Origin of the sequence: Streptococcus sp. SP1, assembly GCF_030440005.1 — a bacterium.
Classification (GTDB): Bacteria; Bacillota; Bacilli; order Lactobacillales; family Streptococcaceae; genus Streptococcus; species Streptococcus parasanguinis.
The window spans coordinates 1-54,782 of record NZ_JAQFJJ010000015.1 but is presented as its reverse complement, the minus strand read 5'-3'; the positions used below and the strand labels follow the sequence as shown (position 1 = coordinate 54,782).

The window sequence follows — 54,782 nt, the reverse complement described above, 5'->3', positions numbered from 1 at the left end:
AAGACGCAGTGGTTGAGTGGGCTCTACTACGCTGATTTCATCAGCTTTTACAGCCCTACTCAACTGTGCGGAGGTGGGACGACGAAATCGAATTCTAACGAATTACCGATTTCTGTCCCACTCTCTTAATGGCTTTTATTTAGCTTCAAATCCTTCTGCGACTGCGTCCGCAAAGTTCTCTTCGACGATGCTTGCACAGTGATCACAGATGGTTGCGTGGTAGTGACGTTCAGTAGTTGTTGGATCGATGCGACGGCAACGGTCACAAACTTCACCAGCTGCACGTTCAACCGTGAAGGCTACATCTTCAAAAGTCACTGCACCTTCTGGAGCTGGTCCTTCTTCGATGGTCAACTCGGAAACAATCAAGAGTTGAGCAACATTGCTATCAACAGCTCCAAGAAGTGTTTTCACAACTTCATTTGGATAAACAGTCAAATGAGCTTCAAGTGATTTACCAATCACTTTCTCATTCCGCGCTTCTTCCAAGGCTTTTTGAGCTTGACCACGGAAGTCCATGAAAGCTGACCAAGTATCCAGGATTTCTTCTTGGTTGGCAAACGTTTCTGCTTCTGGCAATTCTGACAATTGAACGAAGTCTTCCGCTTCAAACTCAAGATAAGACCAGATTTCTTCAGCAGTGTGAGGAAGAATTGGCGTCAAGAGTTTAGTGATTTTCACAAGGATATCATAGAAAACTGTTTGCATTTGACGGCGTTCGAGGGATTTAGCTCCTTCGATGTAAACAACATCCTTGGCAAAATCCAGGTAGAAGGCAGACAGATCAACGTTGATAAAGTTCACTAGCGCCTTGTAGATCGTCAAGAACTCAAAGTTTTCATAAGCGTCACGGATGGTCTTGACAAGCTGGTTAAAGCGAATCGTCATGTACTTGTCCACTGAACGAAGCTCATCATAAGCAACTGCATCCTCAGCTGGGTTAAAGTCTGAAGTATTGGCAATCAAGAAACGAAGAGTATTCCGGATCTTACGGTAAGTCTCAGACACTTGGCTCAAGATATCCATTGAGATACGCACGTCATTGCTTGAATCTACACTGGTTACCCAGAGACGCAAGATTTCGGCACCAAATTGCTTTTCAACATCACTTGGAGCAATGGTATTTCCAAGAGATTTAGACATCTTCTCACCTTTCCCATCCAATGCGAAACCTTGAGACAAGATTTGTTTGTATGGTGCGACACCATGGTTCGCCACAGAAGTGATAAGAGATGAGTTGAACCAACCACGGTATTGGTCTGAACCTTCTAGGTAGAGATCCGCTGGATAAGTCAACTCAGGACGGTTAACCACAACCCCATTCCATGATGAACCTGAGTCAAACCAGACGTCCATGATATCTGTTTCTTTTGTAAATTCGCCATTTGGTGAACCCGGATGCGTAAATCCTTCTGGCAAGAGGTCTTTCGCTTCACGCTGCCACCAGATGATCGAACCATGTTCTTCAAAGAGTTGCGCTACATGTTCGATGGTTTCAGCCGTCATGATTGGTGTTCCATCTTCTGCATAGAAGATTGGAAGAGGCACACCCCAGGCACGTTGACGAGAGATCACCCAGTCACCACGGTCACGAATCATATTGTAAAGACGCACTTTCCCCCATTCTGAGTGGAATTTCACTTTTTCAATTTCGTCCAAGATATCTTGACGGAATTTTGATACAGAAGCGAACCATTGTGGAACTGCACGCCAGATAATTGGTTTTTTCGTCCGCCAGTCAAATGGGTAGGAGTGAGAGATTTCTTCTTGAGCAAGGAGCAAATCACCAAGTTTTTCGATGACAGTTGGAACAACCTTGTCATAGAACTGACCTGCAAAGTCAGGGCCAGCATTCTCCATCATGATTCCACGTTCGTTAACAGTAACAGCAACTTCGAGGCCATTGGCAATCCCTACATTGTAGTCATCCTCACCAAAACCAGGAGCGGTATGGACGATACCAGTACCTGAATCAAGGGTTACATGCCCACCAAGGATCACCAATTCATCAACTTCAGGATCCCATGGGTGTTCTGTAACGATATGGTTCAATTCTTTCCCTTGGTAAGTCGCAAGAACTTCAGCATTTTCCCAACCAAATTTTTCAGAAAGGCTTGGCAAGAGTTCAGAGGCTACGACGTACTTGCGGTCTGATCCAGCAGGCTTCACTACAACATAATCAAACTCTGCACCTACCGTCAATCCACGAGAAGCTGTAACAGTAAATGGAGTTGTTGTCCAGACAACGATGTAAGTATCTGTATCTAGGACACCCTTACCATCTTTAACTTTGTTAGCATAGTAAAGAGACGTTGATACCAAATCATGGTATTCAATCTCTGCTTCAGCAAGAGCTGATTCAGAAGACCAAGACCAGTAAACTGGCTTAGCCCCACGGTAGATATAACCTTTATTGGCCATTTCGCCAAAGACGCGGATTTGCGCCGCTTCATAGTCAGGCGTTAAGGTCACATAAGGATGATCCCAATCACCTGAAACACCCAAGCGTTTGAAGTCTTCGCGTTGTTTATCTACTTGAGAAAGAGCGTATTCACGGCAGAGTTTCAAATACTCAACCAAGTCCATTTCTTTGCGTTTCACACCTTGTTTAGCCAATACTTGCTCAATTGGCAAACCATGGGTATCCCAACCTGGGATATACGGTGCATAAAATCCTGACATAGACTTGGAACGAACGATGATATCTTTTGAGATCTTGTTCATAGCATGTCCTACGTGAATATTTCCGTTGGCATAAGGAGGGCCATCATGAAGTGTAAAATGCGGTTTCCCTTCATTCAACTCTTGACGGCGTTGATACAATTTTGCATCTTCCCATTCTTTTTGCCAAACAGGTTCTTTCGTTGGAAGCCCAGCCCGCATTGGAAAAGCTGTTTTTCCAAGATTCAATGTTTCTTTGAGTTTCATTGTGTCTCCTTATTGATTTAAAAGCTATAAAAAAACACGAGCATCCTAAAAAGGACGATTGCTCGTGGTACCACCTTTGTTCGAGAAGTCGCAAGCGACCTTCTCCTCTCATCCCGTAACGAGGGAAACGTCCGTTCTTACTCAAGGGTTCAGAACGAATACTGTAAAAGGATCATCCATTAAGAGGGAGTGCAGACCTTCCACCATCATCTGCTCGCTAGACCTATCATTAATGGACCTGTTTTTACAAAATTATAAAATATTGACAGATTCACGATTCGTTTCGTCTTCTGGTTGAACCGGTTCCTCAACAACCGCCTCATTTTCATGACGAGCGTGCTCTGCTTCTTCTAAAGCGGATTGAACTTTTTCATTCAAACCTTCAAACGCTTGTGTTGCACCCAATTCTAAATTAGCTGCTTCGATGCGTTTTTGCAATTCTTCGATTTCAGCTGGAGAGAATTGACGAGTCAAATCGATATTCTCATTTTCTGGATGATGGTGCACTGATTCACCCAAAGCTCTTTCAACAATTTCACGGAAAGCTTCATCACTTGTCTGAATATACATAGCAGTTGGACGAAGAATTTCATCCCATTCAGGCGTATCGATAATGCTCAATTGGCTTTCGATTGTTGATTTCAAACGTTGATGGAAGACACGTGTCTTGTTTTTCAATTCTTCCGTTTCAACTGCAACTTTCTTGGCATTATCCGTTGCGTGACGAAGAATTTCATTTGCTTTTTGTTTAGCCTCATCAACTAAATGTTGTGCATCTTGCTCTGCTTGACGAACAATATTTTCTGAACGCTCATTAGCAGCTTGCTTCACACGTTCAGCAGTATCTTGCGCAATCAAAACTGACTGACTCAATGAATCTTTCATTTCATCAAAATAGTTCAACCGTTCTTCAAGGGCATGAATTTTTGTTTCTTGATCATGATTCAAACGAACAAGATCCTCATAATCACGCACAACGATATCAAGGAATTCTTCTACTTCATTCGCATCATACCCTCTAAATTTAACGCCAAAAGTTTTATCTTTAATTTCTAAAGCAGTAAGAGCCATAACTCCTCCTCATTTTTTACTTAAGAGTACTTCAACAGTTAATTTGTATTTTCCACTCTTTGAAATACCATTTTCAGAAACAATTTTAAGACGCCCAAAGCGTCGGACACTGACTAAATCATTCAGACCTACAGCATAGCTAACATTGGAAGTTGTCGCATAGTTAACTTTCACCAAACCAGAACTAATCAACTGACTAGCCTGTGAACGCGAAAGCTTGAAGGTCCCAGCAATCACCTTGTCTAGCCGAAAACTCGACACGAGAATATCTCGTTGCTGGCTTTCTTCCTCTACGATCATTTGTTCTGATAGAGGAACTTCCCTAAGCCTAACAGGTACCCGAGAAATTTTCTGGATGTGATCCATAAAATAGTGAACAAAACGCTGTTCAACAAACACTTGGATCTTTCCATCACTCGTCAGAATATCTCCAAAGGACTTGCGCTCCACTCCTAATTGGTGAACAATGGTCCCCAGTACCTGAGAATGACTCAAGTGATGAAATTTTGAAGCATAGACCATTTCCAATAAGGCCAGATCGAAGTCATTTGGATCCAATTGATAATAATCCGGAGCCACAATGACCTTGGCATACTCCATTTTCTGCTCATCACTAGAAGCAAAGACCTGTAACTGATAGCTAGCGGCAACATTTCGTAAAATAGTGACCTGATGAGGGTTTAAAAAACCCGTCACCTCAACAGAATAGCGTTCCATCACTCTTTCAGACAATTCAATACAACGATCAATGAATTCGTGATCTTCACGATTGAAATGTTGGTAAATCTCTTTCTGTCCCATCGTATACTAACCAATCAATTGTAGAAATAGTTGCCCCAACAACTGGTTTAATACATTCAAAACCAGCAGCGCTACAAGAACCGTAAAATCCAAGCCTCCAAACTGCAAGGGTAGCTTTCTAAAAAGGCTCAAAAATGGTTCAACTAGGCGGTGAACCATTTGTCCAAGAGTACTTTGAGGTGCCCCAGGGAACCAAGAAAGTAAGGCATAGATGACAAGAATAATGGAATAGATTTGAATGATATTGGATAGATATTGAAGGATAATCATCTTAACGATTACGTTTCATATCATAGTCAAATTCTGTCACTTCCACATCATTTGGAAGGCGGATATCTTCAATGTTAACGACTACATTAATTGGAGTCAACAAGTACATCGTACTTGCAACACGACGAAGATTTCCTGCTAAAACATAACGAGCCCCATCCAAATAATCTAGACAACGACGTGCTTGTACTTCTGTCATATATTGGAAGTCAATCAAGATACTCTCATTAGATAGTAATAGATCAACAATTTCAGTCGCTTCCTCGTATTTGCGGGGATAGCGCACATCAATGGTAATCTTTTCATCTGTATTCGCACGATTAGCAGCCAATTCACGTTGACGTTCATGCAAGCGAGTAATATTTTCAGATGTATTTTTCGTAGTTGAAACAGGTTCCTTCACTGCCGCTGTAGACACTGGAGTCGTAACAGGTGCGACAGGAGTCGGTTTTGGTTTTACTGGTTCTCTTTGACTAATCTGTGGACGTGGAGAAGTCACTTGAGGAGTCGGCTGTGGCTGTGGAACTGGTTGTGTTTCCGCCCCAGCTGCTTTTGCCTCGCGAACTTCTACTTCTTCACCGTCTTCTGTGAAGTAGTCAATAAAGTTGTTAAATTTATCTTTTAATGACATAGTTCTTTCCTATTTAAAAAATGATGTCCCAATTCTTACATAAGTCGCTCCGTTCGCAATGGCTACTTCAAAGTCACGACTCATACCCATACTTAGTTCTGAAAAAGGCATATTTTTTAATTGTTTCTTTTCTAGTTGTTTCTGAAGTTGGTGAGTTTTTGAAAAAATATCCTGCAACTCTTCTTGACTAGCCTCAAAAGGAGCCATCGTCATTAAACCAACAATTTCAATTTTGTCCAGCTGTGCAATTTCTGCTAAAACATCATCCAGTTCATCGGGTGCAAATCCATGCTTACTTTCTTCACCAGAAATGTTCACTTGGAGGAAACACTTGATCGGGTGTTCTGCTCGTTTTTGAATTTCTTGAGCAAGCTTCACCGAATCCAAGGCATGAAAGTAATCGACGAAATTGATTACATCTTTTACTTTCCTCCGTTGGAGGCTCCCAATCAAGTGCCAAGTAAGATCATACTCTTTTAGTGCTTGATACTTTTCTAGGAATTTATCGACACGATTTTCACCGATATGCTGAATCCCTGTTTTCACCAGTGCTTCTGTTGTGGCAACATCCACATACTTGGTGACAGCTATCACATTGACTTGATCTTGACGGTTAGCTTTGTTTCTTGCAGTTTCTACTTGTTGCCGAACAAGATCAGCATTCTCTATCAGATTCATGATTAACGATTCCGGAAGAATGGTGGTGTTTCCAATTCATCATCATCTGAAGATGAATCTACGTAACGATCAACTTGATGAGTTGATGTTGGTTCAGTTTGGCGAACGATATTCTCACGACGGATATCCCAATCACCAAAAGCTGAGCCACGGTTTGGTTCTACCGCTGGACGACTTGGAGTTGTTGGCAATTCAACATCTTGTTTCAAATCAAATTCACGGTCAAATGGTGCAGTTTGTGGGCGTTGTTCACGTGGTCCTGTTTTATAAGGACGTTGTGAGGAAGCAATTCCGCTGACGCGTTCTACCTTGTCTTGACGGACACCAGTTGCAACAACCGTCACGCGGATTTCATCTTTAAGGGTTTCATCGATAGATGTACCCAACCAGATGTTCACTCCGTGACCTGCAGCTTGGTTCACAATTTCTGAAGCTTCTTCAGCTTCGATCAAAGTCATATCCAAACCACCTGTTACGTTGACGATCACGTCTTCTGCACCATCGATTGTGGTTTCAAGAAGTGGAGAGTAAATTGCTTTACGAGCCGCTTCGATAACGCGTTCTTCGCCGCTACCAACACCAATACCCATGAGGGCATTTCCTTTGTTTTCCATAACGGTCTTCACGTCTGCAAAGTCAAGGTTGATCAATCCAGGACTTGTGATCAAGTCAGTGATCCCTTGAACACCTTGGCGAAGAACGTTGTCTGCTTCACTCAAAGCTTCAAGAAGCGGTGTCTTCTTGTCCACAATTTCAAGTAAGTTGTTATTAGAAATAATCAACAATGTGTCAACATGTTCGCGAAGTTCATTGATCCCTTCAATAGCGAAGTTGCCACGTTTTGAACCTTCAAACCCGAATGGACGAGTGACAACCGCTACTGTCAAAGCACCTACAGCTTTGGCAATACGAGCGATGACTGGTGCAGCACCTGTACCAGATCCTCCACCCATCCCTGCAGTAATGAAGACCATGTCTGCACCTTGCAAAGCCTCTGTTAACACTTCTTCGCTTTCTTCAGCCGCCTTACGACCAACTTCAGGTTGACCTCCAGCACCCAATCCACGAGTCAATTTTGGACCCAATTGGATAACTGTTTCAGCTTTTGCACTTGAAAGTGCTTGAACATCTGTATTAGCTGCGATGAATTCTACACCGGCAACGCCTTCGTCAATCATACGATTGATGGCGTTACCGCCACCGCCACCGACACCGATTACTTTAATTACTGCACCTTGTGCCGCTGCTGTGTCAAATGAAAATGTCATAAATACTTACACTCCTTAATCAAACATATTACCGATTAAATTTTTCATTCGGTCTGTGAATGTAGCTTTTTGTTCTTGATTGCTATCACTATTCGCTGCAGGAATTTCTGGTGCAGCTACTGGAGATTCGATCTTTTCAGCGTTGTAAGCTGGTACTACCGGTTGTGCTGGAATAGCAGGTTGCGGTTGTGCTTGAGGTTGAGCTGGTCGATCAAATTGAATTGGTTGCTGGCGAAGACGTTGGTCTCCATGCACAGCAGCCTGAGCAAGAATGTCCACATCTGTCAAATTGCCTGCATACTCAGACAAACTAATTACGTGGGCAAAGGCTGGATTGCGAATTCCAATTTGATTTGGAACAAATAATTTTACATTTACACCAAAGACTTCTTGAGCCAATTCTTCAACACCAGGAAGGATCGCACCTCCACCGATAATCACAATACCTCCAGGAAGATCCAATAAATGTCTTCTCTCGAGGTCTTGTTTGATTTGCTCAAAAATGTGTTTGATTCGTGCCGAAATGATTTCAGCTAAGTACTTCTCTGTAACTTCAACTGGCTCTACTTCACCAATGACTTCTACATGGAATACTTCGTTTCCAGCAGATGGAACATAGGCTTCACCGTAGTTGAACTTCAAGCCTTCTGCCAATTTTTGAGAAGTCTTCAATACCTTAGAAATATCTTTGGTAACGTAATCGCCACCTTCTTGGTAAATATTTGTAAATTGAAGTTCTTGGCTACGAACAGATGCTACTGTTGTTTGGCCACCACCCAGATCAATCACTGTTGCTCCGAATTCACGTTCACCTTCGTTCAAGACTGTTTTGATCATAGCAAGTGGTGAAATAATGATGTTTTCAACTTGTAAGCCTGCACGTTCAACTGTTTTACGCAAATTGTGCAAAATGGTACGTGGCCCTGTATAAAGAAGTCCACGCATTTCAAGTCGGATTCCCATCATTCCACGTGGATCGCGAATTCCTTGGAAACCATCTACTGTGAATTCTTCAGGAATGAAGGTGATTACCTCACGATCCGGTGTCATACTTTTTGTGAGTGCAGATTTGACAACATTTTCAACATCTGCATCTGTGATTTCTTTCGAATCGCTTGTGACTGGAATCATTCCTTGAGTTGCTTCGATTTGTAGTAAGTTTGCAGGCAACCCAACATTGACTAGATTGATTGAAATCCCTGCTTTTTCTTCAGCTTGGCTGATTGCATTTTTTATTGCAGTTGAAGCAGCTTCGATATCTACTATAATTCCATCTTTGACGCCAGCACTTTTTGCATTGCTGACTCCAATTACATTCATTTCTCCGTTGACATGTTCTGCCACCAATACTTTTATTGAACTAGTACCGATATCTAAACCTGTAAAAAAGCCGTCTCTAGCCATTACACCAGTCCTCTCTCTTTATTTGTTTTCACTTTACATCTATTTATAGCCCTTTTGGTTAGAACTATCCAAACTTCATTATATCACAAAGAAGCATATAATGGACATTTTTTCTTTAATTATTTGAGATAATTTATGGGCTTTAGTCATTTCCTGAAGGATTCCGTTCCTCTGTATTTGACTCTTGCGTTGATTCCTCAGAATGTTCTCCTTGGTTTTCGGAAGCTTCAGCTTTCTCCTTTTCGGCCTTCTCTTTCGCATCCGCGATCGATTGTTCGCTATAGCTGAAAATTCCTGCTTCCATATCAATAGTTGAAGCATCATCCAATTGTTTACTGATAGCCTTGTAGTAAGAAAGTTTTCGGTTAATTTGCGAAATAGGAATCAAGATTTTATTTTCATTTTTCATGGTAATAGTCACCAGATCCTTCGTTACCTTACTAGGTGTCAAATCAACAGAAACAATACCATTGGTGATTGAAGAGGAAATGGACGACATTTCTTTTACAAATTGTCTAATCAATTCCCGATCTGAAAACTTCAAACTAGTATAAGAAGACGGTAATTCAGACGTTGGAGTGACTATTTCGACCACCTCACCATTTTCTAATACTGGGTAGTGATCTTCTCCCGTAACATAATAAGCAACCACTTTATGTTCTGTCACATTGACCTTAAAGGTCACTGGAAAGTGATAATTCATATGTATTTCTTTGATCCACGGGCTAGCTGCTTTCATATTCTGTTCATAAATCGACTTATGAATAAAGGTCGTCAGAGTATAATCTTCTTCTTTGATCTGGCTTTTTTTATACAATTGTTGCTGATCAACCACTTTGTTTCCAGAAAATTCAATCACTTTTTGTGTAGATAAAGGACTTAAGAAATAAAGAGAAAGAAGTGCAACCAACGAGCTAATCCCTAAAACAGGAAGGGCACGATAGATATGACGTTTTGCCACTGCCGGTTCCTTCTTCGATTTTTTCGTCTTCAAGCGTTCAAAAAATGAAGGCTTTTTCACTTGCTTCTCTAAATGATCTAGCTCCTCTATAGCTGGATCGTATTTTTCTCCATCTGAACTTTCCCCATCCGTTTCTGGATCCTCTTCGACTTCAGATTTATTTTCCTCTTCAGACTCTTTTATTTCGTCAGTTTCTTCCTCTGAGACAGAAGCTATTTCTTTTTCTGAAAGATCTTCGTTTTCTTTTGCTTCTTCTCTTTCAGTTTCCACAGCTTTAGACTCTTCCGTTTTTTCTAAGGCTTTTTTTTCTAAATATTCTTTATTTCTTTTTTGCCAGGCTGACAATTCTGTAATTTTGTCATCCGTTGGTGTTTTTTTATTGTCGTCCGTCATCTTTTCCCTTACTGATATCTTTTTGAAGCAGGCCATAAAAATCGTCTAGTGAAAGGAGTTCCGTCGATTTTTCCATTGCTTGGTGGTAGACTTGGCTTTGCTTCAACATTTCTTGAATGGTTTCATTAAAGGTTTCGAGCGTCAATTGATCTTCCTGCAATTGCTCTGCATAACCTTTATCCACAAAATACTGGGCATTTTCAATCTGATCGCCACGGCTGGCTTCTTTTCCTAGCGGTACAATCAGGTGGAGTTTATTCATGGCCAAGAGTTCAAACAAGGTATTGGCCCCACCTCTAGTCACCACTAAATCGGCCTTCTGGAGCATGGGCAAATACTGATCGGTTACATAATCTACTCGATACAAGCCACCCTCAGCCTGATTCAATGTTGAATCGCCTGTCAAATTGATGATATTGTATTGTTGCAAGAGCTCTGCTTGATGCTCTGTCACAAATTCATTAAAGACACGCGCACCTGCTGATCCTCCGACAAATAAAAGGGTCGGCAACTCTTTTCGAAATCCTTTTGTTTTTTCTTCTAAAACTTCTGAAGTTGGAGAAACAGGATCTGTGACCTTGGTCACCGCACCGATATGCGCACTCTTTGTCAAACCATGAGCTTGCTCGAAGGTCGTGTACATCTTGGTAGCAAATTTATAAGCAATTTTATTGGCCAATCCCATAGAAAGATCAGACTCATGGATATAGACAGGTACACGAGTGAGACGGGCTGCGATCACCGGTGGCACCGATACAAATCCACCTTTTGAAAAGAGAACTTGCGGACGCACACGAAGTAGGATTGCTATGGATTGAAGCGTTCCCCAAGCTACCTTGAAAACATCCATCATATTTTGGAAAGAGAAATAGCGACGCAATTTCCCCGTTGCAATTGAATGGAATCGTACCTCTAATCCAGACTTTTTGATCTCTTGGTATTCGATTCCTTTTTTGTCCCCAATATAATGGACTTCCCATCCATCTTCGATAAATTTTGGAATCAAGAGGAGATTAAGGGTCACATGTCCCACGGTTCCCCCACCAGTAAACATTATTTTTTTCATCTTATTTCAACCCTTTTACAGTAGCAAGGAATTCATCCCCACGCACTTCAAAATTCGGATACATATCCCAGCTAGCATTGGCAGGACTTAGTAGCACAACATCGCCAGGTCTAGCCAAGTCGAAGGCTTTCTTTGTAGCATCTGCTACATCTGCCGCATCGACATAAGGGACGCCTGCTTTATCGGCTGCGCGTTTCACTCGAGGAGCCGATTCCCCTAGAATCACCATTTCCTTTAGACCTGTAATATGAGGTACCAATTCATCGAATTCATTGCCTCGATCGAGCCCTCCTGCAATCAAGATCACCTTGCTGTTATCAAAACCAGAAAGAGCTTTTTGTGTTGCTAAAATATTGGTCGATTTGCTATCATTGTAGAATTTGACACCTTGAATTTCATCCACATATTGAAGACGGTGTTTCACACCTCCAAAGGCCGACAAGGTTTCTTTAATGACCTCATTCTCTACACCCCGGACTTTTGCAACAGCTATCGTTGCCAAGGCATTTTCTACATTGTGGCTACCTGGAACCCCCAGTTCATCTGCTCGCATAACAACTTCTCCCTTAAACTTGAGAAGTCCATCTTCCAAATAAGCACCGTCCACCTTTTCGATTGTAGAAAATGGAAGGACCCTTGCCTTGGTTTTTGTAGCGAGTTTCTTAGCCAAGTCTTGATTGAAGTTCAATACAATGACATCTTTTTCTGTCATATTCTTTTGAAGATTCCATTTAGCGGCTACATAATTTTCAAAAGAACCATGATAATCGATATGGGTTGGCATGAGGTTGGTAATCACTGCAATATCTGGATGGAAGGCTTCAATTCCCATCAATTGGAAAGAAGACAATTCCATGACCAGAACTTCCTTTTCTGTCGCTGTTTGTGCGACTTGACTGGCTGGAAAACCAATATTCCCAGACAATAGACCACCTTGACCAGCAGCCGTCAAGACTTCCCCGATCATGGTTGTCGTCGTCGTTTTTCCGTTTGATCCTGTAATCCCAATAATTGGCGCATCCGAAATCAGATAAGCCAATTCTACTTCAGTAAGGACTGGAATACCCTTTTCAAGCGCTTTTTCGACCATCGGATTCGTATAAGGGATTCCTGGATTTTTGACCATGACCGCAAAGTCTTCATCCAACAACTCCAGAGGGTGGCCTCCTGTCACAACTTTAATCCCTTCTTCCAGTAAACTTTGTGCTGCTGGATTTTCTTCAAAAGGTTTGCCATCATTGACGGTCACAATCGCTCCTAAGCGCTCCAACAAACGGGCAGCTGACTCGCCTGACTTAGCCAAACCTAATACAAGAACCTTTTTATTTTCAAATTGTTTCACAAATTTCATGATTTCTTCGCTCCATTTTTATCACTCTCTATTTTACCTTTTTTTAGCAAAATTAAAAAGCCCAAAGGGCTTTAAAAATCACGTCATCGTTTATTTTTCTGTTTGGTTGTCATTTTTGAAATATCCACTAAAGCTAGATAACCAATAGAGGCTAGAAAAGCGCCAACAAAAAATTCAGATGGTAATTGAAAAATTTGAAAAATAGCAAGGCAAGTGAGAACGATAATCGAGACGATCAAAATAACCAATACTACACTATCTAACGTGCCACGGATGCTTTTTGGTGTCATAAAAAGATAAAAAAGGAGAATCAAAATCCCTAAGATAAAATAGACCATTTTGTTTCTCCTTTCTTTCAGTATTATTCAGCAGCTGCTGATTTTTTCTTTTTATTTGCTTTTTCGCGTTCTGCTTTGTTCAAGATTTGTTTACGCAAACGGATGGATTCAGGTGTTACTTCCATATACTCATCGTCGTTCAAGAACTCAAGAGATTCTTCCAAGGTCAAGATACGAGGAGTCTTGATGACCGCTGTTTGGTCCTTGGTAGCTGAACGAACGTTGGTCATTTGTTTTGCTTTCGTAATGTTTACGGTCAAGTCGTTCTCACGAGAGTTTTCCCCGATGATCATTCCTTCGTAAACTTCTGTACCTGGATTGACAAAGATCGTACCACGTTCTTCGATAGACATAATAGAGTAAGTGGTTGCTTTTCCGTTATCGATTGAAACAAGAGCACCACGGTGACGTCCACCGATTTCTCCTGGAATTACTGGCAAGTATTGGTCAAAGGTGTGGTTCATGATTCCGTAACCACGTGTCATTGACAAGAACTCTGTTGAGTATCCAATCAAACCACGCGCCGGAACAAGGAAGACCAAACGAGTTTGACCGTTACCAGTTGAGATCATATCCAACATTTCACCTTTACGTTCAGAAAGGCTTTGAATAACAGATCCTTGGTATTCTTCTGGTGTGTCGATTTGTACACGCTCAAATGGTTCACATTTGACACCATCGATTTCCTTGATAATAACTTCTGGACGAGATACTTGCAATTCGTATCCTTCACGACGCATGGTTTCGATCAAGATAGACAAGTGCAATTCCCCACGTCCTGAAACTGTCCATTTGTCAGGCGAATCAGTTGGGTCAACACGAAGAGAGACGTCTGTTTGCAATTCCGCTTGCAAGCGTTCTTCAACTTTACGAGAGGTTACCCATTTTCCTTCGCGACCAGCAAATGGTGAGTTGTTGACCAAGAAGGTCATTTGAAGCGTTGGTTCATCGATGTGAAGGATTGGAAGAGCTTCAACTGCGTCTGTCGGTGTGATGGTTTCTCCAACGAAGATATCTTCCATACCAGAGATCGCGATCAAGTCACCCGCTTTAGCTTCTTGAATTTCACGACGTTCCAAACCAAAGAAACCAAAGAGTTTGGTAACACGGAAGTTCTTAGTCGTTCCATCCAATTTAGAAAGGGTTACTTGATCCCCAACTTTTACAGTACCACGGAAGACACGTCCGATACCGATACGTCCAACGAAGTCGTTGTAATCAAGCAGGGATACTTGGAATTGAAGAGGCTCATCTGAGTTATCAACTGGTGCTGGGATGTGATCAATGATGGTATCAAAGATCGGTGCCATTGTGTGCTCTTGATCAGCCGGATCATCTGAAAGCGAAGATGTTCCGTTGATCGCTGATGCATAAACAACTGGGAATTCCAATTGGTCATCATCCGCACCTAATTCGATGAACAGTTCAAGAACTTCATCTACAACTTCTTCTGGACGAGCAGATGGTTTATCGATTTTGTTGACTACAACGATCGGAACAAGATCTTGTTCCAAGGCTTTTTTCAATACGAAACGAGTCTGAGGCATTGTTCCTTCGTAGGCATCTACGACCAATACAACCCCATCAACCATTTTCATGATCCGTTCCACTTCTCCACCGAAGTCCGCGTGTCCTGGTGTGTCCATGATATTGATTCGAGTTCCGTTATAAGCAACGGCTGTATTTTTAGCAAGGATCGTGATCCCACGTTCTTTTTCAAGATCGTTTGAGTCCATTGCACGTTCTTGCAATTCTTTACGTTCATCCAAGGTGTGCGATTGTTTCAACAATTCGTCTACCAAGGTTGTTTTACCATGGTCAACGTGGGCAATGATCGCAACGTTACGAATATCTTCTCTTAATTTTGTCATGATTTCCTCTATAAAATTTTAAATAATATTTCTAACTGAACAATTATACCACAGTCCTATCTAAAAAACACAGTTCAGCTAGTTGTAAATGTTTTCATCTTCATTTCTTTTCTCCGACTCGATTTCCTTTTCTTTTCATGATACACTGATGATAAGAATTTCAGAAAAAGAGGCTCCCATGAGATTAGATCAATTGATGGCAGACCATCAGTACGCTCGCAAAGACATCAAACAACTTCTAGCCCGAAGGCAAATCTTGGTCGATCACCTACCAGCTCAAAAGCTATCCCAAAACATCGACCCTGGACTCCAACAGATTCAAATAGGGGAACGAATTATTCAAGAACCGCGTCACCACTACTACATGCTCCATAAACCAATCGGGGCCGTGACCGCCAAAAGAGACGCCCACCATCCAACGGTGATCGATCTAGTAGACCCTCAACAAGAGTACCCAGACCTCTATCCGCTTGGTCGACTCGATCGCGATACCAGTGGTTTGCTCCTCATCACAGATAATGGTCCCTTAGGATTTCAACTGCTCCATCCTCAATACCATGTGGAGAAGGTCTATGAGGTAGAAGTCAATGGTCCGCTCTATGCAGCCCACATCGAGCAATTTCTGAATGGGATTTCATTCACAGACGGCCCTGTCTGCAAGCCTGCCTCCTTGACCATTCTAGAAAGCCACCCCAGCTACAGCAAGGCCCAGGTCCGAATCTCAGAAGGAAAATACCACCAAGTGAAAAAGATGTTTTTGGCCATTGGAGTCAAAGTAATGACCTTAAAACGCTTGTCTTTTGGTCCCTTCACCTTGGATCCTCAGTTAGCCCCTAGCGAAAGCCGGCCTTTGAATGAGGTAGAGCTCACTTGGGTCAAAGATTTCCTTGAAAAAACGAGATAAAAAAGCTCTAACCACACACTTTGTGCAGTTAGAGCTTTATTTATTAGGTTAGGCGTCTTTTTTCACTTTCCCATTCCAAGAATCAAGACCATAAGACAAGACATAAATGTCTGTATAACCCTGTTTCTTAAGATAGAGAGCTGCATTGGTTACACGCGAACTACGGCTATTCTCATAGAGCAAAATTGGTTTGTCTTTGCGCAAGGCTGCAAGACTCAATTTCAACTGAGTAGAAGGAATGTTACGAGCTCCTAAAATATGCTTGGCATGAAACTCAGCTGGCTCTCGCAAGTCAATCAACTGACCTTTACGAATCAGCTCTTCAAAAGTCGCATTGTCCACAAATTTAGCAGCTTTACGGATGCGGAAATAATTAAATGCCATCCATCCAAATGCTCCTAAAATAACCAACCAAACAATGATATTTCCCATCACTCTACCTCACTCTTTTTCAAAAATTCTAATTCTTGCTTGTGTTCTCTTCTTAAAACGGTATCGGCTTCTAAATAATCGAGCCGCTCCATCAGGCCTGCATCATAAAGACGTTGAAGCTCAATTTTCATCAATTCGATGTCATAGAGGCGCTTCCCTACGTAAATGATGATTCCAAAACGTTTTAAAAATTGTTGAACATCATACAGGTTTTTCATGTTCATTATTGTATCAAATTTAGAAAGGCTTTACAAGATATTCAAGTAAATGATGATATTTTTCGATTGCTTTACGAATAAATAAGTATGATCAACTTTTATTTTTTTACCATCGGTACTTGTATCGCCTCTTTTTTGGGGCTAGTTGTCGACCGTTTTCCAAACCAATCCATTCTCGCTCCTCGCAGTCATTGCGATCACTGCCAGCACATCCTTGGAGTTTGGGATTTGATCCCTATCCTCTCGCAACTACTCCATCGCTTTCGCTGTCGGTATTGTCATCAGACCTATCCATTTTGGTACTGCCTTTTTGAGGTCTGGAGTGGCCTGCTCTTTTTGGCCTGTGCCAATGGTTTTCTTTCTCTGCCTCAACTTCTAACACTACTGGGAGCTGCCGTTTTAGCCATCTATGACCTTCGCTTTATGGAATACCCTTTATTCATCTGGTGCTGTCTCCATGCCCTGGTCCTCTTTTTATCCAGTAGTAATCTCCTCATGCTGGTCTTTTTACTCCTTGCGATCGGAGCTCACTTTTTCTTTATCGGAATAGGAGCAGGAGATTTTCTCTTACTAGCTACCTTTTCGCTAAGCTTTTCTTCTACCCAGATCCTCATTCTCATTCAGATCGCATCCATCTTAGGCATTCTCGTCTTTGCTCTCAAAAAAGAAAGAGACCGGATTCCCTTTGTTCCCTGTCTCTTTCTCAGTTATCACGCTTTACTGCTTTATACAATGTTTTGCAGATAAGTTCTTCTTATTTTGCAGCCTTCGCTTCTAGATAATCAGCGATGGCAGCTACATCCTTGTCCCCACGTCCGGAAACATTGATGATGATGATCTTGTCTTTATCTAATTGTGGAGCACGTTTAACCGCTTCTGCAATCGCGTGTGAGCTTTCAATGGCTGGGAGGATCCCTTCTGTCTTACTGAGAAGAAGAAGAGCTTCTACTGCTTCATCATCTGTCGCTGCTACATATTCTACACGACCAGAATCTTTAAAGAAAGCATGCTCTGGGCCAACCCCTGGGTAGTCCAAACCAGCAGAGATCGAGTAAACTGGCGCTACTTTTCCATCTTCGCCAAAGACTGCATAGGTCTTCATACCATCAACCACACCGATAGTCCCTTTGGTCATAGTCGCTGCGTGTTGATCGGTGTCCAAGCCATGACCAGCTGCTTCTACCCCAATCAAGCCGACTTCCTCTTCTGCGACATATTCAGAAAAGGCACCAATGGCATTAGAGCCACCACCGACACAGGCAATGACATAATCTGGCAAACGACCTTCTTTTTCCAAGATTTGACGTTTAGATTCTTCACTGATCACCTTTTGGAATTCATGCACAATGGTTGGGTAAGGGTGAGGGCCAACAGCAGAACCCAAAACGTAAAAGGCATCCAGATCTGCCATCCATGCTCCAAACGCAGCATCAACGGCGTCTTTCAAAGTCTTAGTCCCGGTTTCAACCGCATGGACGGTTGCCCCCATCATTTCCATACGGAAGACATTCAAGCGTTGGCGTTCCACGTCTTCTGCCCCCATGTAGACATCACAGGCCATGCCAAACTTAGCTGCCGCTGCTGCTGTAGCCACACCGTGTTGACCTGCTCCTGTTTCAGCAATCACGCGCGTTTTGCCCATGCGTTTAGCCAAGAGAATTTGCCCCAAGACGTTATTTAATTTATGCGAACCTAGGTGATTCAAGTCTTCGCGCTTTAAATAAATTTTTGCCCCACCTAAATGCTCTGTCAAACTTTCCGCAAAGTAGAGTGGTGTTTCGCGTCCAGAATAGTCTTTCAAATAATGTTTGTATTCTGCGATAAATTCTGGGTCATTTTTATACTGTTCAAAGGTTTCCTCTAATTGATTGAGCAAGTTTTGAATGGGTTCTGGTACGAAAGATCCACCAAATTGTCCAAAATAGCCTTTTGTTTCTGTCATGATTGTGTCCTCTTTTCTATATCTTCAATCCTGTTTATGATCTTTTTCTCTCGCCGGCCCTTTGAGCTGCAGTCTCACTGGGTTCCTTTGAGATACAAAAAACCTCACACAGATTTTTCTGTGTGAGGACGATTCGATACCGCGGTGCCACCTCAATTGTAGGAAGCTATTCTTTCTCCTACATCTCTGACCTGTCTAACAACAGGGTGCACGATAAGGTGTGCTCACCGAATTTTTATTGTTTCAAATTCATTATCATAAACGCATCAGCCCATTTCAAGATTCACCACTGCTTGTTCGCAATCACCACAAGCTCCCTGGAAGTGAGAAAAATCCCTACTTATCTGATGTCTTGAAGCTATTATAGCTCCCGCTTCTGACTTTGTCAACAAAAATTTTAAAAAGTGGTTAAAATGTTCGGATTTTACATTTCCCCATTTTTTGCTAGCAATCGTGCTCTGAAATACTGAAAGCCTAGATAAGCCAGATAAGCCCCTAAGGTATTGGTCCACAAATCATCTAGCTCAAAGACACGATTGGCATCAAACAAGAGATCTAACAGAACTTGGCTACATTCAATCCACAAGCTCATCGCAAAGCCGAAGCACAAGACCCGTTTGCGACTCCTCAACCAGGGCCATAGCCAGAGAAGTTGAAAGACCAGCGGGCTTAACAAAAAGATATTGGCTATGTTTTGGAGAATGACCTTAATGAGTTGGATGGTACTGGTGATCTGGCCAAGATTCATCACCGAATTAAGAGGAACCAGCAGGACGACGATGCGACCGAAATGTTGAATACCCGGGGTTTCCATACCTGGCTCTGGCTGTTGGGGCAAAAAACACATCAGACACAAGAGGATAAAATAGAAGAAGCTGCCACTCCGTAACAGACTTCTTCCTCTTTTTGTTAGTTCTGTATGATCGATCAGCCCTTGTTTAAGGTTGCGCATGTTGAACAATCGCTTTCTCCCGATCCCGTTTCATGGTATTTGAACGCAATTGGCCACAGGCAGCATCAATATCTGTACCGTGCTCTTGACGCACTACACAGTTAACACCTTGTTTTTTCAAGGTATCATAGAAGGCCATGACCCGTTCTTTTGGACTCCGACTATATTGGTCATGCTCACTGACAGGATTGTAAGGAATCAAGTTAACATAAGACAATTTCTTGATATTCTTGAGCAATTCTGCCAACTCTAAGGCTTGCTCGACCCCATCATTGACTTCATTGAGCATGATGTACTCAAAGGTCACCCGACGGTTCGTAGTCTCAATATAGTATTCAATCGCCGCAAACAATTTTTCAATTGGAAAGGCCCGGTTGATCTTCATAATGCTAGAGCGCAAGTCATTGTTTGGAGCATGAAGAGACACTGCCAAATTGACCTGCACACCTTCATTTGCAAAGTCACGAATTTTATGAGCCAAACCAGAAGTTGACACGGTAATATGACGAGCACCAATCGCTAATCCCTTGTCATCGTTGACCGTTCGAATAAATTTCAAGACATTGTTATAGTTGTCAAATGGTTCTCCAATCCCCATGACAACGATATGGCTGACCCGTTCATCTTGGCCACGTTCGTCAAAGTATTTTTGGACCAACATGATTTGAGATACGATTTCCCCATTGTTCAAATCGCGTTGTTTTTTGATCAAACCAGAAGCACAGAAGGTACAACCGATATTGCATCCTACCTGAGTCGTTACACAGACAGATAATCCATAGTGCTGACGCATCAAGACGGTTTCAATCAACATGCCGTCTGGCAATTCAAAAAGATACTTGACCGTTCCATCTGCTGACTCTTGCACGATTCGTTGCTTGAGTGGGTTGACGACAAACTGATCATTCAACTTAACAATCAAGTCCTTAGATAGATTGGTCATTTCTTCGAAGGACTGGACGCGTTTGCGATAGAGCCATTCCCAGATTTGTGCTGCACGGAATTTCTTTTCGCCGTTTTCTTCCGCCCAATCAATCATATCTTGGCGTGTTAAACTATAAATGGATGGTTTCATTCTTTCTTACTCCTCTTTTTGTCGAATCACAAAATGACGTTTGTTGTTCGTCTTCGTTGTTTTTTTCGTTTCAGCAGACGGTCTTGTTTTTTTCGAGTTTTTTGCTGGTTGTCCCTTGTCGCGTTCTCGTTTTTGGAAACGATCTTTTTGTTTGCGATTGCGCGAACGCTTCTTGGGCTCTCTTTCTTCTGATTGAGCTTTTTTGACCGGTGATTTCTTATCAAAAGAAGCACGATGAGGCTCCTTATTTTCAAGGACAAAATAAGCACAACCATAGCTACAATATTCCAATAGATAATCGTCTAAGCGACTTAATTTATCCATCGTTGCAACATCGCGTTCTTCTTTATAAAAGCCACGCAAGCGCAACTGCTCATTGCTCCAATCACCAACAATGTAATCAAACTTGGTTAAAATCTCAGAAAATCGCTGACCAAAAACAGTCGCATCAAATGCTTCCTTCTCATTTTTCAAGAGCTCAAAGGAGAGGTTTTCTGAACGGATTTGGTCTCCTACCTGATGAAAGACAGGTCCAGGAAATTTATTGTAATTATATAATTCAGGGTCAATCTCTTTTCGCATAGTGTTCCTTCATCAAAATCTATTTACTGTAACACTTTATTTTATCATAAATTTGATGACTTGCGTCAGATTTGACTAGAAAAGAGTTGAAATTCCTTTGAGAGCAAAAAGAGAGTGGGACAGAAATCGGTAATTCGTTAGAATTCGATTTCGTCGTCCCACCTCCTCACAGTTGAGTAGGGCTGTAAAAGCTGATGAAATCAGCGTAGTAGAGCCCATTCAACCACTGCGTCTTGCTCGACAATCCAAAAATAATTGAGAGGCTAGGACTTTTGTCCCAGCCTCTATGAATATTCATTGCCGGATGAAAGGGGCAAATAAAGAGTGATTTTCGTATAGCTATTGGCCTTAGAATCAATCTCCATATGATAGGCTTCGCCAAATTGAAGATGTAATCGTTGGTCCACATTTTTCAAGCCAACACCTCCTAAACGAAGAAGGGTTTGGTCTGTTGCTTCTGATCGGTCAAACCCTCGTCCATTGTCAAAAATCGATACGCATGCGTAGTCTCCACTGACTTCAGTTGTCACTCGAATGAGACCTGGCCGATCGATCTCTTTAATGCCATGGTAAATCGCATTTTCCACCAAGGGTTGAAGCACTAATTTTGGAAGCTGATAGTCGCCCAACCGTTCATCTTCTAGAATTTCATAGTGGAGCTTTTCTCCATAACGTTGCTTCTGAATGAAAAGATACTGGCGGACATGGTCGATTTCATCACTCAGTAGGATTTGTTCCTGGCCTTGGTTAAGAGCCAGTCGAAAATATTGAGCCAGAGACTTAGTGATATCGACCACGCGCCGACTATCGTTAAACTCCGCCATCCAGACAATCGTATCCAAGGTATTGTAGAGAAAATGCGGATTTATCTGAGCAGAAAGTGCCCGCAGCTCGTACCGCCGTGCGTTCTGTTCCTCTTCCTTGACCTGTTGCATGAGGTGATCGATTTGGTCCAACATGGCATTAAAAGCTTGAGCGAGGTCGACCAATTCTGGAGATCCTTTGGCTGCAGCCCTCAAGTTGGCATCTCCTGCTCCAATCCTCAAAATGATAGTCTGAAGGTCTCGTAAGGGTTTGATCCACAAACGCAGAACAAAGGTAATCCCTATTAAACACATGATCAAGGCCAGTAATCCTAGACCAATGAAAGAGTACAGGAGCTGCGACTGAAGCATCTGAAGTCCTTCAAGTGAAGCCACTCCAATCAAGGTCCAATCACTATTTGGAATCGGAACCTGATAGATAAAATTCTGTCCTTCTTTAGCATAGCCATCTTTCACAGCAATATAGGGCTGCATGGCCTGCATTTCTTGGCTGGAGGAATAGACCGCCTTTTTAGGATGGTAGACAAACTCATGCTTTTGATTAATGATAAAACTAAAGCCTTGTTTCCCTAGTTGAAGGTGATCCAAGTAAGCCTGAAGGCTATCGTAGCCAATATCCAAGCGTACTACTCCGAGATTTTGACCAGCCTGATCGACCACTTCTTGGGTAATAGAAACCACCCATTTTTCTTTTTCCGAGGTCAAGGATTCCTTTCGAGCTGGCGTCAAGACCGGCATGGCTCTTTCCTTTATCGCCTCTTGATACCAGCTTTCATTCATCATATCTGAAGAAGTCTGCATGCTGATTTTGGAATCTGTCGCTACCAGACGTCCATCCTTGGTCACCAAGACCGCTGAGACTAGGTCCGGATCCGTTTCAATCATCGTTCGCATCAAGTGCTGAACCGTTTCTTGATTCGCACTCTTGTCTTGAGCAAATTGGCGAACAGCCTGCTCTTTGCTAAGAACCGTCGTGGTCTGCTTTAATTTTTTTAGATAGGAGGTGATAAACTGACTGCTTTGATCGATACTATTTCTTGTCGTCCGCTCTGTTTGCTGGCGGATCGTCCCTGAACTCGTTTGATAGTAAAGGCTACCGATGAGACCAAACAGCAAGAGAATGAAGAGAAAAAAGTAGAGAACCAGTTGAATCAGCAAGGGATATCGTTTCATTCATGCTCTCCTTTTTTGTACTGCCTTGGTGTCACCCCAACAACCTGCTTAAAGCGTTGAGAAAAATAGTTCATATCTTCAAAACCCACCTGATCGGCGATCTCATAAATCTTTAAATCCGTCGTGAGAAGCAAGAGTTGAGCCTTCTTCATTCGCTCTTGGATGAGGTAGTCTTGGAAGGGGAGTCCCAATTTTTTCTTGATCAATACACTTAGATAAGAGGCACTGAAACCAAGTTGATAGGCCAGATCCTTTAGGGTTAACTGGGAATCTGCCAAACGAGCATGAATGGCTTCTTCTAAGTCTGTCGAATAACCATGACTGACCAAATCTTCGACTTGCGCTTTCTTTCGCTCTTGATCGAGTTTTCTTTTCACCTTTGCTAACATCTCTTCAATATCATCTTTTGAAAAAGGCTTCAGCAAATAATCATCTGCACCTAACTTAATGGCTTTTCTCGCAAACTCAAAGTCATCATAACCTGTCAAAAAAATGATATGACAAGACGGAGATTGCTCTTTGACGAGATGGGCTAGATCCAAGCCATTCATTTGTGGCATATTGATATCAGTTAGAAGGATATCAGCTGGTTGCTCTTGAAACTTCTCCCAGGCCTCACGTCCATTTTCTGCCTGGTTGATGACAGTCATTCCAAACTGTTCATAGTCCACTAAGGAAGTCAGACCCTGCCGGATAAGCTCTTCATCTTCCACAATCATGATCGCATACATGTCTTTCACCTACTTGTTTTTGCTATACTTATTATAGCAAATTATGGACTGAATTGTCTCAGACATAGTCCAATAAATAACCGTAGCCCTTTTCTTTCATTTCTGCTTTGGGAATGAAGGTAATAGACAAACTATTGATGCAATAGCGAAGGCCGCCTTTTTCCTTGGGACCATCGGTAAAAACATGGCCCAGATGAGAATTTCCCACACGGCTCCGAACTTCTGTCCGAGTCATATTGAAACTCTTATCCTCCTTATAAATCGCCACATCAGGACTAATTGGCCGACTGAAACTTGGCCAACCACAACCAGAATCAAATTTATCCTTAGAGGAAAAGAGCGGCTCACCGGTCACGACATCTACATAAATACCGGCATCAAACTGATCCCAGTAACGATTGGAGAAGGCTCGTTCGGTATCATTTTTTTGTGTCACCGCATACTCTTCGGGGGATAACTTCTTTTTGATCTCCTCATCGCTCGGCTTGGAGTAGCGACTAGCATCAATAACAGGATAAGAAGCCTGATTGACATCGATATGGCAGTACCCATTCGGATGTTTCTTTAGATAATCCTGGTGGTAGTCCTCAGCCTTGATGAAATTGGTCAGTGGCTCTTTTTCTACTGCTAACGGTTTGTCGTATTTTTTTGCTACCTCTTCAAAGACTTGGTTAATGGTTGGAAGGTCCTCTTGAGAGACATAATAGACACCTGTTCGGTATTGTGTTCCTTGATCATTTCCTTGTCGATTCTTCGACGTTGGGTCGATAATCCGGAAATAATGCAGGAGCAATTCTTTCAGGGATACCTTTTTGACATTGTAAGTGATGTGAACTGTTTCGGCATGACCTGTTTGAGGGACCAATTCATACTTGGTCGTTTCTCCCTTTCCATTAGCGTAGCCTGATACAGCATCGATCACACCTGGAACACGGGAGAAATATTCCTCTACGCCCCAGAAGCAACCACCAGCCAAATAAATTTCACGCTGATCCTTTGGATCAACCTTTTCCTTTGTTTCCTTTTTGACTACTGGAGTCTGACTCATAGATGCTTTTTTGATACTCTCCGTACTTGTTTCTGATCGATCCATTCCGTTTGCTCCCTTGCTAAAGAAAAAGAAACCAATCGATAGGAAGCCAATGAGAAGAATCAAACCTACTTTCCATTTTGTTTCCATTGTCTATCTCCTTACTGCATGTTCTCTAGGGTCTTGAGGATATCCTCTTTATTCATATAGCCGATATGACTTTTCGATAAAGTCCCATCACTATTGATAAAGAGTGCCGATGGATAAGAACGAATCCCATACTCTTTTAGCAGTTCCCCTTTACTATCTAGCAAGACTGGGAAATCCTTGTAATCCAAAGACTGGTACCAATTTTTGAAATCTGCTGCTGATTTTTCGCCATTAAAGGTTGGAGCTACAACGGATAAAACCACGTAATCCTTACCTGCCTCTTCTTTTGCCAACTCATTGGTATCCTCTAATGTAGACAGGCAAATAGAGCACCAGGAAGCCCAAAATTTGAGGTAAACTTTCTTCCCTTTGTAATCGGATAAGCGGTAGGTCTTGCCATCCACTCCTTGCAGGCTAAACTCCTTCACTTTCTTGCCAGATGGTTGCCTAGCCCCAGCTTTGGCTGTTTGTTGGCCCATATCCTTATTGGAAGTAGCCATTCCTTGACTCGAACAAGCCCCCAAAAGTCCAGCGCATACGAATCCTGTAGCTACTAAAGCTAATTTTTTCATCATTATCACCTCTTCAAAACCGAAAGAAAATCATCCTCAGATGACCTCTCCCTTCTTTCATTCCTTGTCTGATTTCATATCAGATGATTCACTCTTTTCATCTTTCATTTCTGAATCGCTAGATTTCATCTCATCTTTTTTCATGTCGTCCTTCATTTCAGAACTGCTGTCAGACATCATAGATGAATCTTTCTTGTCCTCTTTTTCCATTTTATCATCGGACATGGACGAATCCTTCATGTTATCCTTCTTCATGTCGTCCTTCTTCATATCGTCCTTTTTCATATCGTCCTTCTTCATCATGCTACTATTGTCCATTTTTTTCATGTCTGAATCCGATTTTTGACCAGAACAAGCTGCTAAAGTAACGAGGCTAAGTGTAGCAATAGAAAGTGCAAGAATTTTTTTCATGATTTTTCTCCTTTAATCATTCAAGATTAGTGAAACAGGGATGCGAGGCTATTAAGATTTCCTAGCATCAGCAAGATGCCCATCAAGATGATGAGGGCACCACCAATTTTTTTCAAGGTTCCCATATGGGGCTTGAGTTTAGCAAAATGTTGTAGAACCCAGCTAGAAGCCAAGGCCAAAAGCAAGAAAGGCAGAGCCAAGCCTAATGTATATACCAGCATCAGGAGAGCGCCTTGCAATGCACCATTTCCTCCAGAAGCGGCAATGGCTAGAACAGAACTCAAAACTGGTCCGACACAAGGGGTCCAACCAAAACTGAAGGTGACCCCTATCAGAAAAGCATTGAAGAATTCATTGCGCTCCCGATTCTTTTTGAGTTGGATGGTCTTTTGCTTTTGGAGTTGTCTCAGATTGATCACTTCCATTTGGTGAATCCCTAATAGGATCACAATCCCTCCTAGCAGATAGCGAAACCATGGAGCATAAAGCACCTGTCCAAGGGCCCCTGCACCGTATCCTAGAATCAGGAAAACAGTTGATAGGCCTGCGATAAAACAAAGAGTCTTCACTAAGCCATACCAAGAAATATCTCTTCCAAAAATCCGAACAGTTTTCACACGTTCAGAATCCAATAGAATCCCTACATAGACTGGCATCAGTGGCAAAATACATGGGGAGAAAAAGGATAGAACTCCCGCTAAGAATACTGAAATGGAAAACAAACTGGTTTGAATCATTTCACTACCTCCCTTTCTTTCTGATACCAGTATAAAGAAAAAATCCCTCTAAAAATAGAGAGATTGATAAGCAAAAACTTGAATTTGATTAGAAGATGAATCTTCTATCTGTCAACTCCTCGTACTTTCAAGTACGAGACTGATCTAGCAAGATACTTCTACTTCTTTTTCAAATAATCAATGGCGTCTTGAAGGGTTTTGACGGGGACAATTTTCATCTTCGAATGAATTTGTTTTGCTGCTTCTTTAGCTGTTTCATAGTTTGATTTGGCCTTGGGATTGGCCTTCTTTTCTTCTTTGGAAACAGGGTTATTAGGGGCAAAGAAAATTTCTGCTCCTTCTTTATCGGCTGCGACGACTTTCTTGTCAATCCCACCGATATCGCCAACTGTTCCATCTTGGTTAATGGTTCCTGTCCCTGCAATATGGCGTCCCTGACGAAGATCTGGATCAGCCACTTGGGTGTAGATGGCTAGGCTAAACATCATACCGGCACTTGGTCCACCAATTCCTTGGGTCGCAAACTGGACAGGAACATCGCCTTTGGCTTCAGTCCGGTCGATCAGGCTAATCCCGATTCCGTTTTTCCCGTTGGACAATTTGATGATCTTTCCGTCTGCGGTCTTGGTTTGTCCATCCTCAATATAGGTCACTGAAACGGGATCGCCAATTTTTTGAGAACCGACATAGTCAATCAATTCTTTGGAACTCTTAAAGGTCTTGCCATTCACACCAGTTACGGTATCCGCAATGTTTAAGATTCCCTTAAAGGTCGAGTCATCTGCTACCTGCATGACATAAACACCAAGAAAGTCCATCTGGGTTTCTTTTCCAGCTGTCTTTAACCCTTGGTAGATGGCCATATTTTGCGAGGTTTCCATATAGAATTGGTTAATCCGCGTAAATTCTTGGCTTGAACTACCACCTGTCATATCCTTGGCAGAGTAGATATCTGTAAAAGGTGTCGCCCAAGCATAGATCAAATCAGCCGGAGTTGCCTCTTTCACTGCTACGGTTACAAAATCATAAGATCCTGACTTGGTATCTATTTTTCCATCCACTGTCATGACGGATCGAATATCTTCTGCCGTTCCTGGCATTTCAATATAATAGGGAAGGCGAATCACAAAAGCAGCTAGCAAGAGAAGCAAGAAAAGAACTCCTGCAATCGGCCATCGGTATTCTTTCAACCGTCCTTTTTTCTTTTTAGTGGTCAAGCTTGGTTTATTCGCTTGGGTCATCTTTAATTTCCTCCATTACACTCTCTGGTACATACGGTGAGATATCCTGCTGAAAAGCCAGCAACTCTCGAATACGCGTTGAACTAATGGCCTGGTAAGGAGGCTGAGCATAGAGATAAATGGTCTCCAATTCAGGCGCTAATTGGTGGTTAAAATAATCCATATTGGCTTCGTATACCAGATCCTGTGCATTGCGCAAGCCCCGGATCAAGGTGATAACCCCAAGATTTCGCGCCACTGTCACAGCCAACTCTTGAGTCGACGTCACAATTTCAACATTTTCCAAATGAGCCAAGGCCCCTTTCACCATGCGCACACGTTGTTCAATGGAAAAGAGTCCGACTTTTTCCGGATTATAAAAAATTCCGACATAGACACGGTCAAACAAGCGACTAGCTCGCTCGATCAATTGCACATGCCCAATGGTAATCGGATCAAACGATCCTGTAAACAATCCACTTCTATCTGACATATACTGTTACCTTACTAATTCCATAGATTTTTTCTTTCCAGATTCCCACTTGTCCGATTTCCTCAGGAAGTTCTACGTGTTTATCAGTTTCGCACACAATCATGACGTCCTCTGACAAGAGTTGACGCTCGCACAAGGTTTCGATATCACGAACAATCTCTTCCTTGGCATACGGAGGATCCAAGAAAACTAAGTCAAAGGTGCCCGTTAGGAGACCCAAGGCCTGCTTGGCCTCCATTTTTAGCAGTTGAAACCGTTCCTTTTCCTTGGTCATGGCAATATTGGCTGCTACAATCTCCTGCGCTCTACGATCTCGTTCTACTAGAACGGCCTCTGACATGCCTCGAGAAACGGCTTCGATAGAGAGCCCACCGCTTCCAGCATAGAGATCCAGCACTCTTCCACCGTCAAAGTAAGGACCAATCATATTGAACATGGCCCCTCTGACCTTATCAGAAGTCGGCCTGGTTGTTTTTCCTTCAAGTGTTTTGAGGGGACGTCCCCCATAGGTTCCAGATACTATTTTCATAGGGACCATTATACCAAAAAAAATCAGAAAATTGCGATTTGATATGGTCAAGCGACAATTAAAAGAGGCTGGGACAAAAGTCCTAGCCTCTCAATTATTTTTGGATTGTCGAGCAAGACGCAGTGGTTGAGTGGGCTCTACTACGCTGATTTCATCAGCTTTTACAGCCCTACTCAACTGTGCGGAGGTGGGACGACGAAATCGAATTCTAACGAATTACCGATTTCTGTCCCACTCTCTTTCTTCCTTATAGGATATTTTCATATTCATCACGGACAGATTGAGGCCAGACACTGGTTTGGACTTCACCGATATGTTTCTTACGAAGCAAGAACATAGCCAAACGAGATTGCCCAATCCCTCCACCAATCGTGAGTGGGAAGAGACCATTTAACAAGGCCTTGTGCCACTCTAATTGGAGACGATCTTGATCTCCTGTAATCGCAATTTGACGGCGAAGCGTTTCCTCATCGACACGGATCCCCATTGAAGACAACTCAAAGGCTGAACCTAGGACATCATTCCATACAAGGATATCACCATTCAATCCCTTGTAGCCATTTTCAGACTCTGTTGTCCAGTCATCGTAGTCAGGCGCACGTCCATCGTGTGGTTTGCCATCTGCAAGTTCTCCACCAATCCCGATCAAGAAAACGGCTCCGAATTCTTTGGCAATGGCATTTTCACGCTCTTTTGGAGTTAAATCTGGATAGCGTTCCACCAACTCTTCTGTGTGAACGAAGGTAATTTGTTTTGGAAGAACTGACTCAATATCATAGCGCGCTTCTACTGCTAGTTCTGTTAAACGAATCGCCTTGTAGATTTTTTCAACCGTTTCTTTGAGGTAGGCAATGTTGCGTTGACCATTTGGGATGACTTTTTCCCAGTCCCATTGGTCTACATAAACAGAGTGGATAGCGTCTAGCGAATCTTCATCCGGACGAAGGGCCTTCATATGGACAAAGAGACCTTCTCCTTCGCCAAAACCAAAACGTGCCAAGGTATGGCGTTTCCATTTTGCAAGTGAATGCACGACTTCATAAGTCTCATCAGGAATTTGAAGGACCTTTACAGATACCGGATGTTCAATCCCAGAAAGGTTATCCTGCATCCCGTCTCCGACCTTGCTCAAAATTGGTCCTTGGACTTCAATGATGTCCAATTTATCTTTTAAATATTGTGTAAACGTCGTTTTAACAAACGAAATTTCTTTTTGTTGATGTATAAAACTTTTTTTCATATAATTCCTCGTTGTTAGAAGTTGTAAAACTGATTATACTCCTTTTTCATTCAAAATCCAAGCCTTTTCATTCGTTTTCAACTGAATTTTTCTCTTGCAAAAAGGATTCATTTTTGATAAACTATATGTAACTTTTAAAACGTTACATAGGAGAAGCGACATGTTTGATGCAAAAAAACTAAAAGAAAGACGCCTGGAAAAAGGCTTGACCCAAGCAGATGTCTACGAGGATCTCAAGATTTCTCGTAAGACTTACTCCAGTTGGGAGAATGGTTTGGCGGAGCCACACGAAAAAAATCTCAGGAGGTTGGCCAAGCGCCTCTCCGTTAAAGAGGACTACTTTATTAACAAAGACTCCGCACTCTACACCTACCCTTTATTAACCCCACCTCATCAAAAGAAAGTCGACCAGTTGGCCAGCCAGTTATTGGAACAGCAGCAAAAAGTTGTTTCCTTAACAGCTTATAAGGTTCTTTCGATTGAGCTAGCAGCCGGTTTGGGACATACCTTTTATGACAACGAAACCGACTATGAAACTGTCTATTTTGACCAAGAGATCCAGCACGATTTCGCTTCTTGGGTATCAGGTGATTCGATGGAACCTCTCTATCCCAATGGCTCTGTTGCCCTCATGAAGCAGACTGGCTTTGACTACGATGGTGCTGTCTACGCCCTCATCTGGAATGGAAAAACCTACATCAAGAAAGTCTATCGGGAAGCGGAAGGCTTGCGCTTAGAATCCATCAACCCTGACTACGATGATTTATTTGCTCCCTATGAAGACGAGCCCAAAATCGTCGGCATTGTGGTCGGGCATTTTCTCCCACTCGAGGTTTAAATATGCTATTTGATTATTCACGTGAGCCTCATTCTGATATTGCTTTTGTGGATATGAAAAGTTTTTATGCTAGCTGTGAATGTGTCCGTCTGGGGCTCAACCCCTTGACGACTTCTCTTTGCGTCATGAGTCGGAGCGACAATTCAGCTGGCCTAATTTTGGCGAGCTCTCCCGTTTTTAAACAAGTCTTTGGCAAGAAAAATGTCAGCCGTAGCTACGACCTACCTTTTGATCTCAAGACTAGAAAATTTAATAGCTACGTGGCCCAAAAGCAAGGATTGCCAACGGATCCATCCTTTGTTTCCTACATTGAATCCTGGGCCAAGAGGACCCTGATTGTTCCTCCACGGATGAATGCCTATATTCAGGTCAATATGGAAATTCAGAAGGTCTTTCAGGAATTTGCGGCACCAGATGATATTTTTCCTTACTCGATTGACGAAGGCTTTATCGATCTGACTTCTTCCTTAAATTATTTTATTCCAGATCCCTCCCTCTCTCGAAAGGAAAAACTGGATCTCCTTTCTGCCAGAATCCAAAAAAGGATCTGGCAGGAAACTGGAATCTACTCTACCATCGGCCTCAGCAATGCCAATCCCCTTCTTGCCAAGCTAGCCTTGGACAATGAAGCCAAGCATTGCCGAAATATGCGCTCCAATTGGTCTTATGAAGATGTAGAAAGTAAGGTCTGGAAACTGCCCCAGCTCACTGATTTTTGGGGCATTGGACGTCGTACTGAAAAACGATTGCAAAAGATCGGGATCACGTCGATTGCTGAACTGGCTCAGGCTCACCCAGATCTCTTAAAGAAAGAATTCGGAGTCATGGGTCTGCAACTTTGGTTCCATGCTCATGGTATTGATGAAAGCAATGTCCACAAGCCTTATCGTCCAAAATCACGAGGCATTGGTAACTCTCAAATCTTGCCCTATGACTACCATCTACAAGCTGATATTGAACTGGTGTTTCGGGAGATGGCTGAACAGGTGGCTATTCGCTTGCGACGGAAAAAAAAGAAGACCCAGCTGGTCTCCATTCATGCCTCCTACTCCAAAATCGAGGGGCTTCCGTCCATTCACTGCCAGCAAAAGATTGAGCCTACCCAATCCACCAAGGTTTTATCCGATACGGTTCTGCGGCTCTTTCGCTCCAAGTACGAAGGAGGAGCCATTCGGCAGATTGGTGTTTTTTATGGAGAACTTGTCGAGGAGTCTCTTCAACTCTTTTCTCTTTTTGATGATCCAGTAGCCTTGGAAAAAGAGGAGAAACTCCAGCAGACCATTGACCGCATTCGGGACCAATTTGGCTTCACCTCTCTTCAGAAAGGCTCCTCATTACTAGAAAACTCACGCGCCATTGCACGCAGTAAACTAACAGGCGGACATTCTGCAGGAGGCTTAGATGGATTAACATGATCGACCGTTCTTATCTTCCTTATCAATCCGCCCGCGAATTTCAAGATCGTGGCATGGCCAAATGGGCTGGCTTCTTTTTATCCGAGCACACAACCGCCCTGCATACAAAAGAAATTGACCGCAGTCAGCTCACAATTCTTCCACTTGCTGAACAGATCCAGCTCCTGGAGCAGGCCTTTCAACAACAAACGACGATCTCTATCACGATTCTAGAGGGCAACCATTTTTCGACTCACACAGGTTCGATTCACACCTTATCTACTTCTGAGCTTCTTCTCAAAAGCGATGGCCACTACCACCGTCTCCTCGTAGACTCTATCATTTTTATTGAATCTGAGGAAACACCCTATGAAACCTATTCAGACTAAACACGAATTACAATTTGATTATTTTTCGGAGAATTACCACCAATTTGAGATGGACTTTTACAAGTGGGCCGCTACTTCTACGCCGCTCGTCTTTTTAGAAGACGATATTCTCCACTCTATGGCAGCAGGCCAGCGAAACTACTTTCGTCTTCACCACACCAAAAGTCGGGATCATCGAGACCATTATTTCTATTTTAAAGTTTCCACACTCTCCCAATCACCCCTGACCCGTATTTACGCTTATACAGGACATCACTTACAAAAGATAGATCCTCATCAGACAGAGAAAAAGGATAGCTTGATCTGAGAAGCTATCCTTTTTCTTAATTTATGGGATTCACTACAGTCCTTACGAGTGATTAGAATCCATCTACGTTTGTGTAGATTTTTTGTACGTCCTCGTCGTCTTCAAGAACGCTGTAAAGTTTTTCAAATGTTTCCAAATCTTCACCTGACAACTCAACTTCTGATTGAGGAATCATTTCCAATTCAGTTACTTGGAATTCTTCGACACCTGATTCACGCAAAGCAACGATCGCTTTGTGAAGATCAGTTGGTGCAGTGTAAACAGTGATTGTTCCTTCTTCTGCTTCTACATCGTCTACATCCACATCTGCTTCAAGCAAAAGCTCAAAGATGGCATCGGCATCATCACCAGCAAAGACGATGACACCTTTGTTGTCAAAGAGGTAAGATACAGAACCTGAAGCTCCCATGTTCCCACCGTTTTTACCAAAAGCAGCACGGACATTGGCAGCTGTACGGTTAACGTTTGAAGTCAAAGTATCAACGATCAACATAGAACCATTTGGTCCAAATCCTTCGTAACGTCCTTCTGTAAAGGTTTCGTCAGTGTTTCCTTTTGCCTTATCGATCGCTTTATCAATTACGTGTTTTGGCACTTGCGCTTGTTTCGCACGGTCAATAACGAATCTCAAAGCAGTATTTAGTTCTGGATCTGGTTCACCCTTTTTAGCAGCTACATAGATCTCCACACCAAATTTAGCATATACTTTTGAGTTGGCACCATCTTTGGCAGTTTTCTTGGCAACAATATTGGCCCATTTACGTCCCATGAGGATTCTCCTTAAATTTTTTCAAATTATTTTCAATCTTTTATATTATATCATAAATCACAAGACTTGGAAGAGTTTTTTGCGTATCCTTCCAATTGGAGTTGCTCGACTATTCACCTCTTATTGATCTTCCACCCTCACAGGCACCCGGCCCCAGATCTGCTCTGGCAATTGGGGATGGCCTAGTTGATACACCTGATCCGCTTGTTGGGTCAAAGCATCCCAAGGTTCCTTACCAATTCGGGTCACGATTTCTACTGATTTTTTCAAGCCTTTGAGATGAGCTTGTCCCTTTGCGGAAAAACCTAAGACATGAATGGCGTCGGGAAGGGCTTGTTCCGTTGCCCCTACCAAGATGTAGGTCAAGATGCGGCGCACTCGAGCCTTAGTATAGCGCTTGGTTGCGACTTTCTCCACCATGTCTTCCACAGAACTAGCACTTCGAACCGCATCCTTTAGCCGATTGGCCAGTTCTTCATTGACCTGAAAAATTTGTGTCAGATCCGGATGGGTTAGGATTTGATAACGGAGCAGTTGGTCATAATTCTCCCAAGACACCTGCGGAGCCGACTGAAAGAGTTGACTATTGGGCATGAATTTAGCGACAAAGCCCTGATCTTCCTTGTGTAGGCGTAGACTAGTCGCAGAAGCATAGGCCACTTCTTTTTCTTCTGAATGGTAGCCTGCTCCCTGGCGTTGGACGGGCTTGAGCGTAACTTTCTTCCCAGCACAAGCCTTGGCATAGGCCAAGCCCAGGATATGGTTGGGAGAATCCCCTGTGAACTCCACTCCAGCAAAGGTTTCCCACATTTTTTGGGTCTTTTGTGGATAGGATAAATCGTCAGGAAGACTTCGCAAGAAAGCTTCCATTTCCGCCTCATTCTCCGAGTAGACTGTCGCAATCGCTTGGTAATCTAAAACCGCTTCTGTCCCAAAAGTCAATTGGTCGATTCCTAGACGGGACAAGATTTCTACCGCTCCCTTGGCAAAATGATCCGCCGACTGAACAGCCACGAGAAAGGGGAGCTCGACCACCAGATCCGCTCCATTTTCCAAAGCCATCTGCGCGCGAATCCACTTGTCTACAATGGCAGGCTCGCCACGTTGAACAAAATTCCCAGACATGGCCACAATCTTCAGCCCCTCTGCCTGTTCCAGCAAGTACTTGTGACCATTGTGAAAGGGATTAAATTCTGCAATAATACCTGTAACTGTCATGTTTTCCTCTTATTTAATTCAATGGTTAACATTTTTTATATTTATATAGGGATATCGTTTTGGCCTGTAATTTAACTCAACTTTATTCAAACTAACTATATTCAATAACTTGATAATTATTTTAGAGGAAGTAATGCAACTCGTAATAAATATCGGTATAATCGTATACGAATCAAAAGAGGTAATTCCATTATTTACTTCATCCAATAAAAGGATATAAGTAGCGAGCACTGCAATAAAAATAAAAATAACCATCAATAATTGAATCCATTTAAATAAATAATTGAAGATGTCTTTTATCATTAATAACTCATCTCGAAAAATAAATATAAATATTTTAAAAACAGCAAGAACTAACAAGAAGACAATTAATATTTTGTATAATGATTGCAATTCTATTAGTTTATTATAAAAACAAATAATGACATTCAATGAGGTTCCTTGAATACTCAACTTTGCAAAACACTTAATAAATACGACACCTAAAATTAGTGGTAATATAATATATTCAAAAAATTCAAAGCCATTATTTTTTTCTATAGAAATTATCTTGTTTAAAAAAATAACTGGCCATTTTAAAATTTGTGAGATTATTAGTATCGGAATAAGGGATAATATAATAAAAATCCCCAAAAAAATTATAAAAATCGATTTAAGAATTTCTTTAAAATTATTAAACTTCAAATTGTTCTTCAAAAATGTGATATCACTTTGAAACTCTGATTCCATTTTGTTCTTGATATTCTTAAAGATATTACTTTTAGAGATATTTTTACAATTACTAGAAACACACTTGATAACATAAAAAATAAAATATGAACAAATTAATATAAAATAAATGAATTCATTTTCTCTCACAACAGTCTCCCTCCTACTTCTGTGCTACAAAAAACCAACGTTTGCTGGTCTTTGTTGGCTCTTTGTCCTCAAAGTCTGCATACAATTTGAAAGATTTAAAGCCAGCCTGCTCCAATAAAATGTCATATGTTAAAACTTCATAGGTGCGTTCCTCATGAACTTCATCGTGCCGACTAAAGGAGCCATCCTCTTCTTGGACAAAGAAGGTCAGCTCATGGACGATCGAGTGAGGGGCCGCATCCTCATAGGTATCCCAGAGCATGGCAAAATCTTCTGCGTTTTCGTGGTAAGAATATCCTGGGAAGACCTCATCTGTCTGATAGGTCGAATGGACATCAAAGATAAAAACACCATCTTCATTAAGGGCATTGTAGACTTCTCTGAAGACATCCCCTACTTCTACCTCGTCTTGCATATAGCAGATAGAATCCGAGTAGCAGGTCACGAAATCATAAGTGCCTGCTTGCGAGAGATCCAACATATTGCCCTCGATAAAATCAATCTTCTGCTTGGCTGAAGCAGCTCTTTTTTCAGCAATTTTCAGCATGTCAGCACTCAGGTCTAATCCAGTCACATCAAAACCAGCTTGAGAAAAGCGAACAGACTGGATCCCTGTCCCACAAGCCAATTCCAGCAATTTTTTCCGGTCCTTACTTTTAGGAAGATGCCGGAGGGAAAAATCCGTCCATAAGTCATACAGACTATCATCCATGACCGCATCGTAGACCGCCGCAAACGTTTCATAAGTCGCCATATTCATGATACCAAGTCCGTCCGTAATCCGATAGAAAATTAGGAGCACGACGATGGAGCTAAACTCCAAGGAGTGCTATCTATTTTCCGAGGAGTACAGGACAGGTTCAAATCCTTTCTAAGATACAAAGAGCGTTAAAAGCAAAGAGAAAATAGGAAACTTTCTGCCCTATCGTCAGATACAAAGGAAGTTACTCTTTTTCTCACAGCTTTTAGCTCGTGTTCAATTAAGAAAATAACCAAACACGAGGCCCCATCCTTTCTTTCCATAGAATTTCAATTTAACCAACAAAACTCAGTTGCTACCAACTGAGTTTATCTGCTTATGCTAGGGCTGCTGAAAGATCGACAGCACTTGCTTCGTGCCATAGCTTTTCTAGGTTATAGTGGGAACGCATTTCTTCTGAGAAGACATGGACTACCACACCACCTAAGTCAAGAAGGACCCAACCTCCAGCTGAATCACCTTCGACGTGGCTGGCATTCCCACCAGCTTCTATGACCTTCTCGCGAATATTTTCAGCAATAGCCTCCAATTGGCGGCTGTTCATAGAGCTTGTGATGACAAAGTAGTCTGTCACGCTGGTCAAGCTTTGAACATCCAAAGCCACAATATCTTCTGCACGCTTTTCATCTGCTGCTTTGACAACTAATTCAAGTAGTTCTTTTTCTTTCATGTAATTCTCTTTCCTTAAAAAATTGATTTGTAATCTAAGACATCCGCAAAACGTTCTGCCCAAATATTTTCATAAAATTCATTAAGCGTTTCTGCTGGAATATCCTCTCCATCAAAGGTTGTGACAGCTCCTTCTGGAATAACCAACTTATAACCGTATTCAAACCCCACTTTGACGGATGTATCGACACAATATTCTGTCTGCATGCCACACAGGACCAGTTGTTCAATCCCTTGTTGATCCAAGTATTCTTTTAATCCTGTCTCTTTAAATATGCTATTGTATCGCTTCTGAAACACCTTCTCATCTGCCTGCCTCTTCAACAGGGGCGATAATTGCCAATCTTCCGAGGTTAAAGCCTCTGGCGTTTCAATATGCTGCATGTAGATAATTTCAATCTGCTCTTTTCTAGCCTGCTCTTGCAAATAAGTGATCTTCTCTAAGAGCTTTTCTGTCTCAAAACCTGTTTCCACTAAGATATTTTGTACGTCAATAATGATAAAAGCTGTCTTCACTCACTGCTCCTCTTTCAAATACTTTACAAATGCATTATAGGTTTCAAGGGTTTGGGGATAAATGGGCAATCCTTGGTGGGCCAAGTGTTCGACTGTGCGAGCTGTCTCATAGGCCACGGCACGATCCAAGGAGACTTGAGCGATGTCGCGCGCTTGCTCTACCCCCGGAAAGGCCCGGTTGTGCTCAATGTAATCTGCTACATAGACAATCTTGTCTAAGGTTGACATCTGTCCACTCCCCACGGTGTGGATCTCAATACTGCGAAGAATGGCTGGATCTGTCAGTCCGAGGTCTTCTTGGATCTTGTAAATCCCGACCATCCCATGCCAGACATTGTTGCCCCAGTTTTTTAATGCTGGATCCAGCTCATAGCGATCGATCAAGTCCAGAAATTCCTGATCTGATAATTTCTTGGCGTAGTCATGTAACAAACCTGCTAGACCAGCCTGCTCTTCATCAGCCCCATAGCGTTTGGCCAAGTCACGCGCAGCCTTCTCAACCCCTAAACAGTGAGTAAGCCGCTTTTCTGGCAGGATTTGGCGCATTTTTTCAAGCAAGACCTCACGAGAAAAGCCTAGATAGTTTTCATAGGTCATTGATACAATCCTTCTTTCTTGATGTAGTCCAAGACTGGTTTTGGCAACATAAAATTCGGCGTCCGGCCTTTGGCTACAAAATCACGCACCATACTAGAGGAGATGTCCATTAGAGGAACATCCACCCAGATCACCGGATAAGAAGTCCCCGCCTTATAGCGTGGTCGCTGTACTCCGACAAATTGCACAATCTCCACCAATTCATCGATGCGGTGCCATTTTGGTAAATAATCCACCATATCTGCACCAATGATGAAGTAATAATCTGTGTCTGGATCCCGTTCATTGAGTAAGAGCATGGTGTCGTAGGTATAGGAAATTCCTTTACGTTCGAGCTCGATCGTCTCGATCTCCAGACCTTCAATGCCTTCAATGGCTAATTCCAGCATCTTAAGGCGATGGTGCTCTGCAATCGTCTCCTTGGCATCGACATGCGGTGGCTCATACTCAGGCATCAAGAGCACCTTATCTAACCCTAATTGTTGGCGCACTTGATCCGCAACGACCAAATGGGCATTGTGGACCGGATTGAAATTTCCACCCAAAATACCAACTTGTTTGCGTTTCTTGTCTTTGATCTCTGGCTCTAACTCTACCTTGGTAAAGGGAGTCAATAGTTCAATTGCCATAGGTTTGCTCTCCTCGATGTATTAAATTTCTTTTACCTTCGCTGAAATTTTACGATTTTCTTTTTTGCTCGATTGTTTAAACAAGATGAGAATCCGACCAATCTTTTGGACCGTTTCCACACCGATTTCTTCTTCCAAGATTTCTGCTACTTCATGGATATTCTCATCCGTATTTTGAAGAAGGGTCACCTTGATGAGTTCACGCGCATCTAGCGCTTGGCGCACACTGGTTTTGATTTGGTCATTGAGCCCGTTTTTCCCGATTTGGATAATGGGTTTGAGGCTGTGGGCTTGGCTGTTGAGGAAAGCCCGTTGTTTAGATGTTAATGTCATGTTTTTTCATTGTTTCTTTTTTGATACTTTTCTGATGTGGTGGCGGTCGTCAGCGACCTCCTAGCGGAGTTCCATGACTTAAATTTGAGCCTAAAGTCTCAAATTTTCCGCGCCTAAGTAGTAAAATATCTACTTAGGCTTTCACCACAGCGAAAAGTATCCTTTCTAGGCTCGTTGCACTCGCCCAGTCTATAAAGAAACTATTTCCTTTCAAATTTTTAAATGATAGCTTTGCGGGTAACGACGGCGACGCCTTCTGGTGCCCAGACGGCTACTTTGGCTTCTCCATTGACGCGGATCCAACCGAGTCCTGAGATGACCAGGTCTGTCTTATCCTTGATGGTAAACTCATGAGAAACCAAGGGTGGGAATTCTTCTTTTTCCTTGCTATTAGGTGGAGTTAATAAGCCACCGACATGCTTGTCATAAAAGGCAGTCGCTCCTTCGAGTTTGGTTCGGTGAAGCTTGAGTTCGTTGTCAAAGAAGGCGGTGAAACCTTGCTTTTCTCCCTTAATAAAGTCAAAACGTCCCAAGCCACCCAAGAAGAGGGTTTGCTCTGGATTGAGCTGATAGGTCTTGGGCTTGATTTCCTTTTTAGGGCTGACATACTTGAGGTTTTTCGCCGTCAAGTAGTGAGCCATCTGGTGGCGATGGATAATCCCTGGTGTATCGTAGATGTAGGATCCATCGTCCAATGGAATTTCGATCTTGTCCAGTGTCGTTCCGGGGAAGCGAGAAGTCGTGATGATATCCTTATCCCCAGTGATTTCTTGGATGATTGCATTGATGAGGGTCGATTTCCCAACGTTGGTCACACCCACCACATAGACGTCACGGCCCTTACGGTACTGTTCAATCTTTTCCATCAAGTCCTTGATAGCACTCTTGTTTTGGGCAGAGGTGAGGACCACATCGACAGGACGCATGCCTTCTTCGTGGGCCCGCTCCATCAACCAATGGGTCACCTTGCTGTCCTTGACAGACTTGGGCACGATATCTTTTTTGTTTCCGACCAAGAGGACATCATTTCCTGCTACAAAACGCGGTAGGCCAGGAATGACGGAGCCATTAAAGTCAAAAATATCCACTACATTGACCACGAGAGCATCACTATCTCCTACTTCGTGAAGGAGTTTTAGGAAATCATCATCTGTCAGATGCACATCTGTGATTTCATTGTAGTGACGCAGACGGAAACAGCGTTGGCAATAAACCTCGCCTGTTTCCAAGCCCTTTTCAAGAGCTGATTGGGGAGTATAGCCTAGACCCTCTTTATTTTCTGTCTGAATGGGGGCTCCACAGCCAATACAGAATAATTCTTCCATTCTTAAATTCCTTTTTTGTATACAATCGGACCATATTTCTCGGCCATTTGCTTCATAACACGGCGTTCACGCGCCCGGTTGATCTGCGTCTTGATCGAGTCATGCTCGACCAAAGGCTTGACCAAAATCGAACGAATGCCTGCACGATGGGCAGCTCGGATATCCGTCATCAGTTGATCCCCGACCATGACCACTTCATTTTTCTCATAGTGGAAACGTTTGAGGGCACGATCAATCCCAAAGGTAAAGGGCTTGAGCGACCAGGCTTCATAGTCAATATCAAATTTCTCAACAGCGCGCTTAACCCGTTTGGGACTATTATTAGACACCACGATAACCCGAATCCCTCCATCACGAAGGTCATGCAACCACTGGCGCATCTCAGGAGTTCCATCCGGATTATTCCAAGCAATCAAGGTATTATCCAAATCCACAAGGACTGCCTTAATACCCTGTTTTTTCAAGTCTGTAACGGTGAGATCATAGGCTGCTTCCACCGCAAAATCTGGTTTGTAATTTTCGATTGACACGTTTTTCTCCATTTTTTATACTCCTTTCATTGTAGCATAAAAAGACCCATTTTGCACTCGCTTCACGACTAAAACAGCGACAGACTCCAATCAGGTCGCTTTCACTACTCAAAAAATAGACAAAATCCTTACAAACTTCCAAAAACATGGTATAGTAGAAGAAAAAGAACTCGGAATTTTTTATGAAACAAACAAGCTTAAAAGAGGTCTCTCCTCTTCTCCAGCGCATCATTAATTGGTCGTCCATCATTGGAGCTCTTGGGACCTTGGCCTTTTGTATCTGGGCCTACTTTTCTGGCATCCTTCAATCCAAAGAAACCTTGTCGGCATTTATTTTGCAAGCCGGAATCTTCGGGCCTCCCCTTTTTATCTTTCTTCAGATCCTTCAAACAGTGGTCCCTATTATTCCTGGAGCCCTGACATCTGTCGCTGGTGTCTTTATCTATGGACACATCATTGGGACCATCTACAACTACATCGGAATTGTCATTGGCTGTGCCATTATCTTCCACCTAGCCAGAATGTACGGACCTAAGTTCGTCCAATCCATGGTCAGTCAGAAGACCTACGACAAGTACATTGGCTGGCTCAATGAAGGTAAGCGGTTCGATCGCTTCTTTATCTTCATGATGATCTGGCCAGTTAGTCCCGCCGACTTCATCTGTATGCTGGCAGGCCTGACGAAGATGACCTTCAAACGCTACATGACCATCATCATCCTCTGCAAACCCATCACCCTCGTCATCTACACCTACGGCCTGACCTATATCATCGATTATTTCTGGAAAATGGTCTAAAGCATAACACCACCTCCTAATTAACTAGGAGGTGGTGCTTTTGGTCAAAAAGAGAAGTATTCCCAAATTTCTGGTTATGCATCTCCCTATATATTTAAGAGTATGAAAAGATTTTTATACGCCATTTAGTCTAAAATAAGCTTTTGCCAGTCGATGTGATAGTAATAAACACCGCACTATTTATTAATATAAATCTTCCAAGCTTCTATATTCCACGACTTCATTTTTAATAACATTTTTTTCAAATTCAAAATGGTTAAGTGGGTTATCAATCAATACCAATTTTGGAATATCTTCGAGATTGGTGACTAGAGATAGAATAAAATTCGATTGATATTCCTTAGCTTTCTCAAATTCTTTTGAGGTCAACCGAATACGTCCTTCACCATAAAGACGGGCATCAGTCAATTGGCCATCTTTAAATTTTTCTTCCTTATCAAAATGGTAAATGAAATAGTTCTCTGCTTCCATTCCAGTTTCTTGTAGGCGTTTGAATTTCGTCCGAACAATTGGTTTTTCAATGATGGTTTTGCCTGTTTTCTTCCCTTCACTTGCAAGCAACATTTTGACTATTTCTGCGAAACTGTGAACATCCTCACTCCCAAACATCATGTCAATTAAATCTTTTCTAAAACGGTAGACTTCAGCTTTTTGCCACCAACCTTTTCGATTGTTATCAAAATAGGGGTCGAATAAATCCATTCTATTTTTGACGACACCAGTTGTTTCTGCAACGCCTAAAGAAACTATGTAACGATAAAACTCGGATTTACTAGAGCATTGAAATTCCTTTATAAAAGTATCATCAAACTTAGCAAGACCATAGCCAATCAAATTTAACAATTCATAGTGAGGGTGTTTAGACATAACTTTCTCCATCAATAGATATTGATTTCATTATACCAAAAAAACACGGCATTCCGCCGTGTTTCTGTGTTTATTTAACGAGTTTCTTCATCTCATCAATACGTGCAACAGTCGCATCGTACTTCGCTTGGTAGTCGGCTTGTTTGTCGCGTTCTTTTTGGACGACTTCTGGTTTGGCATTGGCTACGAAGCGTTCGTTAGAAAGCTTCTTACCAACCATGTCCAGTTCTTTTTGCCATTTAGCTAATTCTTTTTCAAGACGGGCCAATTCTTCTTCGACATTGAGAAGGTCAGCAAGTGGCAAGTAGATTTCTGCGCCTGTGATGATGCTTGACATAACCAAGTCAGGTACCTCTACATCTGCTGCAATTTCCAGGTGTTCTGGGTTTGTGAAGCGTTTGATGTAGTTAACGTTGTCATTGAAGAAGGCATCAAGCTTGCTGTCGCTTGTCTTAATCAAGATAGTGATTGGTTTGCTTGGCGCTACGTTCACTTCTGCACGTGAGTTACGAACAGAGCGAATCACATCTTTAAGAGCTTCAACGCCGGCTGCTGCTTCTTCGTTTTCAAACTCTGGACGAACCACTGGGTATTCCGCAGTCACGATTGTTCCTTCAGAGATTTGGCCATAGATTTCTTCAGTTACGAATGGCATGATTGGGTGGAGGAGACGTAAGATTTGATCCAAGGTGTAAAGAAGAACTGAACGAGTGATGACTTTTTCGTCCTCATTGTCGCTATAAAGCACTTCCTTAGTCAACTCAACATACCAGTCCGCAAACTCATCCCAGATGAAGTTGTAGAGGATGTGACCAGCGACACCAAACTCAAACTTATCAAAGTTTTCAGTGACCTTACCGATCGTTTCATTGAGGTTGTGGAGAATCCAGCGGTCTGTCACGTTACCTGCTTGACCAGCAGCCACTTTAGCTACATTTTCACGTGCCGCATCCAGGGTCAATCCTTCATTGTTCATGAGGATGTAGCGAGAGATGTTCCAGATCTTGTTAATGAAGTTCCATGAAGCATCCATTTTCTCGTAAGAGAAGCGCACATCTTGACCAGGTGCAGAACCGTTTGAAAGGAACCAACGAAGGGCATCGGCACCGTATTTCTCGATAACATCCATTGGGTCAATCCCGTTACCAAGAGATTTAGACATCTTGCGTCCTTGCTCGTCACGAATGAGACCGTGGATAAGGACGTTTTGGAATGGCTGACGGCCAGTGAATTCCAATGATTGGAAAATCATACGAGACACCCAGAAGAAGATGATGTCGTAACCTGTTACCAAGGTTGACGTTGGGAAATAACGTTTGAAGTCTTCTGAGTCGACATCCGGCCAGCCCATAGTTGAGAATGGCCAAAGGGCAGAACTAAACCAAGTATCCAAGACATCTTCGTCTTGTTTCCATCCGTCACCTTCTGGTGCTTCTTCACCAACATACATTTCACCTTCAGCATTGTACCAAGCAGGGATTTGGTGACCCCACCAGAGCTGACGAGAAATTACCCAGTCATGGACATTTTCCATCCACTGAAGGAAGGTGTCGTTGAAACGAGGTGGGTAGAATTCTACCTTATCATCTGTGTCTTGGTTTGCGATAGCATTTTTCGCCAATTGATCCATCTTAACGAACCATTGTGTAGACAAGCGTGGCTCAACCATAACCCCTGTACGCTCTGAGTGACCAACTGAGTGGGTCATCTTCTCAATCTTAACAAGGGCACCAATTTCTTCTAACTTCTTGATAACAGCCTTACGAGCTTCAAAGCGGTCCATGCCGTTGAATTCGCCAGCCAATTCATTCATAGTACCATCATCGTTCATAACGTTGACTTGTGGCAAGTTATGACGTTGTCCAACCAAGAAGTCATTAGGGTCATGGGCAGGAGTGATTTTAACCACACCAGTACCAAATTCAGGGTCTGCGTGTTCATCACCAACGATTGGGATTGGCTTGTTCAAGATTGGCAAGATAACATTTTTACCAATCAAGTCTTTATAACGGTCATCATTTGGGTTAACCGCTACGGCAGTATCCCCAAACATAGTCTCAGGACGTGTCGTTGCTACTTCAAGGGCACGTGAACCGTCTTCCAACATGTAGTTCATGTGGTAGAAGGCACCTTCGACATCCTTGTGAATAACCTCGATATCAGAAAGGGCTGTACGAGCTTTTGGATCCCAGTTGATGATAAATTCACCACGGTAGATCCAGCCCTTCTTGTAAAGTTCTACAAAGACCTTACGAACCGCTTTTGACAGACCTTCGTCAAGGGTGAAACGCTCACGAGAATAGTCTACAGAGAGCCCCATCTTGCCCCATTGTTCCTTGATAGTCGTCGCATATTCGTCTTTCCATTCCCAGACTTTCTCAAGGAATTTTTCACGACCAAGGTCATAACGAGAGATGCCATCTTCAGCCAAACGCGCTTCTACTTTAGCTTGAGTAGCAATCCCAGCATGGTCCATACCAGGAAGCCAAAGCGTGTCGAAACCTTGCATTCGTTTTTGACGGATAATGATATCTTGCAAAGTTGTATCCCAAGCGTGACCAAGGTGAAGTTTCCCAGTTACGTTTGGTGGTGGAATGACGATTGAATAAGGCTTAGCCTTTTTATCGCCAGAAGGCTTAAAAACATCCTCATCAAGCCATTTTTGGTAACGACCAGCCTCAACCTCGGCTGGATTGTATTTAGGTGAAAGTTCTTTAGACATGTGTGTGTCCTTTCTAGTTATTTCTTTTTAATGTTTATTTCGAGCTTCCCACTCACTCTTCAGTAAGCCGTATCTCAAATCATCACAGCGGTTGCCTTGGGCATCTTTGCGGTCTCGGATACGAGCTTCAAGGATGAAGCCAAGTTTCTCAGCGACTCGTTGACTTTGAAGGTTGTAACCAAAGCAAGACAGCTCAATCTTATGAAGCCCCAGTTCTTTAAAAGCCAGGTTAATCAAGGCACACGCCGCTTCGGGTACATAACCTCGACCCCAATAGTCTGGATGCAAGGTATAGCCAATTTCCAGCACATCATCTTCGTGGCGATGATTGAAACCGATAGAACCAATGACCATATCGGTCCCCTTGACAACAATTCCATAGCCCTCTGGAAGATTGTTTTTTTTACTTCGCTCAGGAAGGATATGTTCTAGATAATAGATCTCATCTTCCAAGGTCTTAACGGGCAGAAGTCCTGCTGGATAGGAAACTTCTGGACGACTGACAAAGTCAAAAATTGCTTCTGCATCAGCCACCGTTCGGACTCGCAAGACAAGTCGCTCAGTTTCGATTCGTTTAGGTGAAAGTTCTTTAGACATGTGATTGTCTCTTCTAGTTTTTCTATTTTTAATGTTGATCTTGAGCTTCCCACTCACTCTTCAGCAAGCCGTATCTCAAATCATCACAACGATTGCCTTGGGCATCTTTACGGTCACGGATACGAGCTTCAAGGGTGAAGCCAAGTTTCTCAGCGACTCGTTGACTTTGAAGGTTATAACCAAAGCAAGACAATTCTATCTTGTGTAGGTTCAATTCTTTAAAAGCTAAATCAATCAAGGCACGTGCTGCTTCGGGCACATAGCCCCGGCCCCAATAGTCTGGGTGTAAGGTATAGCCAATCTCCAGCACATCGTCTTCGTGGCGATGGTTGAAGTCAACAGAGCCAATGATTCTATCGGTTCCTTTGACCACAATGCCGTAACCAGCTGGAAGATTTTCTTTTTGATTGCGATCGGGAAGGATATGCTCTAGATAATAGATCTCGTCTTCCAAGGTCTTGACGGGTGGAAAGCCTGCTGGGTAAGAGACTTCTGGAAGACTGGCGTAGGCATGGATGTCCTCAGCATCCGCCACTGTTCGGACTCGTAAGACCAGACGCTCCGTTTCGATTTTATCTGGCAACTCAGCTCTTGTCATTCTTCTTCCTCGCTTTCTTCATAAAGCTTCCCATGGGGTCGACTCGGTCGTCTAGATAACGATAAACGCGCTGATGGCCGTCCCCCATAAAGTAAGTCGGTGCAAAACGGTCATTTTTAAAATGCCCCTTATCATCTAAGAGCTCTGGATCAGCCAGTCGCTCGAGAATCTTGGCAAAAATATGACAGATGCCATCTTCCTCGATAATCCGATCTACCTGGCAATCCAATACGACTGGACAGGCCTCCAAAATCGGAGCCTGGGTCCGTTCAGAAATCTCATAGTCCAGCCCTAAGTGATCCAACTTCTCCCGATGGCTGATAAAGCCAGCCTGCTCCATCTCCAGCATAAAGTTTTCATCAGGGATGTTGACAGTGAACTGTTGATAATGCTTAATCTGGTCTGCCGCATTTTCCTCAGCACCAACACCGATGACCAGCCAATCTCCCAGACTATAAGAGGAACTGCAGGTTGTGATATTGTGCTCAAAGTTCTGGTCCTGATACCCCAAGATGAAGATAGGAAAAACATAGTAGAGTTTACTGGTGTTAAAAGATTGTTTCATGACAACCTCCTTTGGCTAGGGGTGTAAAAGAAAAATCGTCCCTGTCATTAATCTGACAGGGACGAATGTGTTGATCCGCGGTACCACCCAATTTCGGGCAGAGCCCGCATCTCTCGTCTTTAAAACAAAAAGACATTATTATTTCATTTTTATCCATTAGCAACCAGTTTTGACACATTTGTGGACTTCTCAGCACCGCCACTTTCTGTAAAATGTGGGATTCAAAACACCTCTAATAGGTTCATTTTAGCAAGTTTTCCTTGAAATAGCAAGAAATCACAAAAGCGATTATTTAAATTTAACGCCTAGTTCTTGCAATTTCTTGATCGTAGCTGGGCCGATTCCTTTAAGGGCCAACAACTCTTTTTCTGTCCAGTTTGCGAAGTCCGCAACAGAGCGAATACCTTCATCATAGAATGTTTGCGCACGATCAAGTGCCACACCTTCCAAACTTGCAGCAAATTCTTCCACTGAAGAAGCCGCTTGTTTCACTTCTTTCGCCACTGCTTTTGTAGCTTTCTCAACCTTTTTAGGTGCTTCTTTCACAGCTGCAGTTACAGTTGCGACAGCTCTTTTCAAAAGATGTCTATTTTGATGTTTGTATTGTTTCGCACGGTTTACGTTCTTCTTTGCCATTTTTCCTCCTAAATTCAGTGATCAATTCCTAAGGCAACAAGGTTTCATCACCATTATTCCATTCAATAATCCGTTGATGTCATTTCAACTTTTTTATTGTAACACAATCCCCTAAAAAATCAAGTCATTGCTCGATTTTCAGGTAAATCTAGCTAGTAAAACGCCTTCAATAATCACCTTCTAGTATTTTCTTTCACCAAAGAGGCCATCTGGTAAATCATGAAATCCTTTTCCAGCATGGAAATTTTCAAACTTCCCTTGCAAAAACTGATACGCATCCAAACGGCTTTCATAGCGAATCATAGCAATTTTAGCTCGCTCATCCTGATCTTCATCAAAAACCTTCTTACTTTCTTCGAGAGCCATTTCATTGATCATGACTTGAGTCTTGATCCACTCCTCAAACTCTTTCATAAACTCTGTTTCGTAACTCATCTTTACTCCATTCCTCTATAAAAATCCGTATCGATCTCCCGATAAGGTTGAATGTCCTGAACATATTCCAAGACTCCTTGAAACTCTCCAGCTTCATCACGCACGGCTGCATAGGTGACATGGACAAATTTCCCACGCGATTCTGATTTGAACCACATTTCATACTTGTCTTTTTTCCCTTCACGCAGCCCCTGCATGATGGCTTTGACCTTCTCCAAATATTTCGGTGGGTGACACAGCTCAACATTGCGTCCTACCTGCGATGGCGTCCTCTTAAAAATCATTTCTTCAAAAGGCGCAGCATCATTGTAATATTGGAAAATATCCTCCTTATTGACAAAGGTGATCTCCATTGGTAACTGGTTCAAGATTAAATTCGCTTGCTCCACCGATAAAAATCCATGGCCAAAAGCTTGTGGTTGCTTGCGATCGAAGCTCTCTTCTTTTTTCTTAGGTGTGAAGGTAATCGTCAACTGCCCCTCAGGAGTTTCAATGACCTGACGGTGCTCATCTCCTTTTGAAGAAGGAAGCGGTTCAGTTGAACCCTCTGACTCTTTCGACGCTTCCTCCTTGAAGTCAACGCGTTTCGGCACCCATTTCTCACTTGGGAGAATAATGGCATAACCATAGGCATCACTTTCTTCTGCAATGGAGAGCCAGTCATCCTGAGTAAAGGCCTCCAGCAAAATCATCAAGAGGATCGACTCTTCCTTGAAGATCATGGCCTCAAACTCTTGCGCAAAGGCTTCAAAGAGCTCTTTGACTTCTAAGATGCCAGAATCCGGCAGTTCCTTGGCAGTGTCCAAAACTTTCGCAAAGAGGTCCCGAATCTGGTCATCTACTCCCCACATCACTTTTGGTGGGGAATCATGCCCATATTTTTCCATAATCGGAAACATCAACTCTTCCTTGCGTCGGTAATGCCGGTCAAATTGACCCACCAAGCCCAGCTGACGTAACAAGCCCTTATGAATCTCCTGAATCATCTCAGGATCATCGGTTGTCTCATAATTGTCTAGCAAACGACGTACCCGCATCATAGCCGCACGAAGGGCTAGATTCTCCTGTTTAAAGATTTGAACAGGATGGCCCGGGTGGTCGGTATCTGCTACTTCGACCCCTTGAACCGCATTCTTAAAGAGATTGGCATGGACATCACAAAGCTCCATAACATCTTCAAAAGTAACACCTGCATCTGAATTCATCAGTTCATGCTCCATAAGAGAGATCTCAATCGCAGACACCCCTGCAAAAGTCGCATCAAACCGTTCCTGAACCGATTCAGGGGAAGCTCCATGATGAAGCTCTAATAAGATATCTCTTAAGACGTGAATTCGTTCATCCCTCATTGGTCTAGCCCCACTACTTCATAGCCATTAGCCTCTAGTGTTCGCACAATCTTCTCCATAGGAGTACCTTCTAATTTTGATCCTTGTTTCAAAGAAACCTTGCGCCCAACTGTATTGCGCATGATCGGATTGGCTAAGGGTTTAAAGCCCAACTCCACCAACAAATCCAATACTTCCGGATGTTGATCAATGACTTGAGCAACTGGAATCGATACATCAATAACATTGTCCATTTATTTATTTCCTCTACTCATTCCCTTTATTTTCTCTCTGACGAGCCCGGTCTTCTCCCCACCAAAGAGGCATCAATTCACCTAAAGTAATGGTCTTGCGGCTCTCATAATCCACCATAAATTCTAGATGACAATTCTCTGCATTTAGCTCAAGGAGAAATTCACGACAGGCTCCACAAGGCATCCCTGAGCTTTCTCCATAAGGAGGCTTGTCTCGAAAAGCAATAATGCGCTTGACCTTGGTCTGGCCTGATTTTTGATACATGTTGAAGAGTGCTGCTCGTTCGGCACATAAATGAAAGACGCCACAGGTTCCTTCCATACAAAAGCCCGTAAAAATCTGACCATCTGCAGCCTCAACAGCAGCAACCACATGTCGAGCATAGACAAAATCTGAAACCTCTTGAGGCGCATAAAGAGCTTTCGCCTCAAGATAAAGTTTTTCCCAAATATCCATTCTTCTTTTTTCACTTCTTCACTAATTTCACAACTGCTTCTGTCCTTGCAGTATGGGGGAACATGTCCACTGATTGAATGTATTCAACCTGATAAACCTTTGTCAAAGCCACTAAATCCCGTGCCAAAGTAGAGACATTACAAGAGACATAGACCATCTTTTCAGGTGCATAGTGCAACAAGGTCTCGATTAATTTTGTACCCAAGCCCGTACGAGGTGGATCCACGATCACAGCATTAGCCCGATAGCCTTCTTGGTACCAGCGAGGAATGATCTCTTCTGCTGTACCAGCCTCATAGTGGGTATTCTCAAATCCCATCCGTTTAGCATTGTATTTGGCATCTTCAATTGCTTCAGGAATAATATCCATCCCCCGAACACTTTTCACTCTATTAGCAAAGGCAAACCCAATCGTTCCAACCCCACAGTAGGCATCAATAAGATGATCCTCTGGCGATACATCTAAAGCCTTAACCGCCTCACTATATAATACTTCGGTTTGTTCCGGATTCAACTGGTAAAAGGCTCGAGGAGAAAGGGAGAATTCATAATCCAAAACACCTTCCAAAATAGCCTCTTCTCCCCAAATAATCTGCGTTTGTTCCCCGTAGATCTCACTGGAGCGAGACGTATTTTTATTAACGGCAACTGTGACAATCTCAGGATGTTTCGTGACCAAGTCTTCCACCAAATTCTTTACGTTAATCTGACGACTAGTGACCACAATGATCTGAACTTGACCAGACTTCCGCGCCCGTCGAACCATCATGGTTTTGACCCCCAGTTCTTTACGCTCATCAGCAATCGGAATCTGATAATAGGTCAATAAATCCGCTAGATCGTTAGCGATAGCTTGAATAACCGGATCTTGAACCAAACAATCTTTTAATTCCACCAAATAATGTGAATTTTGAGCATAAAGCCCCGCCTTCACCTGGCCCTTGAATTTCCTTGTTTGAAATTGCAATTTTGCCCGATAGTAAAGAGGCTCCTGCATTCCAATTGTCGGCCGAATATCATACTGTTCAAATCCTTCAGGTGAGAACTTCTTCAAGGCCTGTTGCAATAAATCTGTCTTAAACTCCAGCTGCTTGTCATACTTCAAATGCATGATTTGACAGCCACCACAGGTCTCATAGATATCACACATGGGCGTCACACGAAACTTAGAGGCCTTATTCACAGATAGGAGTTTGGCTTCCGCAAAATTTTTCTTGACACTTGTAATTTGGCAGAAGATATCTTCTCCCTTCAAAGCACCAGGCACAAAGACAAGTGTTTTTTTATAAAAGCCAATTCCTTCTCCGTTAATCCCCATACGCTTGATTTTTAATGGAATTTTTTGTTTAACTTTAAGACTCATAAGTCTATTATACCACGTAGTTTCTCAATGTTTAAGAATATGTTACAATAAAACCATGAATACAAAGATATCTCATTTTTCCCCATTGGATTTTCCTGAGCAATTACGAACTTATATAGAGGGAACAACTCTTTCTGACAGCTCTTCTCATTCAGGCGCAACGGTTCTCTATCTTGATTCAGGTTACTATTTGAAAATAGATCAAAAGGGAAGATTAGAGCGAGAAGCTAGAATTGCAAGTTTGTTTGAACAAGAGGGAATAGGAACTCCAGTCATCCACTATCTATCTACAGATAAAGACTACCTCCTGACTAAAGAGGCTATTGGTCATGATACTCTCGCTTTTTTAGACCAGCCAGAAAAAATCTGCCGAACCATGGCCGAAGCTCTTAAAAAACTTCACAGCTTTTATCCGCAAAATTTTCCATCAGAAAATCATTTACAGGCCTATAAAGACAGAGCCTTAAAAAACTATGAAAAAGGTGAGTTCTATGCCAAGGCTCTCCTACCCCAATTCCGGATTAGCAGTCGTGAAGAGGCCTTCCAGCTCATTCGAGAACAAGGGCACCTTTTAAAGACAGATGCCTTTATTCACGGGGATGCCTGTCTACCGAACCTTATTCTAAAAGATGCTGACCACTTCTCTTGCTTTATTGACCTTGGCTTAGCTGATTTCAGTGACCGACATATCGATCTCTTTTGGGCAGTTTGGTCCCTCAACTATAACCTACATGACCCGAAATACGCTGAACTATTTCTTGACTATTATGGGAGAGAACAGGTCGATATAAATAAACTTCGACTCGTTGCTGCCTTTGAAGCGTTTGGATAAAAGGAAAACCATGAAAATCACAAAACTAGAAAAGAAAAAACGTCTCTACCTGCTAGAACTTGATAGCGACCAAACCTGCTATATTACAGAGGATACCATTGTTCACTTTATGTTGACCAAGGATAAGGAAATTAGTCCTCAAGAGTTTACAGAAATTCAAACCTTTGCACAATTTTCCTACGGAAAAAACTTGGCGCTCTACCACTTATCCTTCAAGGCCCGTACTGAAAAAGAAGTCAGAGACTATTTAGTTAAACATGAGATTGATGAGAAAATCATACCACAAGTCATCCAAGCCCTAAAAGAAGACAAGTGGTTAGATGATCGTCAATATGCAAGAAACTTGATAGAGGCCAACCTTCTCAGTGGCGATAAGGGCCCTCTCTTATTACAACAAAAAATTCAACAAAAAGGGATCCCAAAATCTATCCTTCAAGAAATACTTACAGACTATGATTTTTCAGAAGTGATCGACCGTACCGCAATAAAACTCCTAAAAAAATACCAAGGTAAATATCCGTTAAAAGCCATTGAAACGAAAATCATCCAAGCACTCATTTCAAAAGGCTTTGCTTACAACCATGCAAAGATAGCATTCCAAAATCTTGAACTAGAAGCAGATGAAAAAACAACCAATGAGCTCGTTCTAAAAGAGTTAGAAAAACAATACCGTAAATACAGTAAAAAATATGAAGGCTATGACCTCAAACAACGCTTGACTCAAGCACTGGCCAGAAAAGGCTACGACTATTCTGATATAAAATCAGCCATCAGGGACTTCTTAGATGAATAATTCTATCTTAAACAATCAATTTGGAAATATAATAGAAAAATAAGAAAAAATTTGAAAAAATATGATACAATATAGAGGATATACTTAGATTGTAGAAAGTTGGTAAGTTATGAAACTACCTAAAGAAGGCGACTTTATTACAATTCAAAGTTATAAACATGATGGCAGTTTACACCGAACATGGCGTGACACCATGGTATTAAAGATAACCGAAAATGCAATTATTGGAGTAAATGATCATACACTTGTTACTGAAAGTGATGGTAGACGTTGGATTACACGTGAACCAGCGATCGTATATTTCCATAAAAAATATTGGTTTAACATCATCGCCATGATCCGTGACAATGGTGTGTCTTACTACTGTAACCTAGCAAGTCCATTTCACATTGACCAAGAAGCCTTAAAATATATCGACTATGATCTCGATGTCAAGGTCTTTACCAATGGTGAAAAAAAATTGTTAGATGTGGAAGAATACGAGCAGCATAAAGAAAAAATGCACTATTCAGATGACATCGATTTTATTTTAAAGGAAAATGTTAAGGTTCTAGTAGATTGGATAAACCAAAACAAAGGTCCCTTTTCTGAGGAATATATCAAAATTTGGTATAACCGTTATGTTGAACTGCGAAATAAATAAAGTTGGAAAGAGCGAAAGCTCTTTTTTCTTGTAATCCAATAAGATAATCACCTACAAAAAAAGCCTAATGACAATCATTAGACTTTTTCAATACACTATCGGGAAGACAGGATTCGAACCTGCGACACCTTGGTCCCAAACCAAGTACTCTACCAAGCTGAGCTACTTCCCGATCTAAAGCTACCGCTTTATGCACCCTAGAGGAGTCGAACCTCTAACCGCCTGATTCGTAGTCAGGTACTCTATCCAGTTGAGCTAAGGGTGCTCTTTCTTATTCTATTCTTACATAGTCTCACGACCATGCACCCTAGAGGAGTCGAACCTCTAACCGCCTGATTCGTAGTCAGGTACTCTATCCAGTTGAGCTAAGGGTGCTTCTTTCAACCTAAATCTATGCCGAGGACCGGAATCGAACCGGTACGATCGTTACCAATCGCAGGATTTTAAGTCCTGTGCGTCTGCCAGTTCCGCCACCCCGGCCTCCTCAAGCGAACGACGGGATTCGAACCCGCGACCC

At 42.4% G+C, this 54,782-nt stretch carries 60 protein-coding genes, 4 tRNA genes and 1 other annotated feature; of the genes, 10 read left to right on the top strand and 54 right to left on the bottom strand.

All coding sequences use genetic code 11. The features are described 5' to 3' along the window. Positions 1–135 precede the first annotated feature (135 nt). From ileS to typA, 13 genes are all read right to left on the bottom strand, one after another. Positions 136–2,928, bottom strand: coding sequence for an isoleucine--tRNA ligase (gene ileS, locus PCY07_RS08470; RefSeq protein WP_301356205.1), 2,793 nt, complete (start codon positions 2,926–2,928; stop codon positions 136–138). 252 nt (positions 2,929–3,180) lie between these two features. Further along, the gene (locus tag PCY07_RS08465; RefSeq protein WP_301356207.1) at positions 3,181–3,999 is read right to left on the bottom strand and encodes a DivIVA domain-containing protein; all 819 of its coding nucleotides are present in this window, start codon (positions 3,997–3,999) and stop codon (positions 3,181–3,183) included. A gap of 9 nt (positions 4,000–4,008) precedes the next feature. Continuing rightward, positions 4,009–4,800 carry a YlmH/Sll1252 family protein gene (locus PCY07_RS08460; RefSeq protein ID WP_101771007.1) on the bottom strand — a complete coding sequence of 264 codons (792 nt, stop codon included), beginning with the start codon at positions 4,798–4,800 and terminating at the stop codon, positions 4,009–4,011. Between the two features lie 6 nt (positions 4,801–4,806). Further along, positions 4,807–5,070 carry a YggT family protein gene (locus PCY07_RS08455; protein WP_301356210.1) on the bottom strand — a complete coding sequence of 88 codons (264 nt, stop codon included), beginning with the start codon at positions 5,068–5,070 and terminating at the stop codon, positions 4,807–4,809. A gap of 1 nt (position 5,071) precedes the next feature. Next, a complete protein-coding gene (locus tag PCY07_RS08450) occupies positions 5,072–5,701 on the bottom strand; it encodes a cell division protein SepF (protein ID WP_003005962.1) in 630 nt (209 codons plus the stop codon). Positions 5,702–5,710: 9 nt separating this feature from the next. Next, on the bottom strand, positions 5,711–6,379 hold the full coding sequence (locus tag PCY07_RS08445; protein ID WP_301356212.1) for a YggS family pyridoxal phosphate-dependent enzyme: 669 nt from the start codon (positions 6,377–6,379) through the stop codon (positions 5,711–5,713). Between the two features lie 2 nt (positions 6,380–6,381). After that, positions 6,382–7,647, bottom strand: a complete 1,266-nt coding sequence (ftsZ, locus tag PCY07_RS08440; protein WP_003017936.1) for a cell division protein FtsZ — start codon at positions 7,645–7,647, stop codon at positions 6,382–6,384. A 15-nt stretch (positions 7,648–7,662) separates the two neighbouring features. After that, positions 7,663–9,051, bottom strand: a complete 1,389-nt coding sequence (gene ftsA, locus PCY07_RS08435; RefSeq protein WP_003017956.1) for a cell division protein FtsA — start codon at positions 9,049–9,051, stop codon at positions 7,663–7,665. Positions 9,052–9,193: 142 nt separating this feature from the next. Beyond that, positions 9,194–10,405, bottom strand: coding sequence for an FtsQ-type POTRA domain-containing protein (locus tag PCY07_RS08430; protein ID WP_301356215.1), 1,212 nt, complete (start codon positions 10,403–10,405; stop codon positions 9,194–9,196). Beyond that, positions 10,389–11,471 carry a UDP-N-acetylglucosamine--N-acetylmuramyl-(pentapeptide) pyrophosphoryl-undecaprenol N-acetylglucosamine transferase gene (locus PCY07_RS08425; RefSeq protein WP_301356217.1) on the bottom strand — a complete coding sequence of 361 codons (1,083 nt, stop codon included), beginning with the start codon at positions 11,469–11,471 and terminating at the stop codon, positions 10,389–10,391. The genes PCY07_RS08430 and PCY07_RS08425 overlap by 17 nt, the downstream gene beginning before the upstream one ends. Position 11,472: 1 nt before the next feature. Further along, the gene (murD, locus tag PCY07_RS08420) at positions 11,473–12,822 is read right to left on the bottom strand and encodes a UDP-N-acetylmuramoyl-L-alanine--D-glutamate ligase (RefSeq protein WP_301356219.1); all 1,350 of its coding nucleotides are present in this window, start codon (positions 12,820–12,822) and stop codon (positions 11,473–11,475) included. 83 nt (positions 12,823–12,905) lie between these two features. After that, positions 12,906–13,160: a DUF3165 family protein gene (locus PCY07_RS08415; RefSeq protein WP_003017963.1), complete on the bottom strand. Its 255-nt coding sequence runs from the start codon at positions 13,158–13,160 to the stop codon at positions 12,906–12,908. 23 nt (positions 13,161–13,183) lie between these two features. Continuing rightward, positions 13,184–15,031: a translational GTPase TypA gene (typA, locus tag PCY07_RS08410; RefSeq protein ID WP_003017941.1), complete on the bottom strand. Its 1,848-nt coding sequence runs from the start codon at positions 15,029–15,031 to the stop codon at positions 13,184–13,186. 178 nt (positions 15,032–15,209) lie between these two features. Here typA and PCY07_RS08405 point away from each other — a divergent pair, with 178 nt between their 5' ends. Continuing rightward, positions 15,210–15,935, top strand: coding sequence for a 16S rRNA pseudouridine(516) synthase (locus tag PCY07_RS08405; RefSeq protein WP_301356221.1), 726 nt, complete (start codon positions 15,210–15,212; stop codon positions 15,933–15,935). 48 nt (positions 15,936–15,983) lie between these two features. Here the strand turns inward: PCY07_RS08405 and PCY07_RS08400 are convergent, their stop codons facing one another. Both PCY07_RS08400 and PCY07_RS08395 read right to left on the bottom strand, forming a co-directional pair. Next, complete coding sequence (locus PCY07_RS08400) at positions 15,984–16,367, bottom strand: rhodanese-like domain-containing protein (RefSeq protein ID WP_013903208.1); 384 nt, start codon at positions 16,365–16,367, stop codon at positions 15,984–15,986. Continuing rightward, positions 16,367–16,585 carry a YqgQ family protein gene (locus PCY07_RS08395; RefSeq protein WP_003017930.1) on the bottom strand — a complete coding sequence of 73 codons (219 nt, stop codon included), beginning with the start codon at positions 16,583–16,585 and terminating at the stop codon, positions 16,367–16,369. Before PCY07_RS08395 ends, PCY07_RS08400 begins: the two co-directional genes overlap by 1 nt. A gap of 87 nt (positions 16,586–16,672) precedes the next feature. Here PCY07_RS08395 and PCY07_RS08390 point away from each other — a divergent pair, with 87 nt between their 5' ends. Next, complete coding sequence (locus PCY07_RS08390) at positions 16,673–17,332, top strand: A24 family peptidase (protein WP_195916002.1); 660 nt, start codon at positions 16,673–16,675, stop codon at positions 17,330–17,332. 7 nt (positions 17,333–17,339) lie between these two features. Here the strand turns inward: PCY07_RS08390 and trpB are convergent, their stop codons facing one another. The 14 genes from trpB to asnA all read right to left on the bottom strand — a co-directional run bounded on the left by trpB (position 17,340) and on the right by asnA (position 30,246). Beyond that, on the bottom strand, positions 17,340–18,527 hold the full coding sequence (gene trpB, locus PCY07_RS08385; RefSeq protein ID WP_003017923.1) for a tryptophan synthase subunit beta: 1,188 nt from the start codon (positions 18,525–18,527) through the stop codon (positions 17,340–17,342). A 121-nt stretch (positions 18,528–18,648) separates the two neighbouring features. Then, positions 18,649–18,884: a binding site (T-box leader), on the bottom strand. A gap of 67 nt (positions 18,885–18,951) precedes the next feature. Then, positions 18,952–19,479 (bottom strand): VanZ family protein, encoded by a 528-nt coding sequence (locus tag PCY07_RS08380; RefSeq protein WP_301356225.1) that lies wholly within the window; start codon positions 19,477–19,479, stop codon positions 18,952–18,954. Continuing rightward, the gene (gene rlmN / locus PCY07_RS08375; protein WP_195228006.1) at positions 19,466–20,554 is read right to left on the bottom strand and encodes a 23S rRNA (adenine(2503)-C(2))-methyltransferase RlmN; all 1,089 of its coding nucleotides are present in this window, start codon (positions 20,552–20,554) and stop codon (positions 19,466–19,468) included. The genes PCY07_RS08380 and rlmN overlap by 14 nt, the downstream gene beginning before the upstream one ends. Positions 20,555–20,560: 6 nt before the next feature. After that, on the bottom strand, positions 20,561–21,136 hold the full coding sequence (locus tag PCY07_RS08370) for a YutD-like domain-containing protein (protein ID WP_195228007.1): 576 nt from the start codon (positions 21,134–21,136) through the stop codon (positions 20,561–20,563). A gap of 284 nt (positions 21,137–21,420) precedes the next feature. Further along, complete coding sequence (locus tag PCY07_RS08365; RefSeq protein ID WP_301356228.1) at positions 21,421–23,133, bottom strand: sensor histidine kinase; 1,713 nt, start codon at positions 23,131–23,133, stop codon at positions 21,421–21,423. After that, complete coding sequence (locus PCY07_RS08360) at positions 23,130–23,864, bottom strand: response regulator (protein WP_070586395.1); 735 nt, start codon at positions 23,862–23,864, stop codon at positions 23,130–23,132. Before PCY07_RS08360 ends, PCY07_RS08365 begins: the two co-directional genes overlap by 4 nt. 58 nt (positions 23,865–23,922) lie before the next feature. Then, the gene (gene msrB, locus PCY07_RS08355) at positions 23,923–25,044 is read right to left on the bottom strand and encodes a peptide-methionine (R)-S-oxide reductase MsrB (protein ID WP_195227852.1); all 1,122 of its coding nucleotides are present in this window, start codon (positions 25,042–25,044) and stop codon (positions 23,923–23,925) included. An 11-nt stretch (positions 25,045–25,055) separates the two neighbouring features. Further along, a complete protein-coding gene (locus tag PCY07_RS08350) occupies positions 25,056–25,616 on the bottom strand; it encodes a redoxin family protein (protein ID WP_049517997.1) in 561 nt (186 codons plus the stop codon). 57 nt (positions 25,617–25,673) lie between these two features. After that, positions 25,674–26,027 carry a hypothetical protein gene (locus PCY07_RS08345; protein WP_195227851.1) on the bottom strand — a complete coding sequence of 118 codons (354 nt, stop codon included), beginning with the start codon at positions 26,025–26,027 and terminating at the stop codon, positions 25,674–25,676. Positions 26,028–26,053: 26 nt separating this feature from the next. Continuing rightward, positions 26,054–26,764 (bottom strand): thiol-disulfide oxidoreductase-associated membrane protein CcdA2, encoded by a 711-nt coding sequence (gene ccdA2 / locus PCY07_RS08340; RefSeq protein WP_049517993.1) that lies wholly within the window; start codon positions 26,762–26,764, stop codon positions 26,054–26,056. Between the two features lie 158 nt (positions 26,765–26,922). Further along, entirely contained in the window at positions 26,923–28,005 is a 1,083-nt protein-coding gene (locus PCY07_RS08335) for a SepM family pheromone-processing serine protease (RefSeq protein ID WP_301356232.1), read from the bottom strand. Beyond that, positions 27,989–28,477, bottom strand: a complete 489-nt coding sequence (gene coaD, locus PCY07_RS08330; RefSeq protein WP_301356233.1) for a pantetheine-phosphate adenylyltransferase — start codon at positions 28,475–28,477, stop codon at positions 27,989–27,991. Before coaD ends, PCY07_RS08335 begins: the two co-directional genes overlap by 17 nt. Next, complete coding sequence (gene rsmD / locus PCY07_RS08325) at positions 28,467–29,006, bottom strand: 16S rRNA (guanine(966)-N(2))-methyltransferase RsmD (protein WP_037599242.1); 540 nt, start codon at positions 29,004–29,006, stop codon at positions 28,467–28,469. The genes coaD and rsmD overlap by 11 nt, the downstream gene beginning before the upstream one ends. Before the next feature lie 247 nt (positions 29,007–29,253). Then, a complete protein-coding gene (gene asnA, locus PCY07_RS08320; RefSeq protein WP_049514189.1) occupies positions 29,254–30,246 on the bottom strand; it encodes an aspartate--ammonia ligase in 993 nt (330 codons plus the stop codon). 160 nt (positions 30,247–30,406) lie between these two features. On the opposite strand from asnA, the gene PCY07_RS08315 reads away from it, so the two are divergent. The 4 genes from PCY07_RS08315 to PCY07_RS08300 are packed head-to-tail and all read left to right on the top strand — an operon-like array spanning position 30,407 to position 33,174. After that, positions 30,407–31,084, top strand: coding sequence for an XRE family transcriptional regulator (locus tag PCY07_RS08315; RefSeq protein WP_004219840.1), 678 nt, complete (start codon positions 30,407–30,409; stop codon positions 31,082–31,084). Positions 31,085–31,086: 2 nt separating this feature from the next. Next, the gene (locus tag PCY07_RS08310; RefSeq protein ID WP_049483435.1) at positions 31,087–32,499 is read left to right on the top strand and encodes a Y-family DNA polymerase; all 1,413 of its coding nucleotides are present in this window, start codon (positions 31,087–31,089) and stop codon (positions 32,497–32,499) included. Beyond that, positions 32,496–32,867 (top strand): hypothetical protein, encoded by a 372-nt coding sequence (locus tag PCY07_RS08305; RefSeq protein WP_049483436.1) that lies wholly within the window; start codon positions 32,496–32,498, stop codon positions 32,865–32,867. The genes PCY07_RS08310 and PCY07_RS08305 overlap by 4 nt, the downstream gene beginning before the upstream one ends. Then, on the top strand, positions 32,848–33,174 hold the full coding sequence (locus tag PCY07_RS08300) for a DUF5960 family protein (RefSeq protein ID WP_003005875.1): 327 nt from the start codon (positions 32,848–32,850) through the stop codon (positions 33,172–33,174). The genes PCY07_RS08305 and PCY07_RS08300 overlap by 20 nt, the downstream gene beginning before the upstream one ends. A 52-nt stretch (positions 33,175–33,226) precedes the next feature. Here the strand turns inward: PCY07_RS08300 and PCY07_RS08295 are convergent, their stop codons facing one another. The 10 genes from PCY07_RS08295 to PCY07_RS08250 all read right to left on the bottom strand — a co-directional run bounded on the left by PCY07_RS08295 (position 33,227) and on the right by PCY07_RS08250 (position 41,378). Beyond that, entirely contained in the window at positions 33,227–33,943 is a 717-nt protein-coding gene (locus PCY07_RS08295) for a YebC/PmpR family DNA-binding transcriptional regulator (RefSeq protein WP_003005873.1), read from the bottom strand. Between the two features lie 120 nt (positions 33,944–34,063). Then, a complete protein-coding gene (locus tag PCY07_RS08290) occupies positions 34,064–35,161 on the bottom strand; it encodes a nucleotidyltransferase (protein WP_301356238.1) in 1,098 nt (365 codons plus the stop codon). An 871-nt stretch (positions 35,162–36,032) separates the two neighbouring features. Then, positions 36,033–36,773: a class I SAM-dependent methyltransferase gene (locus PCY07_RS08285; RefSeq protein ID WP_301356268.1), complete on the bottom strand. Its 741-nt coding sequence runs from the start codon at positions 36,771–36,773 to the stop codon at positions 36,033–36,035. A 322-nt stretch (positions 36,774–37,095) separates the two neighbouring features. Beyond that, entirely contained in the window at positions 37,096–37,449 is a 354-nt protein-coding gene (rsfS, locus tag PCY07_RS08280; RefSeq protein WP_301356239.1) for a ribosome silencing factor, read from the bottom strand. Positions 37,450–37,463: 14 nt separating this feature from the next. Further along, positions 37,464–37,964: a cysteine hydrolase family protein gene (locus PCY07_RS08275; RefSeq protein WP_301356240.1), complete on the bottom strand. Its 501-nt coding sequence runs from the start codon at positions 37,962–37,964 to the stop codon at positions 37,464–37,466. Next, positions 37,965–38,561: a bis(5'-nucleosyl)-tetraphosphatase (symmetrical) YqeK gene (gene yqeK, locus PCY07_RS08270; protein WP_021152737.1), complete on the bottom strand. Its 597-nt coding sequence runs from the start codon at positions 38,559–38,561 to the stop codon at positions 37,965–37,967. It lies immediately after the preceding gene. Beyond that, on the bottom strand, positions 38,558–39,190 hold the full coding sequence (locus PCY07_RS08265) for a nicotinate-nucleotide adenylyltransferase (RefSeq protein WP_301356242.1): 633 nt from the start codon (positions 39,188–39,190) through the stop codon (positions 38,558–38,560). Before PCY07_RS08265 ends, yqeK begins: the two co-directional genes overlap by 4 nt. A gap of 21 nt (positions 39,191–39,211) precedes the next feature. Continuing rightward, positions 39,212–39,523, bottom strand: coding sequence for a ribosome assembly RNA-binding protein YhbY (yhbY, locus tag PCY07_RS08260; RefSeq protein ID WP_003005853.1), 312 nt, complete (start codon positions 39,521–39,523; stop codon positions 39,212–39,214). Positions 39,524–39,741: 218 nt separating this feature from the next. Next, a complete protein-coding gene (gene yqeH / locus PCY07_RS08255; RefSeq protein ID WP_301356243.1) occupies positions 39,742–40,848 on the bottom strand; it encodes a ribosome biogenesis GTPase YqeH in 1,107 nt (368 codons plus the stop codon). Between the two features lie 2 nt (positions 40,849–40,850). Continuing rightward, on the bottom strand, positions 40,851–41,378 hold the full coding sequence (locus PCY07_RS08250) for a YqeG family HAD IIIA-type phosphatase (protein ID WP_118095844.1): 528 nt from the start codon (positions 41,376–41,378) through the stop codon (positions 40,851–40,853). A 182-nt stretch (positions 41,379–41,560) separates the two neighbouring features. Between PCY07_RS08250 and PCY07_RS08245 the strand changes: the two genes are divergently transcribed. Continuing rightward, positions 41,561–42,175 (top strand): TVP38/TMEM64 family protein, encoded by a 615-nt coding sequence (locus tag PCY07_RS08245; RefSeq protein WP_023917388.1) that lies wholly within the window; start codon positions 41,561–41,563, stop codon positions 42,173–42,175. A gap of 183 nt (positions 42,176–42,358) precedes the next feature. Here the strand turns inward: PCY07_RS08245 and PCY07_RS08240 are convergent, their stop codons facing one another. The 11 genes from PCY07_RS08240 to rlmD form a co-directional block, all read right to left on the bottom strand. Then, a complete protein-coding gene (locus tag PCY07_RS08240) occupies positions 42,359–43,042 on the bottom strand; it encodes a DUF3883 domain-containing protein (RefSeq protein ID WP_301356246.1) in 684 nt (227 codons plus the stop codon). Positions 43,043–43,112: 70 nt separating this feature from the next. Next, positions 43,113–45,764, bottom strand: a complete 2,652-nt coding sequence (locus PCY07_RS08235; RefSeq protein ID WP_301356248.1) for a valine--tRNA ligase — start codon at positions 45,762–45,764, stop codon at positions 43,113–43,115. Between the two features lie 27 nt (positions 45,765–45,791). Then, entirely contained in the window at positions 45,792–46,361 is a 570-nt protein-coding gene (locus PCY07_RS08230) for a GNAT family protein (protein ID WP_301356250.1), read from the bottom strand. A 28-nt stretch (positions 46,362–46,389) separates the two neighbouring features. After that, entirely contained in the window at positions 46,390–46,959 is a 570-nt protein-coding gene (locus PCY07_RS08225) for a GNAT family protein (RefSeq protein WP_301356252.1), read from the bottom strand. Beyond that, on the bottom strand, positions 46,946–47,524 hold the full coding sequence (locus PCY07_RS08220; RefSeq protein ID WP_301356254.1) for a flavin reductase family protein: 579 nt from the start codon (positions 47,522–47,524) through the stop codon (positions 46,946–46,948). The genes PCY07_RS08225 and PCY07_RS08220 overlap by 14 nt, the downstream gene beginning before the upstream one ends. 288 nt (positions 47,525–47,812) lie before the next feature. After that, a complete protein-coding gene (locus tag PCY07_RS08215; protein ID WP_301356256.1) occupies positions 47,813–48,160 on the bottom strand; it encodes a helix-hairpin-helix domain-containing protein in 348 nt (115 codons plus the stop codon). A gap of 180 nt (positions 48,161–48,340) precedes the next feature. Then, the gene (locus PCY07_RS08210; RefSeq protein ID WP_013903179.1) at positions 48,341–48,595 is read right to left on the bottom strand and encodes a DUF1912 family protein; all 255 of its coding nucleotides are present in this window, start codon (positions 48,593–48,595) and stop codon (positions 48,341–48,343) included. A 2-nt stretch (positions 48,596–48,597) separates the two neighbouring features. Then, entirely contained in the window at positions 48,598–49,944 is a 1,347-nt protein-coding gene (locus PCY07_RS08205; RefSeq protein WP_301356258.1) for a DUF438 domain-containing protein, read from the bottom strand. Further along, positions 49,941–50,177 (bottom strand): DUF1858 domain-containing protein, encoded by a 237-nt coding sequence (locus tag PCY07_RS08200; protein ID WP_003014300.1) that lies wholly within the window; start codon positions 50,175–50,177, stop codon positions 49,941–49,943. Before PCY07_RS08200 ends, PCY07_RS08205 begins: the two co-directional genes overlap by 4 nt. Before the next feature lie 13 nt (positions 50,178–50,190). After that, a complete protein-coding gene (locus PCY07_RS08195; protein WP_301356260.1) occupies positions 50,191–50,634 on the bottom strand; it encodes a cytidine deaminase in 444 nt (147 codons plus the stop codon). A 10-nt stretch (positions 50,635–50,644) separates the two neighbouring features. Continuing rightward, positions 50,645–51,997: a 23S rRNA (uracil(1939)-C(5))-methyltransferase RlmD gene (gene rlmD / locus PCY07_RS08190; protein WP_049485510.1), complete on the bottom strand. Its 1,353-nt coding sequence runs from the start codon at positions 51,995–51,997 to the stop codon at positions 50,645–50,647. Between the two features lie 55 nt (positions 51,998–52,052). Between rlmD and PCY07_RS08185 the strand changes: the two genes are divergently transcribed. The 3 genes from PCY07_RS08185 to PCY07_RS08175 all read left to right on the top strand — a co-directional run bounded on the left by PCY07_RS08185 (position 52,053) and on the right by PCY07_RS08175 (position 54,265). Further along, positions 52,053–52,829 carry an aminoglycoside 3'-phosphotransferase gene (locus PCY07_RS08185; protein ID WP_049485509.1) on the top strand — a complete coding sequence of 259 codons (777 nt, stop codon included), beginning with the start codon at positions 52,053–52,055 and terminating at the stop codon, positions 52,827–52,829. Between the two features lie 10 nt (positions 52,830–52,839). Continuing rightward, a complete protein-coding gene (gene recX, locus PCY07_RS08180) occupies positions 52,840–53,622 on the top strand; it encodes a recombination regulator RecX (protein WP_049485508.1) in 783 nt (260 codons plus the stop codon). A 109-nt stretch (positions 53,623–53,731) separates the two neighbouring features. Beyond that, positions 53,732–54,265, top strand: a complete 534-nt coding sequence (locus PCY07_RS08175; RefSeq protein ID WP_003005798.1) for a DUF402 domain-containing protein — start codon at positions 53,732–53,734, stop codon at positions 54,263–54,265. 98 nt (positions 54,266–54,363) lie between these two features. Here the strand turns inward: PCY07_RS08175 and PCY07_RS08170 are convergent. The 4 genes from PCY07_RS08170 to PCY07_RS08155 form a co-directional block, all read right to left on the bottom strand. Beyond that, positions 54,364–54,437, bottom strand: a tRNA-Pro gene (locus tag PCY07_RS08170). A 19-nt stretch (positions 54,438–54,456) separates the two neighbouring features. Continuing rightward, positions 54,457–54,530 (bottom strand) — tRNA-Arg (locus tag PCY07_RS08165). Positions 54,531–54,566: 36 nt separating this feature from the next. Next, a tRNA-Arg gene (locus PCY07_RS08160) sits at positions 54,567–54,640 on the bottom strand. 19 nt (positions 54,641–54,659) lie between these two features. Next, positions 54,660–54,745 (bottom strand) — tRNA-Leu (locus PCY07_RS08155). Positions 54,746–54,782: the final 37 nt, after the last annotated feature.

Coding starts and splice junctions, on each gene's coding strand:
- PCY07_RS08415 (WP_003017963.1), bottom strand. CDS start 13,160: ATGGTCTATTTTATCTTAGGGATTTTGATTCTCCTTTTTTATCTTTTT.
- ileS (WP_301356205.1), bottom strand. CDS start 2,928: ATGAAACTCAAAGAAACATTGAATCTTGGAAAAACAGCTTTTCCAATG.
- yqeK (WP_021152737.1), bottom strand. CDS start 38,561: ATGACCTATGAAAACTATCTAGGCTTTTCTCGTGAGGTCTTGCTTGAA.
- PCY07_RS08310 (WP_049483435.1), top strand. CDS start 31,087: ATGCTATTTGATTATTCACGTGAGCCTCATTCTGATATTGCTTTTGTG.
- PCY07_RS08175 (WP_003005798.1), top strand. CDS start 53,732: ATGAAACTACCTAAAGAAGGCGACTTTATTACAATTCAAAGTTATAAA.
- recX (WP_049485508.1), top strand. CDS start 52,840: ATGAAAATCACAAAACTAGAAAAGAAAAAACGTCTCTACCTGCTAGAA.
- rsfS (WP_301356239.1), bottom strand. CDS start 37,449: ATGAAAGAAAAAGAACTACTTGAATTAGTTGTCAAAGCAGCAGATGAA.
- PCY07_RS08395 (WP_003017930.1), bottom strand. CDS start 16,585: ATGAAAAACCTGTATGATGTTCAACAATTTTTAAAACGTTTTGGAATC.
- PCY07_RS08285 (WP_301356268.1), bottom strand. CDS start 36,773: ATGGCGACTTATGAAACGTTTGCGGCGGTCTACGATGCGGTCATGGAT.
- PCY07_RS08225 (WP_301356252.1), bottom strand. CDS start 46,959: ATGACAAGAGCTGAGTTGCCAGATAAAATCGAAACGGAGCGTCTGGTC.
- PCY07_RS08360 (WP_070586395.1), bottom strand. CDS start 23,864: ATGTATGCGATCATGATTGTGGAAGATGAAGAGCTTATCCGGCAGGGT.
- PCY07_RS08205 (WP_301356258.1), bottom strand. CDS start 49,944: ATGAGGGATGAACGAATTCACGTCTTAAGAGATATCTTATTAGAGCTT.
- PCY07_RS08185 (WP_049485509.1), top strand. CDS start 52,053: ATGAATACAAAGATATCTCATTTTTCCCCATTGGATTTTCCTGAGCAA.
- PCY07_RS08245 (WP_023917388.1), top strand. CDS start 41,561: ATGAAACAAACAAGCTTAAAAGAGGTCTCTCCTCTTCTCCAGCGCATC.
- PCY07_RS08240 (WP_301356246.1), bottom strand. CDS start 43,042: ATGTCTAAACACCCTCACTATGAATTGTTAAATTTGATTGGCTATGGT.
- rlmN (WP_195228006.1), bottom strand. CDS start 20,554: ATGAAACCATCCATTTATAGTTTAACACGCCAAGATATGATTGATTGG.
- PCY07_RS08200 (WP_003014300.1), bottom strand. CDS start 50,177: ATGGACAATGTTATTGATGTATCGATTCCAGTTGCTCAAGTCATTGAT.
- rlmD (WP_049485510.1), bottom strand. CDS start 51,997: ATGAGTCTTAAAGTTAAACAAAAAATTCCATTAAAAATCAAGCGTATG.
- PCY07_RS08215 (WP_301356256.1), bottom strand. CDS start 48,160: ATGGCAAAGAAGAACGTAAACCGTGCGAAACAATACAAACATCAAAAT.
- PCY07_RS08195 (WP_301356260.1), bottom strand. CDS start 50,634: ATGGATATTTGGGAAAAACTTTATCTTGAGGCGAAAGCTCTTTATGCG.
- PCY07_RS08405 (WP_301356221.1), top strand. CDS start 15,210: ATGAGATTAGATCAATTGATGGCAGACCATCAGTACGCTCGCAAAGAC.
- PCY07_RS08210 (WP_013903179.1), bottom strand. CDS start 48,595: ATGAGTTACGAAACAGAGTTTATGAAAGAGTTTGAGGAGTGGATCAAG.
- PCY07_RS08230 (WP_301356250.1), bottom strand. CDS start 46,361: ATGTCTAAAGAACTTTCACCTAAACGAATCGAAACTGAGCGACTTGTC.
- PCY07_RS08445 (WP_301356212.1), bottom strand. CDS start 6,379: ATGAATCTGATAGAGAATGCTGATCTTGTTCGGCAACAAGTAGAAACT.
- PCY07_RS08450 (WP_003005962.1), bottom strand. CDS start 5,701: ATGTCATTAAAAGATAAATTTAACAACTTTATTGACTACTTCACAGAA.
- PCY07_RS08390 (WP_195916002.1), top strand. CDS start 16,673: ATGATCAACTTTTATTTTTTTACCATCGGTACTTGTATCGCCTCTTTT.
- PCY07_RS08345 (WP_195227851.1), bottom strand. CDS start 26,027: ATGAAAAAAATTCTTGCACTTTCTATTGCTACACTTAGCCTCGTTACT.
- PCY07_RS08370 (WP_195228007.1), bottom strand. CDS start 21,136: ATGCGAAAAGAGATTGACCCTGAATTATATAATTACAATAAATTTCCT.
- PCY07_RS08220 (WP_301356254.1), bottom strand. CDS start 47,524: ATGAAACAATCTTTTAACACCAGTAAACTCTACTATGTTTTTCCTATC.
- PCY07_RS08235 (WP_301356248.1), bottom strand. CDS start 45,764: ATGTCTAAAGAACTTTCACCTAAATACAATCCAGCCGAGGTTGAGGCT.
- trpB (WP_003017923.1), bottom strand. CDS start 18,527: ATGACAGAAACAAAAGGCTATTTTGGACAATTTGGTGGATCTTTCGTA.
- PCY07_RS08425 (WP_301356217.1), bottom strand. CDS start 11,471: ATGAAAAAAATAATGTTTACTGGTGGGGGAACCGTGGGACATGTGACC.
- PCY07_RS08465 (WP_301356207.1), bottom strand. CDS start 3,999: ATGGCTCTTACTGCTTTAGAAATTAAAGATAAAACTTTTGGCGTTAAA.
- rsmD (WP_037599242.1), bottom strand. CDS start 29,006: ATGAAAATAGTATCTGGAACCTATGGGGGACGTCCCCTCAAAACACTT.
- ftsA (WP_003017956.1), bottom strand. CDS start 9,051: ATGGCTAGAGACGGCTTTTTTACAGGTTTAGATATCGGTACTAGTTCA.
- PCY07_RS08365 (WP_301356228.1), bottom strand. CDS start 23,133: ATGAAACGATATCCCTTGCTGATTCAACTGGTTCTCTACTTTTTTCTC.
- yhbY (WP_003005853.1), bottom strand. CDS start 39,523: ATGACATTAACATCTAAACAACGGGCTTTCCTCAACAGCCAAGCCCAC.
- coaD (WP_301356233.1), bottom strand. CDS start 28,477: ATGTCAGATAGAAGTGGATTGTTTACAGGATCGTTTGATCCGATTACC.
- PCY07_RS08400 (WP_013903208.1), bottom strand. CDS start 16,367: ATGGGAAATATCATTGTTTGGTTGGTTATTTTAGGAGCATTTGGATGG.
- typA (WP_003017941.1), bottom strand. CDS start 15,031: ATGACAAAATTAAGAGAAGATATTCGTAACGTTGCGATCATTGCCCAC.
- PCY07_RS08350 (WP_049517997.1), bottom strand. CDS start 25,616: ATGAAAAAATTAGCTTTAGTAGCTACAGGATTCGTATGCGCTGGACTT.
- PCY07_RS08430 (WP_301356215.1), bottom strand. CDS start 10,405: ATGACGGACGACAATAAAAAAACACCAACGGATGACAAAATTACAGAA.
- yqeH (WP_301356243.1), bottom strand. CDS start 40,848: ATGGAAGAATTATTCTGTATTGGCTGTGGAGCCCCCATTCAGACAGAA.
- PCY07_RS08290 (WP_301356238.1), bottom strand. CDS start 35,161: ATGACAGTTACAGGTATTATTGCAGAATTTAATCCCTTTCACAATGGT.
- PCY07_RS08380 (WP_301356225.1), bottom strand. CDS start 19,479: ATGCGCAACCTTAAACAAGGGCTGATCGATCATACAGAACTAACAAAA.
- PCY07_RS08460 (WP_101771007.1), bottom strand. CDS start 4,800: ATGGGACAGAAAGAGATTTACCAACATTTCAATCGTGAAGATCACGAA.
- PCY07_RS08455 (WP_301356210.1), bottom strand. CDS start 5,070: ATGATTATCCTTCAATATCTATCCAATATCATTCAAATCTATTCCATT.
- ccdA2 (WP_049517993.1), bottom strand. CDS start 26,764: ATGATTCAAACCAGTTTGTTTTCCATTTCAGTATTCTTAGCGGGAGTT.
- PCY07_RS08300 (WP_003005875.1), top strand. CDS start 32,848: ATGAAACCTATTCAGACTAAACACGAATTACAATTTGATTATTTTTCG.
- PCY07_RS08335 (WP_301356232.1), bottom strand. CDS start 28,005: ATGACCCAAGCGAATAAACCAAGCTTGACCACTAAAAAGAAAAAAGGA.
- PCY07_RS08295 (WP_003005873.1), bottom strand. CDS start 33,943: ATGGGACGTAAATGGGCCAATATTGTTGCCAAGAAAACTGCCAAAGAT.
- msrB (WP_195227852.1), bottom strand. CDS start 25,044: ATGGAAACAAAATGGAAAGTAGGTTTGATTCTTCTCATTGGCTTCCTA.
- asnA (WP_049514189.1), bottom strand. CDS start 30,246: ATGAAAAAAAGTTTTATACATCAACAAAAAGAAATTTCGTTTGTTAAA.
- PCY07_RS08315 (WP_004219840.1), top strand. CDS start 30,407: ATGTTTGATGCAAAAAAACTAAAAGAAAGACGCCTGGAAAAAGGCTTG.
- PCY07_RS08265 (WP_301356242.1), bottom strand. CDS start 39,190: ATGGCAATTGAACTATTGACTCCCTTTACCAAGGTAGAGTTAGAGCCA.
- murD (WP_301356219.1), bottom strand. CDS start 12,822: ATGAAATTTGTGAAACAATTTGAAAATAAAAAGGTTCTTGTATTAGGT.
- ftsZ (WP_003017936.1), bottom strand. CDS start 7,647: ATGACATTTTCATTTGACACAGCAGCGGCACAAGGTGCAGTAATTAAA.
- PCY07_RS08305 (WP_049483436.1), top strand. CDS start 32,496: ATGATCGACCGTTCTTATCTTCCTTATCAATCCGCCCGCGAATTTCAA.